This is a genomic window from Peptococcus simiae, assembly GCF_046097595.1.
Classification (GTDB): domain Bacteria; phylum Bacillota; class Peptococcia; order Peptococcales; family Peptococcaceae; genus Peptococcus; species Peptococcus simiae.
In genome coordinates this window covers 1-57,103 of record NZ_JBJUVG010000009.1, presented here as the reverse complement: position 1 = coordinate 57,103, position 57,103 = coordinate 1, and the positions used below count along the sequence as shown (strand labels likewise).

At 54.6% G+C, this 57,103-nt stretch carries 51 protein-coding genes and 1 tRNA gene (1 of these 52 cut by a window edge); 27 read left to right on the top strand and 25 right to left on the bottom strand.

The window, feature by feature from the left end; all coding sequences use genetic code 11:
- The 4 genes from ACKQTC_RS06880 to ACKQTC_RS06865 form a co-directional block, all read right to left on the bottom strand.
- Positions 1-349: the 5' portion of a sensor histidine kinase gene (locus tag ACKQTC_RS06880; protein ID WP_408977700.1), read on the bottom strand. It extends 884 nt beyond the left edge of the window; the window shows 349 of its 1,233 coding nt (coding positions 1-349); it begins with the start codon at positions 347-349; the stop codon falls past the left edge of the window.
- Positions 346-981 carry a response regulator transcription factor gene (locus ACKQTC_RS06875; protein WP_408977720.1) on the bottom strand — a complete coding sequence of 212 codons (636 nt, stop codon included), beginning with the start codon at positions 979-981 and terminating at the stop codon, positions 346-348. The genes ACKQTC_RS06880 and ACKQTC_RS06875 overlap by 4 nt, the downstream gene beginning before the upstream one ends.
- A gap of 13 nt (positions 982-994) precedes the next feature.
- Entirely contained in the window at positions 995-1,648 is a 654-nt protein-coding gene (locus ACKQTC_RS06870) for a GTP pyrophosphokinase (protein WP_408977699.1), read from the bottom strand.
- A gap of 117 nt (positions 1,649-1,765) precedes the next feature.
- A complete protein-coding gene (locus ACKQTC_RS06865; RefSeq protein WP_408977698.1) occupies positions 1,766-2,050 on the bottom strand; it encodes a GNAT family N-acetyltransferase in 285 nt (94 codons plus the stop codon).
- Between the two features lie 137 nt (positions 2,051-2,187).
- Between ACKQTC_RS06865 and ACKQTC_RS06860 the strand changes: the two genes are divergently transcribed.
- Positions 2,188-2,589, top strand: coding sequence for a hypothetical protein (locus ACKQTC_RS06860; protein WP_408977697.1), 402 nt, complete (start codon positions 2,188-2,190; stop codon positions 2,587-2,589).
- Positions 2,586-2,909 carry a hypothetical protein gene (locus tag ACKQTC_RS06855; RefSeq protein ID WP_408977696.1) on the top strand — a complete coding sequence of 108 codons (324 nt, stop codon included), beginning with the start codon at positions 2,586-2,588 and terminating at the stop codon, positions 2,907-2,909. The genes ACKQTC_RS06860 and ACKQTC_RS06855 overlap by 4 nt, the downstream gene beginning before the upstream one ends.
- A gap of 149 nt (positions 2,910-3,058) precedes the next feature.
- On the opposite strand, the gene ACKQTC_RS06850 is transcribed toward ACKQTC_RS06855, so the two are convergent.
- Both ACKQTC_RS06850 and ACKQTC_RS06845 read right to left on the bottom strand, forming a co-directional pair.
- Positions 3,059-3,493, bottom strand: coding sequence for a flavodoxin (locus ACKQTC_RS06850; RefSeq protein ID WP_408977695.1), 435 nt, complete (start codon positions 3,491-3,493; stop codon positions 3,059-3,061).
- 15 nt (positions 3,494-3,508) lie between these two features.
- Positions 3,509-4,060: a DUF3793 family protein gene (locus tag ACKQTC_RS06845; protein WP_408977694.1), complete on the bottom strand. Its 552-nt coding sequence runs from the start codon at positions 4,058-4,060 to the stop codon at positions 3,509-3,511.
- 235 nt (positions 4,061-4,295) lie between these two features.
- Here ACKQTC_RS06845 and ACKQTC_RS06840 point away from each other — a divergent pair, with 235 nt between their 5' ends.
- From ACKQTC_RS06840 to ACKQTC_RS06825, 4 genes are read left to right on the top strand one after another with little or no spacing between them, the layout of a single operon-like run.
- Positions 4,296-5,303: an L-threonylcarbamoyladenylate synthase gene (locus tag ACKQTC_RS06840; protein WP_408977693.1), complete on the top strand. Its 1,008-nt coding sequence runs from the start codon at positions 4,296-4,298 to the stop codon at positions 5,301-5,303.
- A complete protein-coding gene (locus tag ACKQTC_RS06835; protein WP_408977692.1) occupies positions 5,300-5,749 on the top strand; it encodes an arsenate reductase/protein-tyrosine-phosphatase family protein in 450 nt (149 codons plus the stop codon). The genes ACKQTC_RS06840 and ACKQTC_RS06835 overlap by 4 nt, the downstream gene beginning before the upstream one ends.
- Complete coding sequence (gene rpiB, locus ACKQTC_RS06830; protein ID WP_408977691.1) at positions 5,746-6,192, top strand: ribose 5-phosphate isomerase B; 447 nt, start codon at positions 5,746-5,748, stop codon at positions 6,190-6,192. Before ACKQTC_RS06835 ends, rpiB begins: the two co-directional genes overlap by 4 nt.
- Entirely contained in the window at positions 6,192-6,794 is a 603-nt protein-coding gene (locus ACKQTC_RS06825) for a TIGR01440 family protein (RefSeq protein WP_408977690.1), read from the top strand. The genes rpiB and ACKQTC_RS06825 overlap by 1 nt, the downstream gene beginning before the upstream one ends.
- 67 nt (positions 6,795-6,861) lie before the next feature.
- Here the strand turns inward: ACKQTC_RS06825 and ACKQTC_RS06820 are convergent, their stop codons facing one another.
- The 3 genes from ACKQTC_RS06820 to ACKQTC_RS06810 are packed head-to-tail and all read right to left on the bottom strand — an operon-like array spanning position 6,862 to position 8,591.
- A complete protein-coding gene (locus ACKQTC_RS06820) occupies positions 6,862-7,293 on the bottom strand; it encodes a hypothetical protein (protein WP_408977689.1) in 432 nt (143 codons plus the stop codon).
- A 12-nt stretch (positions 7,294-7,305) separates the two neighbouring features.
- Positions 7,306-7,890, bottom strand: a complete 585-nt coding sequence (locus ACKQTC_RS06815) for a cysteine peptidase family C39 domain-containing protein (RefSeq protein ID WP_408977688.1) — start codon at positions 7,888-7,890, stop codon at positions 7,306-7,308.
- On the bottom strand, positions 7,890-8,591 hold the full coding sequence (locus ACKQTC_RS06810) for a Crp/Fnr family transcriptional regulator (protein ID WP_408977687.1): 702 nt from the start codon (positions 8,589-8,591) through the stop codon (positions 7,890-7,892). Before ACKQTC_RS06810 ends, ACKQTC_RS06815 begins: the two co-directional genes overlap by 1 nt.
- A 114-nt stretch (positions 8,592-8,705) precedes the next feature.
- Between ACKQTC_RS06810 and hcp the strand changes: the two genes are divergently transcribed.
- Positions 8,706-10,286: a hydroxylamine reductase gene (gene hcp, locus ACKQTC_RS06805; protein WP_408977686.1), complete on the top strand. Its 1,581-nt coding sequence runs from the start codon at positions 8,706-8,708 to the stop codon at positions 10,284-10,286.
- A 79-nt stretch (positions 10,287-10,365) separates the two neighbouring features.
- Here hcp and ACKQTC_RS06800 read toward each other — a convergent pair whose 3' ends face one another.
- The 3 genes from ACKQTC_RS06800 to ACKQTC_RS06790 all read right to left on the bottom strand — a co-directional run bounded on the left by ACKQTC_RS06800 (position 10,366) and on the right by ACKQTC_RS06790 (position 12,279).
- Positions 10,366-10,719 (bottom strand): hypothetical protein, encoded by a 354-nt coding sequence (locus ACKQTC_RS06800; RefSeq protein ID WP_408977685.1) that lies wholly within the window; start codon positions 10,717-10,719, stop codon positions 10,366-10,368.
- An 82-nt stretch (positions 10,720-10,801) separates the two neighbouring features.
- The gene (locus ACKQTC_RS06795) at positions 10,802-11,404 is read right to left on the bottom strand and encodes a hypothetical protein (RefSeq protein ID WP_408977684.1); all 603 of its coding nucleotides are present in this window, start codon (positions 11,402-11,404) and stop codon (positions 10,802-10,804) included.
- On the bottom strand, positions 11,401-12,279 hold the full coding sequence (locus tag ACKQTC_RS06790) for a patatin-like phospholipase family protein (protein WP_408977683.1): 879 nt from the start codon (positions 12,277-12,279) through the stop codon (positions 11,401-11,403). Before ACKQTC_RS06790 ends, ACKQTC_RS06795 begins: the two co-directional genes overlap by 4 nt.
- Positions 12,280-12,527: 248 nt before the next feature.
- Here ACKQTC_RS06790 and ACKQTC_RS06785 point away from each other — a divergent pair, with 248 nt between their 5' ends.
- Both ACKQTC_RS06785 and ACKQTC_RS06780 read left to right on the top strand, forming a co-directional pair.
- A complete protein-coding gene (locus tag ACKQTC_RS06785; RefSeq protein WP_408977682.1) occupies positions 12,528-13,109 on the top strand; it encodes a GDSL-type esterase/lipase family protein in 582 nt (193 codons plus the stop codon).
- Complete coding sequence (locus tag ACKQTC_RS06780) at positions 13,015-13,614, top strand: 2-thiouracil desulfurase family protein (protein ID WP_408977681.1); 600 nt, start codon at positions 13,015-13,017, stop codon at positions 13,612-13,614. Before ACKQTC_RS06785 ends, ACKQTC_RS06780 begins: the two co-directional genes overlap by 95 nt.
- 117 nt (positions 13,615-13,731) lie before the next feature.
- On the opposite strand, the gene serS is transcribed toward ACKQTC_RS06780, so the two are convergent.
- Both serS and ACKQTC_RS06770 read right to left on the bottom strand, forming a co-directional pair.
- A complete protein-coding gene (gene serS, locus ACKQTC_RS06775) occupies positions 13,732-15,000 on the bottom strand; it encodes a serine--tRNA ligase (RefSeq protein ID WP_408977680.1) in 1,269 nt (422 codons plus the stop codon).
- 30 nt (positions 15,001-15,030) lie between these two features.
- Positions 15,031-16,575: an NAD(P)-dependent oxidoreductase gene (locus ACKQTC_RS06770; RefSeq protein WP_408977679.1), complete on the bottom strand. Its 1,545-nt coding sequence runs from the start codon at positions 16,573-16,575 to the stop codon at positions 15,031-15,033.
- 1,206 nt (positions 16,576-17,781) lie between these two features.
- On the opposite strand from ACKQTC_RS06770, the gene ACKQTC_RS06765 reads away from it, so the two are divergent.
- From ACKQTC_RS06765 to ACKQTC_RS06745, 5 genes are all read left to right on the top strand, one after another.
- The gene (locus tag ACKQTC_RS06765; RefSeq protein WP_408977678.1) at positions 17,782-19,230 is read left to right on the top strand and encodes a SpaH/EbpB family LPXTG-anchored major pilin; all 1,449 of its coding nucleotides are present in this window, start codon (positions 17,782-17,784) and stop codon (positions 19,228-19,230) included.
- A gap of 77 nt (positions 19,231-19,307) precedes the next feature.
- Positions 19,308-20,183: a class C sortase gene (locus ACKQTC_RS06760; protein ID WP_408977677.1), complete on the top strand. Its 876-nt coding sequence runs from the start codon at positions 19,308-19,310 to the stop codon at positions 20,181-20,183.
- Complete coding sequence (locus ACKQTC_RS06755) at positions 20,167-21,189, top strand: Cna B-type domain-containing protein (protein WP_408977676.1); 1,023 nt, start codon at positions 20,167-20,169, stop codon at positions 21,187-21,189. The genes ACKQTC_RS06760 and ACKQTC_RS06755 overlap by 17 nt, the downstream gene beginning before the upstream one ends.
- Positions 21,186-21,800, top strand: a complete 615-nt coding sequence (locus tag ACKQTC_RS06750) for a sortase (protein ID WP_408977675.1) — start codon at positions 21,186-21,188, stop codon at positions 21,798-21,800. Before ACKQTC_RS06755 ends, ACKQTC_RS06750 begins: the two co-directional genes overlap by 4 nt.
- 212 nt (positions 21,801-22,012) lie before the next feature.
- Entirely contained in the window at positions 22,013-26,797 is a 4,785-nt protein-coding gene (locus ACKQTC_RS06745; protein WP_408977674.1) for a DUF7604 domain-containing protein, read from the top strand.
- Between the two features lie 112 nt (positions 26,798-26,909).
- Here ACKQTC_RS06745 and ACKQTC_RS06740 read toward each other — a convergent pair whose 3' ends face one another.
- The 4 genes from ACKQTC_RS06740 to ACKQTC_RS06725 form a co-directional block, all read right to left on the bottom strand.
- Positions 26,910-28,448, bottom strand: a complete 1,539-nt coding sequence (locus ACKQTC_RS06740; RefSeq protein WP_408977673.1) for a helix-turn-helix domain-containing protein — start codon at positions 28,446-28,448, stop codon at positions 26,910-26,912.
- 265 nt (positions 28,449-28,713) lie between these two features.
- Positions 28,714-29,559 carry a prephenate dehydratase gene (locus ACKQTC_RS06735; protein ID WP_408977672.1) on the bottom strand — a complete coding sequence of 282 codons (846 nt, stop codon included), beginning with the start codon at positions 29,557-29,559 and terminating at the stop codon, positions 28,714-28,716.
- Between the two features lie 96 nt (positions 29,560-29,655).
- Entirely contained in the window at positions 29,656-31,002 is a 1,347-nt protein-coding gene (gene brnQ / locus ACKQTC_RS06730; RefSeq protein WP_408977671.1) for a branched-chain amino acid transport system II carrier protein, read from the bottom strand.
- A gap of 33 nt (positions 31,003-31,035) precedes the next feature.
- Positions 31,036-32,283 (bottom strand): pyridoxal phosphate-dependent aminotransferase, encoded by a 1,248-nt coding sequence (locus tag ACKQTC_RS06725; RefSeq protein WP_408977670.1) that lies wholly within the window; start codon positions 32,281-32,283, stop codon positions 31,036-31,038.
- 418 nt (positions 32,284-32,701) lie between these two features.
- Between ACKQTC_RS06725 and dnaX the strand changes: the two genes are divergently transcribed.
- From dnaX to ACKQTC_RS06690, 7 genes are all read left to right on the top strand, one after another.
- A complete protein-coding gene (gene dnaX, locus ACKQTC_RS06720) occupies positions 32,702-34,330 on the top strand; it encodes a DNA polymerase III subunit gamma/tau (protein WP_408977719.1) in 1,629 nt (542 codons plus the stop codon).
- A gap of 27 nt (positions 34,331-34,357) precedes the next feature.
- Positions 34,358-34,669 carry a YbaB/EbfC family nucleoid-associated protein gene (locus ACKQTC_RS06715; RefSeq protein ID WP_408977669.1) on the top strand — a complete coding sequence of 104 codons (312 nt, stop codon included), beginning with the start codon at positions 34,358-34,360 and terminating at the stop codon, positions 34,667-34,669.
- Positions 34,669-35,268: a recombination mediator RecR gene (recR, locus tag ACKQTC_RS06710; RefSeq protein WP_408977668.1), complete on the top strand. Its 600-nt coding sequence runs from the start codon at positions 34,669-34,671 to the stop codon at positions 35,266-35,268. Before ACKQTC_RS06715 ends, recR begins: the two co-directional genes overlap by 1 nt.
- Before the next feature lie 89 nt (positions 35,269-35,357).
- A tRNA-Leu gene (locus tag ACKQTC_RS06705) sits at positions 35,358-35,441 on the top strand.
- Positions 35,442-35,592: 151 nt separating this feature from the next.
- Positions 35,593-37,476, top strand: a complete 1,884-nt coding sequence (locus ACKQTC_RS06700) for an aryl-sulfate sulfotransferase (protein WP_408977667.1) — start codon at positions 35,593-35,595, stop codon at positions 37,474-37,476.
- A 23-nt stretch (positions 37,477-37,499) separates the two neighbouring features.
- On the top strand, positions 37,500-38,936 hold the full coding sequence (locus tag ACKQTC_RS06695) for an SLC13 family permease (protein WP_408977666.1): 1,437 nt from the start codon (positions 37,500-37,502) through the stop codon (positions 38,934-38,936).
- 40 nt (positions 38,937-38,976) lie between these two features.
- Positions 38,977-39,630, top strand: coding sequence for a Crp/Fnr family transcriptional regulator (locus tag ACKQTC_RS06690; RefSeq protein WP_408977665.1), 654 nt, complete (start codon positions 38,977-38,979; stop codon positions 39,628-39,630).
- Positions 39,631-39,704: 74 nt separating this feature from the next.
- On the opposite strand, the gene ACKQTC_RS06685 is transcribed toward ACKQTC_RS06690, so the two are convergent.
- From ACKQTC_RS06685 to ACKQTC_RS06670, 4 genes are all read right to left on the bottom strand, one after another.
- A complete protein-coding gene (locus tag ACKQTC_RS06685) occupies positions 39,705-40,622 on the bottom strand; it encodes a LysR family transcriptional regulator (RefSeq protein ID WP_408977664.1) in 918 nt (305 codons plus the stop codon).
- A 205-nt stretch (positions 40,623-40,827) separates the two neighbouring features.
- Entirely contained in the window at positions 40,828-42,249 is a 1,422-nt protein-coding gene (locus ACKQTC_RS06680) for an aryl-sulfate sulfotransferase (RefSeq protein ID WP_408977663.1), read from the bottom strand.
- A 186-nt stretch (positions 42,250-42,435) separates the two neighbouring features.
- Positions 42,436-43,881, bottom strand: coding sequence for an SLC13 family permease (locus tag ACKQTC_RS06675; protein ID WP_408977662.1), 1,446 nt, complete (start codon positions 43,879-43,881; stop codon positions 42,436-42,438).
- A 9-nt stretch (positions 43,882-43,890) separates the two neighbouring features.
- Complete coding sequence (locus ACKQTC_RS06670) at positions 43,891-45,309, bottom strand: aryl-sulfate sulfotransferase (protein ID WP_408977661.1); 1,419 nt, start codon at positions 45,307-45,309, stop codon at positions 43,891-43,893.
- Positions 45,310-45,532: 223 nt separating this feature from the next.
- Between ACKQTC_RS06670 and scfB the strand changes: the two genes are divergently transcribed.
- Positions 45,533-46,933: a thioether cross-link-forming SCIFF peptide maturase gene (gene scfB, locus ACKQTC_RS06665; protein ID WP_408977660.1), complete on the top strand. Its 1,401-nt coding sequence runs from the start codon at positions 45,533-45,535 to the stop codon at positions 46,931-46,933.
- Positions 46,934-47,036: 103 nt separating this feature from the next.
- Here scfB and ACKQTC_RS06660 read toward each other — a convergent pair whose 3' ends face one another.
- The 3 genes from ACKQTC_RS06660 to ACKQTC_RS06650 all read right to left on the bottom strand — a co-directional run bounded on the left by ACKQTC_RS06660 (position 47,037) and on the right by ACKQTC_RS06650 (position 50,995).
- The gene (locus tag ACKQTC_RS06660; protein WP_408977659.1) at positions 47,037-48,455 is read right to left on the bottom strand and encodes an MFS transporter; all 1,419 of its coding nucleotides are present in this window, start codon (positions 48,453-48,455) and stop codon (positions 47,037-47,039) included.
- Positions 48,456-48,521: 66 nt separating this feature from the next.
- Complete coding sequence (locus ACKQTC_RS06655; protein WP_408977658.1) at positions 48,522-49,916, bottom strand: SLC13 family permease; 1,395 nt, start codon at positions 49,914-49,916, stop codon at positions 48,522-48,524.
- A gap of 137 nt (positions 49,917-50,053) precedes the next feature.
- Complete coding sequence (locus ACKQTC_RS06650) at positions 50,054-50,995, bottom strand: LysR family transcriptional regulator (RefSeq protein ID WP_408977657.1); 942 nt, start codon at positions 50,993-50,995, stop codon at positions 50,054-50,056.
- Between the two features lie 183 nt (positions 50,996-51,178).
- Between ACKQTC_RS06650 and ACKQTC_RS06645 the strand changes: the two genes are divergently transcribed.
- From ACKQTC_RS06645 to gcvPB, 5 genes are all read left to right on the top strand, one after another.
- Positions 51,179-52,633, top strand: coding sequence for an aryl-sulfate sulfotransferase (locus tag ACKQTC_RS06645; RefSeq protein WP_408977656.1), 1,455 nt, complete (start codon positions 51,179-51,181; stop codon positions 52,631-52,633).
- A gap of 184 nt (positions 52,634-52,817) precedes the next feature.
- Positions 52,818-53,906 (top strand): glycine cleavage system aminomethyltransferase GcvT, encoded by a 1,089-nt coding sequence (gene gcvT, locus ACKQTC_RS06640; RefSeq protein ID WP_408977655.1) that lies wholly within the window; start codon positions 52,818-52,820, stop codon positions 53,904-53,906.
- Positions 53,907-53,921: 15 nt separating this feature from the next.
- The gene (gcvH, locus tag ACKQTC_RS06635) at positions 53,922-54,305 is read left to right on the top strand and encodes a glycine cleavage system protein GcvH (RefSeq protein ID WP_408977654.1); all 384 of its coding nucleotides are present in this window, start codon (positions 53,922-53,924) and stop codon (positions 54,303-54,305) included.
- 2 nt (positions 54,306-54,307) lie between these two features.
- Positions 54,308-55,627 carry an aminomethyl-transferring glycine dehydrogenase subunit GcvPA gene (gcvPA, locus tag ACKQTC_RS06630; protein ID WP_408977653.1) on the top strand — a complete coding sequence of 440 codons (1,320 nt, stop codon included), beginning with the start codon at positions 54,308-54,310 and terminating at the stop codon, positions 55,625-55,627.
- Positions 55,624-57,075, top strand: coding sequence for an aminomethyl-transferring glycine dehydrogenase subunit GcvPB (gene gcvPB / locus ACKQTC_RS06625; RefSeq protein ID WP_408977652.1), 1,452 nt, complete (start codon positions 55,624-55,626; stop codon positions 57,073-57,075). The genes gcvPA and gcvPB overlap by 4 nt, the downstream gene beginning before the upstream one ends.
- The last annotated feature ends 28 nt before the right edge of the window (positions 57,076-57,103 follow it).

Sequence of the window (57,103 nt, the reverse complement as noted above, 5' to 3'; positions counted from 1 at the left end):
TCAGGGCGGTATAGGCCAGGACCTTGGCCCGGTCCCCACTGGTGCCGGCAATATGGCTCAGGTTCACGCCCAGGACCCGGTCCCCTTCATCCAGGTAGACGGTGAAGTAGCGGGTCTCATAGGGGGTTTCCTCGCTGAGTTTGAGGTCCTCCCGGACCTTGTCGGTGGCGGCGTCAAGATCCGCTGGGAGCTGGCCTTCATGGCTGGCGATGAGGTCAATGAGCCCGTCTATTTTATTGATATTTTGCCAGTAGGCCAGGCCGTTGATAGCGGTTAAGAGGACCACCATAACCAGCAGGAGGCTGAGCATGGTGGAAAAGATAAACCGCCAGCGTAACTTGCGGATCATCGGTCGGCCTTTAGGTAGACCATGCCGTTATCCCGGACCAGGTGGCCGTCTGCGCCGACGAAGTCCAGTTTTTGCTGGATATAGTCCAGGTAGAGGCTTAGGGTATCGGCATTGACCTGGGGCAGGCAGTCCCGGTGGAGGTCGCCATGGGCGGTGGGCTTACCGGCCCTTTCCATCAGGGCCTTCATCAGCTTGGCCTCGTCCGGGGCCAGGGCCAGCCGCATAGTGGTGCCTTGGAGCATATTCCGCTGGCAATCCAGGGAGACGTTGAGCCAACTGACCTTCTTGGGGGCCTGGCTATTGCCATCGTTATGGCGGAGGAGGGCCCGGACTCGGGCCAGGAGCTCGCCCATGGCAAAGGGTTTGATGAGGTAGTCGTTGGCGCCGGCATCCAGGCCCTTGATGGTGTCATCGGTGGAGCTTTTTGCCGTTAAGAAAATCGCCGGCGTATGGTCGCCGGCGGCCCGGAGGGTTTCCAGGAGGGTGATCCCGTCCATGACCGGCATCATAATGTCAAAGATATAGGCATCGAAGGCCTCTGTCTGGGCATAGGCCAGGGCCTCCCGGCCATCATCGGCCACTTCCACTTCATAGCCTTCATGGGCCAGGATAACGGCCAGGGCCCGGGTCAATTCCCGTTCGTCGTCAGCCAGGAGTATTCTCATCGCTTGCTTCCTCCTTATCGTAGACAATCCGGTCGCGGATGATCATCAGGTTTATATCCGTTGAAGCCAATTCATCGGCGCACCGCTGCAATTCGGAGGCCATCATGGATTCATTCAAGAGGTGCTTTTTATAGCGCAGGTGGTGTTCCAGGGTGGCCCAGCAGTCCATGGCAATGGTTCGGATTTGGATTTCGGCATTGACCCACTGGCCGATATCGGTCCGGACCCGGACCTGCAGGTGGTAGGACCGGTAGCCGGAGGCCTTGGGGTGGCGGATATAGTCTTTTTCTGCGACAAAAAGCAGGTCTGGCCGGGTGGCCAGCCAGTCTTTGATGGCATAGCAGTCGTCGATGAAGGTGCAGACCAGCCGGGTCCCGCAGCCGTCAAAGAGGTCCTGGGCGCCGAGGCGTAAGCCGCCCTTATTTAACCGGCCCAATTTCTCCTCCATAGAGGCCGGGGTCTTGATTCGGGCCTTGATGTATTCAATGGGGTTCCGCCCCTGCTTATTCAGCAGGTCGTACTCCATTTCGCCGAATAAGAGCTCTAGGCTTTCTTTGGCCTCGACCAGCCGGTCGTAATAGCCGCCATAGTAGAGGCGGGAGGCCGTTTTAATGTTAAATTCCTGTGCAGCCATAGGGATATCCTTTCTGTTCTGAGTCAGCTTATATGTATTGTCGCACTTTTAAGAGCGGCTTTCAAGCCGGCCCGGCGGAAAGGGGCAAGAAAAAAACCGCCTAAGGCGGCTTTTTGTTTATTTGTGATGGACATCTCCGTACTGGTCCGGGTCCTTATCAAAGGCCCTTTGGACATAGCTGCACACCGGGACGATTTGCCAGCCTTCTTCGCGGGCGTGGTTGACCAGGGCCTCCAGTAACTTGCCGGCGACTCCCTGGCCCCGCATGCTTTCGTCGACCACCGTGTGGGTGGCGCGGACGACCCCGTCCCCGGCCGGTTCGATGTCCAGGTAGGCTTGGGCCTGGTCGGCCCGGTCACCGATGTAAAAGCGGTTATGGTCAAAATGAATGGTTTCAGACATAGCTAAGCTCCTTTCTCCTTTGGCTTCTACCCTTTACATACCCAGCCCTCGGCCCTTTACCCGGAAAAAGCGGGAAAGATTGACATATAATCGTCGCAATATTAAAATAGACATATCACAGAAGAGGAGTGGAAGGGATGTATACAACTGTTTACGGAAATTTTGATACGCCGGAAGGCCTGGCCCACGGCCTGGATACCCTCCCGGTCGGAGAAAGAGATCGGGCGGTTTTAATGGTTTCCCGCCGGCAAGCCGAACTCTTAGACGGCAAATTGGTTGAACCGGCCCCGGTAGAAGTGGCTGAAGGGGAAGAAGCCCCGGCCCCGGCTGCCCCGGCCCCGGCCTATGATAACTTGAACCTCAAGCTCTGGCAGCGCCAACGGGCCAGCCTGCCAACCCTGGCTGTCGGTGACCTGCCTCCGGAAGAAGCAGACCTCAAGGATATTGCCAATGGCTTTAAGACCTACCTCAACAATGGCAAAATTCTACTGGTCCTGCGTGACCGTGACCTCTTAGAGAAAAAAGGAGACCAATCATGAAACAATATGTCGTAGACCCGTCCAGCAACACCATCATGGAAGAAGAACAGGAACGTCTTGATGGCAAGGTGGCCTTAGGCATGGCCATCGGCCTGGGCGCCTTTGCCCTGCTCCTGCTCATGGCTATCCTGCCCAACCGTCGTCGGAATGTCCAGCAGGCTAAGATGGCCGTTGCCCATCTCCGTCCCGACGGGATGCTCGAGCAGTTAGGCCGGACCGCAGAAACCGCTGTCGACGCCGGCAAGGATGCCGTTAAATCTGTCGAATGCAAGGGCCTCTGTAAAAAAGCCCTTTCCTCTTTCAACCGTTTCTTCAACTAGGTTGAGACCCTATACCATGTACCGGCCTTTCAGATGCAGAACGCCTGCCGGCTGAAAGGCCGGTTTTTTTATGTGCACTTATGGGCAAGAAAAACGCCCTTCCGGCCTGCAAGTGCAAGACGGAAGGGCGGAGAGAAGGCTTTACTTCATTAGGCTTTGGCGAGGGCAGCCCCCAGGGCCTTGGCATCGTCTTCTTCATCAGAGCCGGGTTCCGGAGAGTCCAGGATGGCTAGGCCGTCGGCCACCAGGGTGGCCCCGGTTTGGGCCGCTTCCTGGGCCCAAGTGTCCATCCATTCTCCACTGTTCCAGTTGTAAGAACCGAAGAGGGCGATTTTCTTGCCTTTAAGCTTGTCTTTGACATCGTCCCAGAGGGGCTGGAAGTCTTCGGTTTCCAGTTGTTCATCCCCCATGGCCGGGCAGCCAAAAGCAATTTTATCGCAGGCAGCTAGGTCATCAGCGCTGGTGTCCCAGGGTTGGACCATGGTCACTTCTGCGCCGGCTTCTTTGGCGCCTTCCGCCACCAGGTTGGCAATATTTTCCGTATTCCCGGTGCCACTCCAATAACAAATCGTGATTTTACTCATTTTCCACTTTCCTTTCTAGCGGGCTACAGCCAGGTCCGCTAAGCGGTGGCCGCAGCGATATAAATTGCGATAGCTATGGCTACATTGGTCATACCGGTTAAAACACAGCTGCGCCGCCTCGGTTTGAGAATAGGCGCACCAATGACCACACAGTTGGCATTTATTGCCGCCGTAAGCAATGAAGCACTTCACGTCTTCCAGCGGGTAGGATAAAAACACGCCCACTTCATGGGGAAAGGCCGGACAGGTCTTGATGCGTGCTTCTAAATCGTCCAGCGCCGTGTCAACCGTATCTAAGCAGTAATCATAAGTCTGTAAAAAGGCCCGGATATCCGGATCAGCCAGGTCTCTGGCCAAGTCGCTCTGCCGGTAGAGGTAGACGAGGGGGGCCCGGCCCTCCTTATAAAATAATCTCAGGGCCAGGCCGCAGTAGGACAGGGCCGGTGCCAGGCGGGCTGCTTCTGCCTGGAGGTCCCGGTCAGCAATACCATTGGCATTAAAGAGACCGGCCGTTTTTAAACCGGCCAGGGTCGGCGCACAAAAATAAATAAGTCTTTGCTCAAGCATAATGCCTCCACTTCGTTAGGTATGGCTAACTACATATGTAATTTATCAAATACCGGCCCGGCTGTCAACAGAAAAAAAGCAGAAAGAGTTTCATTTATTGAATAAGTATGGCCGGGCCCGGGTAAAGCCCGGTCAACGGCGGCCGGCAAAATCCCCACAAGGGGGGGCTAAGCCTTGAAGCGACCGGGCGCATGGCTTATACTAAAGGTATACTTCAATCAAAGGAGATGGCCGTATGTGGCAAGGAGCAAAGGATGAGGACCTGCAAGCGGCAGCGGCGGCCTTACGGGCCGGTGGCCTGGTGGCTTTTCCCACGGAAACCGTTTATGGTCTCGGGGCCGATGGCCTCAATGCCGCGGCCTGCGCACAAATTTTCGAGGCCAAGGGCCGGCCCCAGGACAACCCCCTGATCTTACATATTGCCGACCGGGCCATGCTGGAGGATATTGTAGAGCCCCTGCCACCGGCCGGGCAAGCACTGGCCGACCGCTTTTGGCCCGGGCCCCTGACCCTTATTTTAAGGCGGCGGGAGACGGTACCGGATGTGGTCACCGCCGGCCTGGATACGGTGGCCGTACGCTGGCCGGACCACCCGGTGGCCCAGGCCCTCATCCGGGCCACCGGTCGTCCCCTGGCCGCCCCGTCCGCCAATAAGAGCGGCCGGCCCTCGCCCACCCAGGCCTGGCACGTCCAGGCAGACTTTGGCGATGAATTGGCCGGTGTCATCGATGGTGGCCAGACGGCCGTCGGGGTGGAGTCGACCATTGTCGATGTGACCGTTGACCCGCCCAGCCTCCTGCGGCCCGGCGGCATTACCAAGGAGGCCCTGGAAGCGGTCATCGGCCCGGTGGCGGACCCCACCTTGACCAACCGGCCCAAGGCCCCCGGGATGAAGTACCGGCACTATGCCCCAAATGTCCCGGTTCTCCGTCTCCCCAATGCAGGCCTGGACACCGCCCGGGCTTTTTTAGCCCAGCATGCCGGGGAAAAAGTCGGCCTACTTTTAGATGATGAAAGCCTCAATGTCCTGGCCCCCTTTGACCCATCGGTCCTGGTTTGGAACCTGGGGCCCAAGACCCACCCTGAACTGGCCGCCGCCCGGCTCTTTGACGGCTTGCGCCGGTTGGAGGCCGCCGGCTGTGACATCATGCTTATTGCCAGTTATGATGAAACCGGTATGGGCCTGGCCGTGGCCAACCGGATCAATAAACTCAGTCAACCGCTAAAGGAGGAGGACGCGTGAACCTTGTCTTTGTCTGTACCGGCAATACCTGCCGGAGCCCCATGGCAGCTGCAGTGGCCATGGATAAGATGGCCCGGGACCCGGACCGTTACCGGGACCTGGCTCTGGTTTCCTGCGGGCTCTTTGCCCAGCCGGGAGCCCCCATTTCCGCCGGTGCCGCAGACGCCCTGGACCGGCATGGCCTCAAGGCCGGCGACCACCGGGCCATGCAACTGACCCCGGACCACGTGGCCGCAGCTGACCTCATTGTCACCATGACCAGCGCCCAGGCCGCCCAACTTAAGGCAGCCTTTCCCGATGCCGGCGCTAAGATCCGGCCCCTGGCGGCCCGGGATATCCGGGACCCCTTCGGCGGCGATGCAGATGACTATGAAGAAGCCTACCAAGATATAGACCAGGCTGTAGCGGCCTTACTGGAAGAGATAGCTAAGGAGGATGCGTCATGAAAATAGCAGTCGGTAGCGACCACGGTGGTTTAGACCTGAAAACAGCCATCGTCAACCACCTGGAAGCCCAGGGCCATGAAGTGATTGACTATGGGACAGACAGCTCTGATTCCTGTGATTACCCCTTAATTGCCCTGCCCTTAGCCAAGGATGTGGCCGCAGGTAAGTTGCCCCTGGGGATCCTCATCTGTGGCACCGGGATTGGCATTGGCATTGCCGCCAATAAGGTGCCCGGCGTCCGGGCAGCCCTCTGCCACGATACCTTTTCAGCCCATGCCGCCCGGGAGCACAACAATGCCAATATCCTGACCCTGGGCCAACGGGTCATTGGCCAGGGCCTGGCCCTGGAAATTGTAGACCGGTTTCTGTCAGCAACCTTTGAAGGTGGCCGGCATGAGCGGCGGGTGGATGAAATCGCCGCCATCGAAAGGGGCGAACTGTGATGGAAGACCAATGGACAGAAGCGACCCTAGCCGCAGACTTAAAGGCCGTTTTAAAGGACATGGTTGACCGGTCAGCTCCCCGGAGTGGCGATATTTTTGTGGTCGGCTGCTCCACCAGTGAAGTCCAGGGCCGGCGGATCGGCAAGGCCGGCAGCCCGGCAGTGGCCGATGTCCTCTACCCGGTCTTAGAGGACTTTGCCAAAGAATACCACCTCCGCCTGGCCTTCCAGTGCTGTGAACACCTGAACCGGGCCCTGGTGGTTTCCCGGGAAACGGCCATTATTGAGAACTTAACTGAAGTCAGTGTCATTCCCCACTACCGGGCCGGCGGGTCCATGGCCACCTGTGCCTACCGCCGGATGCGGGACCCCCTGGTTGTCGAAGACCTGGCCCACCGGGCCGGCTATGGGATTGATATCGGCCTGACCATGATCGGCATGCATATGCGGCCGGTGGCTGTGCCCATGCGGCTGGCCCACCATACCATTGGCGATGCCCAAGTGGCCTGTGCCTTCAGCCGCCCCAAGCTCATTGGCGGCGAACGGGCCCGGTACACCCTGGAAGAGGCTGATGCCTACCCGGGTAACGACAAAAAAGCATAAAGATAAGCAAAAGAGCTGGACACCTACTTGGATGTCCAGCTCTTATTTTTTTGTGCAGGGGAGGGGCCTAGCCCTTGGTGGTGATAAGGACCAGGCCTGCCAGGCAGAGGACCACCCCGGTCAGGGTCCGGAGGCTAATCGGTTCCTTGTAGAGGGCAAAGCCGATGACCAGGAGGGCCAGGGCCAGGAGGATATTGGCCGTCAGGGACCCCAGGCTCACCGGCCAGCCGGCCCGGTAGAGCATGATATAGCCCCCTTCCAGGGCTACTATGGCCAGGCCCAGGGCCAGGCTGGCCCCGTTCAGCCGGCTCAGGTCTCCGGCCAGGCTCACTTCCCCGGACCGGGTCAGGAAGTGGAGGCCCAGGCTCAGGGCAAAGGCCAGGGCATAGGCCAGGGAGAGGGCCAAAAAGGGCGGCGCCTGGGTCGGGATTTCCTTGGTGGCCAGGTTATAAACGATATTGGCAATAACAATAATGGCCAAGGGCCAGAGGGGTAACATAGCAGCCCTCCCTTAGTTTTGCCGGGGGCAGAGGCCGGTTAAGGTCACCGGGGTCTGCCGGCAAAGGGCTCGGAAGTCCACCCACTGGCCCCGGCGGCGCCAGCCGTCCTGGATATGGACCAGGAAGGCCCCGCCCCGGTAGACCTGGTAGCCGGTAATGATCATACTGTGCCGGGGCCAGGGGCCCCAGAGGGTACTCAGCATGACCCCGGCCCCTTTATCTACCTGTTGGCGGATAAAGGCCCGGGCCCCTCGCCGGCCAAGGGGCCCAAAGGCCAGCCGGGTCTTGGGCCGGACCGGGCTGCCCAGCCGGCGGCCAAAGGCCCGGGCCATGGCCCCAACGGTAAAGAAAAAGGTCCCGATTTTCGGGTGCCAGCCCCAGCGCCTGGCCGTTGGGAGGAGGGCCTCCATCAGGGCCCGGCCCTCTGCCGGCGAGGCCGTTGGCCGTAAGAGCCGGGCCAGGGCCACCGGGGTACAAATATTGGTCGCGGCGGTCCAGTCCTTCAAGCGGTAGGGCTGGACCCTGGCCTGGCCGGTTAAGACCGGCAAGCCCCACTTGGCCGCATAATCAGCCGGGGATACGCGCATATCAGACATTATTCACTCGCCTCCAAACGAACCGGGTCTAAAATCCGGAAGACCCGGCGGTCATAATCAATGAGCCCCTCCTGCTTCATGGCGGCCAAGGCCCGGGACAGGGAGGGCCGGGCCACCGCTAAAAAGGTGGCCATCTCTTCCCGGCTGTAAGAGAGGGTAAAGGGTTGCCCTGCCGACCGGCCCCCGGCCTCATCCAAGAGGAGGAGGGCGATTTTCCCCCGGAGGGTGGCCGCCGATAAAATCCGGACCCGGCGGCTCAGGTGTTGGGTCTGGCCGGCCAAGTCGCTGAGCATGTTGCGGATGACTTTTTGGTGGGCGGTACAGACCTGGGCGCACTGGCGGTAAAAGGCCCCAGCCGGGAAGGTCAGGGTCCGGCTGGGCTCCAGGGCCACGATGGCAAAGGGGTCCGGCTGGCCCTCGGCCTGGCCGGTCGAGAAGGCCGTGGCCTGGCCATAGGTCTGGCCCGGGACCAATTCGCCGGCCCGGACCTCCTGGCCCCCGGCTCCCAGCCGGGTCAAGGCCAGCCGCCCTTCCAGGACTAGGTAGAGTTCCGTCAGAGGGCTGTCCTGGTCGTGGAGGACCTGGCCCTTGGCCCATTGGCGCTCGAGGGGCATAACACAGGTCATAAAGCGGAGGACTTCCTCATCGCTGCAGTTTTTAAAGAGGGGGTAGGCTTGGAGATGGTGGTCACCGATAAACATTTTTCCTCCTAAAAGAGATGTGGGTAACAATTGTTACATAAACCAGTCTAGCAGACCGGTATAATCATGTCAAAAGCTGGTGCTATTTGAGGACACGATCAAGGAGGATTTTTTATGGAGGAAAAAATGTTTTGTTTTCAATGTGAACAGACCGCCGGCGGGACCGGCTGCAGCCAGGCCGGGGTTTGCGGTAAAAGCCCGGCCGTCGCCCTGGCCCAAGATGAAACCGTCGTGGCCCTAATCCGCCTGGCCCGGGCCGCCCTGCGCCAGGGCCCGGTCAGCAAGGAAACCGGCCGGCTCTTAATTGAAGGGCTCTTCTTAACAGTCACCAATGTCAACTTCGATGAAGCCGATATCCGCCGCTATAATGCTCTCTATCAGGAGGCCGGCGACGCCCTGGGCGCCGGCGCAGCAGATGACCTGTCACCCCAGACCCTTTTCCACGGGGACCGGGATATCGTCAGCCTCCGGTCCACCCTTCTCTTTGGCCTCAAGGGGATGGCGGCCTATGCAGACCACGCCCGGGTCTTGGGTTATGAAGACCCGGCCATCTACCAGGGCTGCGCAGCATTTTTAGCCGCCCTGGTCGAAGACCATACCGTTGCGGACTGGCTCGGCCTCCTCATGGACTTTGGTCACCTGAACTTAAAAACCATGGGTCTCTTAGACCAGGCCAATACCGAAAGCTATGGTCGGCCGACCCCGACGACGGTCTCCACCCATATTGCACCGGGCCCCTTTATTGTGGTCACCGGTCACGACCTCTTAGACTTAAAAATGCTCCTGGACCAAACCGAAGGCACCGGGGTGGCGGTCTACACCCACGGGGAAATGCTCCCGGCCCACGGCTATCCGGAACTGGCCAAGTATGACCAGCTGAAAGGCCACTTCGGCACCGCCTGGAATAACCAACAGGCCGAATTTGACAACATTCCCGGGGCCCTTCTCTACACCACCAACTGCCTGATGCCGCCCCGCCCCTCCTACAAGGATGCCCTCTTCACCACCGGCCTGGTGGCCTGGCCGGACCTGCCCCATATTGCCGCCGATGCGGAAGGGCACAAGGACTTTTCAGCGGTCATCGCCAAGGCCAAGGCCCTGGGCGGCTATGACCAGGGCCAGGAAAAAACCGGGGCCAACGGTGGCCACACCATGACCACCGGCTTTGCCCGGGACGCTGTCCTGGCCCATGCCGGCACCGTTGTGGAAGCGGTCAAAGCCGGTGACTTACGCCACATCTTCCTGGTGGGCGGTTGTGATGGGGCCAAGCCGGGCCGGAGCTACTATACCGACTTCGTCAAGGCCACCCCGGCCGATAGCCTGGTCCTCACCCTGGCCTGCGGAAAATTCCGCTTTAACGACCTGGACCTGGGTACCCTGGGCGGCCTGCCCCGGCTCATGGACATGGGCCAATGCAACGATGCCTACAGTGCCATCCAGGTGGCGGTGGCCCTGGCCGAAGCCTTTGACTGCGGGGTCAACGACCTTCCCCTGACCCTGGTCCTGTCCTGGTACGAACAGAAGGCGGTCTGCATCCTATTGACCCTCCTGGCCCTGGGCATTAAAAACATCTATGTCGGGCCCAGCCTGCCGGCCTTCTTCTCAGATACGGTCCTGCAAACCCTGGTTGAGACCTTTGACCTCCACCCCACTGGCCAAGCTGAAGAAGACCTGGCTGCTATTTTAGGCGCATAATCCTGTATATCGAAAATCCCGGTGCCCAAGGGCACCGGGATTTTCACTTGAAGCAAAAAGCGACCCTGCTGGTCGCTTTTTAGTCCTGACGTTCAGCCAGGAGGCCGGTCAGGAATTCATTTTCTTTTTCAGCCATATGGAAGGCATCCCGCATACACCGGGTCATCTCCCAGTCCTCATACCGCTTTTGTTCATCAGCGGTGAGCTGGCTATGGAGTTCTTGGTTCTTATTATTTAACTGGACCACCTTTTCCATCTCGGCAAATTCTTCCGGGGTGACCTTGTAGTGGTGGTGCAGGAGGTCCTTTTTATGGCCCTCCAGGTATTCTTCTAATAAGTCTGCGGTGTTTTCAGGCATATCTTCAAGCCGGGTATCCGGCTTGAAGGCACGGGCGATTAACTCCCTGCTGTCACCGTTTACATTGAAGATCATACGACTCCTCCTTAAATATGTACAGAACGTGTAACCTATAAGTACCCGCTGGCCGGCTTTTTCAAACAAGGGCCCGGATTTTTTACAGCCGGGCCCATTCGGATAAGACCAGGAAGGGCCGTAAGAGGGCCGGAAAGGACCAGCCCCCGGCCACCGGCGGTTCCAGCCGGATGGCCTTGAGCCGCTTGGAGAGGAGCACCCGGTCCATCTTCCCGCGGATGTAAAAGCCCTTGAGCCAGCTGGCCCGGGCCAGGGCCAGGAGGAGGGCGTCATCGGTCGGGTTGGGCGTCCCCTTCAGGGTCATATGCCGGACATAGCTGGCAGCTGAAGGGGGCACATCGCCAAGGTCATCGGCCTCATCGGCAAAGGGGAGGGGGAGGTCGGCATAGGCCTGCTGGCGCAAGGCCTGGACCTCAGCCCGGCTCAGCTGCCGGAAGAGGGGGCCGGGCCGGTGCTGGCCCTGGCAGATGGCCGTATAGCTGGCCGCCGTATGGGCCAGGGCCTCCGGCAGGGGTTTGGCTGCGTAAAAGCGCTGGCCGGAGACCCCCCAGACCACCCCGGCGGCTAGGAGGTCCCAGACTTCTGCCGCCAAGAGGGCCGCCCCGGCCGTTCGTCGGGGGGACATGAGGCCGGGCCGGCCTTCTGCGGTTAGGATGGCATAGAGGCCTTCACTGACGCCGGTCATGGCCGGTCACCCTTTAAAAAGGCCAGGACTTGGGGCAGGTCCCGCCGGCCCTGGGCCAGGCCCAGGTCAAAGGCCTGGCCAATGGCCTCGGGATCCAACTCGCCCCGGTCAACAGGCATGACAGCCGGGTGCATCATATAGGCAGCCCCCCGGTCAACCAGCCGGTGGCAGTAGGCCAGCTCCCGGTTATAGCGGGCAGGCCGGGTCCGCATGGCAGTCCCCAGATGGGGGTAGGCCAGGCCCACCGCCCGGCTTAAGAGGGCCGGGCCCCCTTCTTTTTTCCGGTAAGTCGCCTCCTGGGTGCGGATAATGAGAAAGCGCTTGTAGCTCCGGACCAGGGCCGGGCTCAGGGGGATACTCTCGCTTAAGCCGCCATCCACATAGCAGGTGCCTCCAATCCAGGTGGCTGGCATCATGATGGGGAGGGAGCTGGAGGCCCGGACAATCCGGCCCATATCTTCAGCGGAATGTACATCTTTCCGGGTCCACCAGCGGGCCTCGCCGGTATCCCGGGTAAAGGCCCCGATGGCGAAGTCGGTATCATTGGCCAGGTAGCCCTGCCAGTCAAAGGGGATGGTCCCGTCGGGCCGGCAGGCATCTTCATAAATGTAGCGGGCATTGAAATACCCCTTGCCCCGAAGGAAATGGCCCAGGCCGCCAAAGTCCGGTTCCTCGGCCATGGTGACAAAGGAGGCCCGGAGCCGGGGCCGGTCATCCGATAAGAGGCAGGAAGCAATGGTGCCCCCGGCGGAAACGGCTGCAATAAAGGGAAAGCGCAGGTCGGCCTCCATTAAGGCACTGACCATACCGGCGCTGTAGGCGGCCCGCATGCCGCCCCCTTCCAGGACCAGGGCGACGTCGTCAAATAGCATCATAAGTACCCTCCTTCTATGGTATAATCATACCATCAATAGAGGCCCTTTGCACACCGGCGGCCAAGAAAAAAGACCTGTCGCGGGGGAGCGAACAGGTCAGGAAGAGGGGGGCAAATGCGGGGGTGCGAATCACCAGGGTTATAAAATTTTTTGTTAGAAAGTATAAATAACCTACCCTTAGGATACACTGTCCCCTATTTAAAGTCAAGCCCTATTCCGTCGTCTTTCAGGAGGGAGAAAGGAAGACCATGAGCATACTGATTATCGGCGATTCCAATACCTTTGGCTACCAGCCCGGCGGCGGCCGCTACCTGGCGGCCGACCGCTGGCCGGACCTTCTCCGACGGGCCCTGGCCCCCAGGCAGGTCCGGATAGAGGGACAAAATGGCCGCTTTTTTTCAGGGGCCCTCTGTGGGGCCGGAGGCCTGGCAGATGGCCAGGGGGTCCTCCGCCGACACCTGGCCCTGGACATGCCGGGAACCCTCATCCTCCAGCTGGGCACCAACGACCTCCTGGCCGGCCTGGGCGTCGCTGTCCTGGCGGATGCCCTCTACCAGACCCTGGCCCCCCTGGCCGAGACCTGCCAGGTGATCGGTATCCTGCCCCGGGCCCTTGATCCCCTGGAAGGGGACCTGGCCTTTGGCCCGGCCTGGATGGTCCAGGCCTGCCGGGCCCTGGCCAGGGACCTGCAGAGCCGGCCCCTGCCGGCCGGGATGACCTGGCTGGAGGGAGAAGATGCCTGGATTGACCCCTTTGACGGCATCCACCTGTCTGCCGGCGGCCACCACCAGCTGGCGGCCCGGGTCCTGGAGCTGGTCGCCCATGGTTAAGCCGCAGGATTATTCAAGTGACCAAGACCGGCAAAGGACCCTGGCCCGGATCCTTGCTGCTCTGCCGGCCGGAACCCCCATCCTGGTCAGTGCCTGCCTCCTGGGTGAACCCTGCCGCTATGATGGCCGGGACAATGGCCTGCCGGCGGTCCTGGCCCTGGCGGACCGCTTTATCCTCTGCCCCATCTGTCCGGAAGTGGCCGGGGGCCTGCCTATTCCCCGGCCCCCGGCTGAACGCCAGGGCCGGGCGGTGCGGACAGCCGCCGGGGAAGATGTGACCGCCGCCTACCGGCTGGGGGCTGCCAAGGCCCTGACCCTGGCCCGGGACCGGGGCATTCGCCTGGCCATCTTAAAGGCCAAGAGCCCCTCCTGCGGTAGGGGGCAGGTCTATGACGGGACCTTTTCCCGGCGTCTGGTTCCCGGTGATGGGGTCACCAGCGAATGCCTGGAGGCCAAGGGCATCCGGGTCTTTACGGAAAAGGACCTCCCCTCCCAAGGTCGGTAAGATAGCCCGGGACAGATAAAAATTGGAAGACATAAAGAAGTCCCTCCTCGTTTTTGAGGAGGGACTTCTTTTGTGTTCTAAGTGAGGGCAAGGGAGGGGGTCTCCCGGTGACGCGGCTTATTTTTCAATGACCGTCCGGCCACCCATGTAGGGGATGAGGACTTCCGGCACTTCAATGGTCCCGTCTTCTTTTTGGTAGTTTTCCATAATGGCAGCCACCGTCCGGCCTACAGCCAGGCCGGACCCGTTCAGGGTGTGGACAAAGCGGACCTTGCCGTCTTCATCTCTGAAGCGGAGGTTGGCCCGGCGGGCTTGGAAGTCCAGGAAGTTGGAGCAGGAAGAGATTTCCCGGTAGTTGTCATAAGAGGGGAGCCAGACTTCCAGGTCATAGGTCTTGGCGCTGGAAAAGCCGATGTCGCCGGCAGCCAGGGTGATGACCCGGTAGGGGAGCTTGAGGGCCTGGAGGAGGTCTTCAGCGTCCTGAGTCAGGCTTTCCAGTTCTTCCCAGCTGTGGTCCGGGTGGGCCAGCTTGACCATTTCCACCTTGTGGAACTGGTGTTGGCGGATGATCCCCCGGGTGTCCCGGCCGGCAGACCCGGCTTCAGACCGGAAGCAGGGGCTGAAGGCGCAGTATTTAACGGGCAGGTCGGCGGCGGTTAAAATTTCGTCCCGGTGGAAGTTGGTCACCGGCACTTCAGCGGTGGGGATCAGGTAGTAGTCGGTATTTTCAATGTGGAACATATCTTCAGCGAATTTCGGCAGCTGGCCGGTGCCGAAGTCAGACCGGCTGTTGGTCATATAGGGGGGGATAAGCTCGGTGTAGCCGTGTTTTTCGGTGTGGAAGTCCAGGAAAAAGGCGATGACAGCCCGTTCCAACCGGGCGGCGCCTTTTTTGTAGAAGGTAAACCGGCTGCCGGTGACCTTGGCCCCCCGTTCAAAGTCCAGGATATCCAGGTCCTCGCCCAGTTCCCAGTGGGCCTTGGGGGTGAAGGCGAAGGTCCGCGGGCTGCCGACGGTCCGTTCAACCCGGAAGTCGTCCTCGCCGCCGTCCGGAATATCTGCTGCCGGGATATTGGGGACCCCGGCCCGGAAGGCATCCAGCTCTTCGGCAATCTGCCGGTGCTCATCCTCGATGGCGGCCATCTTTTCCTTGACCGCATTGACCTCGTCCATAAGGGCCTGGGCATCTTCGCCCTGCCGCTTGGCCTCGCCAATGGCCTTGCTCTTGGCATTGCGCTGCTGCTGGAGGGTCTCCATTTCAACAGTCAGGTCCCGGTAGCGGCGGTCCGCTTCCAGGAAGGGGGTCATATCCAGGTCGTCGCCCCGGCGGCGGACCCCTTCAACAACAGCTTCCGGATTTTGACGCATGAGTTTTAAGTCTAACATGAGAATCTCCTTTCTCTTTTGACAGGCTGGTTAATCTATAGGGGTGAGTAATTCATTTGGTAAGAATATATATTCCGGCTGGATCATCCCGTTTAAGGCGGTGATTTCAGCTAAGAGGTCCTCATTGGGGGCCTTGTCCAGCATGATCCACATGAGGGCGATGTCCCGGGCCTCCTCCTTTTGGCCCAGGACCATACCCCGGATATTGACCTGGCGGGCCCCCAGGAGGGTCCCGACCTGGCCGACCATCCCCGGCCGGTTGGCGTGGGGGACGAGGAGGAGGTGGGCTGTCGGTTCGGCGGTGAAGCGGAACTGGTCCAACCGGGTCAGCTGGATGGTTTGGTGGCGGATGCTCCCGCCCACTTCCAAGCTGCCGCGGATGGTGGCGGCCGCTGCCGACAGGCCATCGGGCCGCTGGCTAGCGGCCTGCCAGTGGCGGTCTATCCCGGCTTCATCGGCCCAGTGGCGGGCAGAGACCCGGTTGATCCGGCCTTCGCCCAGGCCATGGGCCAGGCCTTCTAGAAAGGCCGCCCACAGGGCCTCTTCATTGAGGTCCGGGGCTTCACTGCCGCCGTAGAGGTTTACCTGCTTGGGGGGCCGGTCCAGCCGGGCCCCCAGCATTTGCCCCAGGAGGGTGGCCAGGCGGAGCCAGGGGGCATGGACCCGTCTTTCGGCCAGGCGGAGGCGGGGGATATTCATCGCCGATTCCACCGCTTGGCCCCGGAGGGCCAGGATCAGGTCCCGGGCCATTTCCCGTTCGATGCTCCGCCGGGCCTCCAGGGTATTGCCGGCAGCGGCAATGGTGCAGGCCTCGCCGATATACCGGCTGAGGACCGTCTGGATTTCCTCATAGCCCGGCGGCAGGTCAATGATAAAACGGTTCAGGTAGCCCCAGTCCAGGGCCCGGACCACCTCATTCATCCGTAAAACCTGGGGGTCGCCCAGGTGAATGAAGATGGCCTCCTTGCGGAGGAGCTGGATCTCATCCTTACCGAACCGGCCCTCGCCGACAGCGGCCCGGGTTTGCAAATTCACTAAAATATCCACACTGACCAGGAGGTCAATGGTGGGCAGGAGGTCCGCCTCGTAGAGGTCCGCCTGGACCCGGTTGCATTCCTCGCTGCTTAAGACCACCTGGAGGCCGAAGGCCTTGGCCCGGCGGGCGACCTCCTTGCCTGTAGGCCCAAAGCCCAAAATGCCCAGCCGTTTACCGGCCAGCTCCACCGGGTCATACTTGCCGGTCCGGGCCTCGGTGAGGATTTTCATTAAGATAAAGTCCGCCTGACTGGCCGACTCCCCCCGGAGGGGCTCCAGGACCAAAATCCCCGCCCCCGTTGCCCGGGGCACATCTAAGAGCCGCTCATCCCGGTTCAGCAGGCCAATGGCCGCCAGCTGTCCGTGGGCTTCGTAGACCATATCCGGCAATTCACTGCCGGCGCTGAGTAAGAGACCATCCGCCTTGGTGGAGGCCTCTGACCAGGAGAGGTCCCGGTCAATCTGGCCCAGGTCCACCTGCTCCTTTTGAATCAAGGCCAGGGTCGAATCCAATAGGGGAATATTTGTGGCAATATACAAGGCCCTTCTCCTTTCAGGCAATGACTTGGCAGCCCACCGACGGCAATAAAAAAACGCCCCTCCATATAAAGGGACGAAATAATCCGCGGTGCCACCCGAATTGCAGCTAGGCTGCCTCTTATAGGCGGATAACGGCCGCCGGCCGAGGCTTTTCAGCCTGCGCTCCGAGGTGGAAAGACCGACTTCCCTACCGGTTTTCACCAAGCCACCGGCTCTCTAAAAAGGAAGGACAGTCGTAGTCTCATCATTGCTAAAAAATATCTGTTATTGCCCCTATTATAGGCAGAAAACCCACCGCCTGTCAATGCAGAAAGTCGCGGTTTTATCATCCGGATATAAATCCGGCAGTACTCGCCGGGGCCAAAAGGACCCTTTTAAGCATGGGCAAAATTTAAAAAACATCATCAAATAAAAGGATAAAATGGAGGGCAAGTAAAGATGCAAAAACCGTTACCATCAGCTAATATGCATATTGAGGAATGATTAGTAATAGATAATAAGTACTCCCTGGGCGTTCATTCAATTAAGGGAAGTGAAAGCGGCCTTGGGCTTAGGCAGGTCAATAGCCGGTTCAAGGCCTGCTTGGGGGCAGGCGACCGGAAGGTTGTCCGCCTAAAAGGGACATACCCGGTCATTAGCTATTATTAACCGGCTTTTAACAGCAGGCGATCTCCCTATCGCCTGCAAGTCCCTGGCCATGGCCATTTAAGCTGGCGGGCAGCGGCTACCTGGTGAAGGCGGGTCGGCTCTCGGAAGTCGACCTATCCCCTGCTCAGGTCGCCGTTAACCATAGTACCATTTACGACCACCAACCGGTAGCGATAAATATAGGGTCACCTCACATTTTATCCTACCGGCTGGCAGGGTCAAATCCTATAAGGAGGTGATTCATGTTTTGCGCTAAGAAGCAACACGAATCCGGTACCCCGAATGCTCTCATCCAAAGATTCGTCAGCCTGCGTTAAAGCACAGGCAGGCGCTTCCTGGATAGCGGCCCCTTGCCCGGACAGCGTCCCCTCGAAAAGCGGCTTGGACCGGGCAACTCGTTTTTAAGGTGGGAGCGACCGGAGGGTCTACAATTGAGCTGGTCCGGCCTGCTTACCCTTGTTGCCGGCCGTTTATCAGGCATGGTCCATCGTTGGTATCGTCACCCTTGCACATAGGATTAAAAAATAACATAAAATAAAAAGGAGAGTAAGATTAAAAATGAATCAAGTCATTAAAAAAATCGGTGCAGCCCTCTTGGTTGCCATCTTTCTCGCAGTTAATGTTCTGCCCAGCGTAGGGGCCTTTGCCGCAGATGCGGAAAAGGGGACCATTACGATTAATGATGCCGTGTCCGAAAAAAGTTACGATATTTATAAAATCTTTGACCTGACTTATAAGGGTGACAACGTTTCCTATACCATCGCCAAGGACTGGGATGGCTTCTTTAACGATAAGGGGAAGGCTTACATTGTTGACCAAAACAGTGGCAGTCTGAACCCGATTATTGTTAATGGACAAGTCAAATACATCAATATCACCACTGACAATGTTGCTGAATTTGCCAATACTGCCTTTGCCTATGCAGCTAAAAATATTCAGGTGACAAAAACCGTCACCGCAGCCAAAGACCAAACAACCGCTACCGCTGAAGGCCTAGACCTCGGTTACTACCTGGTCAATGCCAAGGGGGCTACGGATCTAAAGAAAGATCAAAAATCCATCGTTTCTCTGACCTCTACCAAGCCGAACGGGAAGGTGAATGTTAAGGCCACCTACCCCACCATCGAGAAAAAAGCTGACAAGGAAACCGCAGATTTTGGTGACCCCATTACCTATACTCTGACCGGCCAAGTACCGGACACCACCGGCTACAGTCAATACACCTATAAAATCACCGACACCTTGGGCAACGGATTAACTTTCTTAGATGCAGACCAGGTTGTCGTTAAAGTGGATGGAACCCCCCTTACAGAATACGTAACGAAAAAAATTGAGGGACAAACCCTAACCGTTGACTTTGACATGTTAGAACTGCAGGACAAGGTTGGTAAAACCGTTGAAGTGACCTACAAGGCCAAGCTCAATGAAAATGCTGTTATCGGTAAAGGCGGGAACGACAACAAGGTGTCCTTAGAATATAGCAATGATCCGAAGGATTCCAAGAAAACAGAAAAAACCCCTGATAAAAAAGTACCGGTCTATACGGCTATCCTGACCATTAATAAGTATGACGGCAAAGATAAGACTGGGGAAACCAAACTGGCCGATGCCAAGTTTGTTCTGAAAAATAAGGAAGGTAAATTCTATAAATATAATGATGCGACCAAGGCCGTTAGCTGGGTGACTGATAAAGAAAAACCCACCGTAGTCAATACGACTCCCCAGGGTAAAGCCCAGTTCAAGGGCCTGGCCAGTGGGGACTACCAACTCATCGAAACCGAAGCCCCCAAGGGATACAACCTTCTGACTAAGCCGGTAGATGTTAAAGTAGACGCCAAGAACTGGGAAAATGAAGCCTTTTGTAAAGCAGATGTCGCCAACAATTCCGGTTCTGAACTTCCCTTCGTCGGTGGCATGGGTACCATCGCCTTTATCATCATCGGGGGCGGCATTGGTCTTTTAGCTGCCGGCCTCTATCGGCGGAACCGTCAAGTGGAAGGCAACTAAGTCCTTAGTTTGACTTATCCCCTTGAACTGAAGAAAGGATATACGCCGCTGAAGACCCTTTCGGCGGTGTTTCGCTTATGCAAAGAGAAAAAACAGCCCTCCTATCCCTTTTGCTCATGCTTCTGGGCCTTCTAATCCTCTGCTATCCGGTCTTAGGGTCCTTTGTCAATGGCTTTACCCAAAGCCGGGCCATTGTCCACTATTCGGAAAAGGTAGAGGCCCTGAGCCCGGAAGAAAGGGAGGCCCTCTTAAGAGGGGCCCAAGCCTATAACCTGGCCCTGCAAAATAACCCGGCGGCCTTTTACCAGCCGGACCTTATCCCCGGCTATGAAGATATCCTAAACCCCGGTGCTGACGGCCTTATGGCCTATGTCACCATTCCGGCCATCCGGGTCAAGCTCCCCATCTACCATGGGGTCTCCGAACCTGTCCTCCAGGTCGGCGCCGGGCACCTGTCCGGAACGGCCTTCCCCATTGGGGGACCGGGCAACCATGCGGTGATTTCCGGCCACAGTGGCCTGCCGACAGCCCGGCTCTTTACCGACCTGCCCAAGCTGACCAAAGGAGATAGCTTCACCGTCCATGTTTTGGACCAAGCCTATAAGTATAAAATTATATCCATCCAAAAGGTCACCCCGGAGCAGACGGAAAGTCTGAGGCCTGTGCCCGGTCGGGACCTCTGCACCCTCTTTACCTGTACTCCCTATGGGATTAATACCCACAGGCTCCTGGTGACCGGTGAAAGGGCCCCTGATAACCGGCCGGCCGATCTGCCCCACAAGGCCGGTCTCCACTGGCCTCCCTGGTTGACGGGCTACCTGAAAATAGCTGCGGCCCTCATCGCCTTTGCCGTCAATATCCGCTTAATTATCAAGCATGCCCTTCTTTATCGCAGGGCGAAAAAAGCCGCCCAAGACCAAAAGAAAGGAGATTGCAGTGAAAAAAGAGAATAGACCCTTAGGCCTTCTGAGCCTCCTGCTGGTCTTGAGCCTCCTGCTAACCACCAGCTGGCCGGCCCAGGGGGCAGAAGCCCTGGCCGGACCGGAAGTCAGCACTTCTTTTGGCAATACGGTCTTTAACCTCTACCAAATCGCCGAAAAGGACCCGGCAGGTGCCTGGCAAGCCTGCCCTCCCTTTCAGGGCTATGCCGTTGACCTCCGGCTCGATTCGGACGAAGGCAAGCGGCAGGCCGCCGAGACACTGGTTGCCTATATCAGCAGGGACCGGCTTTCTCCTCTCCAAGCCGTCCGCGCAGATGCCGGTGGCAAGGCCTCCTTTGCAGCCGTTCCGGCCGGCCTTTACCTGGTGACCGGCGACAGTAGCCAAGACGGCAGCGGCCGCCGGCCGGTGCCCACCCTTCTTGAATGGCCGGCCCAAAAAGGGGCTAATGCCCCCATCCGGCCCAAGTATGAAGTGCCGGACAAGCCCGTCCCGCCCGACCAACCGGGTAAACCCCCAAAACCGGATGACCTGACCATCCATGCCCTTAAGAAATGGGATGACCGGGAGGGTGCCGACCGGCCCAAGTCCGTCCAGGTCCAGCTCGTCCAGGATGGCAAGGTCATCGAGACGGCCACCCTATCTGCCGAGAACAACTGGCAGAAGGACTGGTACCGGCTCCCCCGGGACCATAGCTACCATGTGGTGGAAAAGACCGTCCCCGCCGGCTATAGCCTACGGATCGACCGGGAGGGCTGGACCTTCACCCTGACCAATAGCAGGACTGAAGCTCCGCCCAAGCCCCTGCCGAAAGACCCACCGACCCATCATCCGCCGGCAGACCAACCGCCTCAAAAGCCCCCACAAAAGCCAACCCCCAAGCTGCCACCTGCAACCGGCCCTAAAATCCCCCAAACGGGCCAGCTCTGGTGGCCGGTCATGGCCCTGGCCCTTCTGGGGCTGGGCTTTTCCTTAAAGGCCTACCGGGCGAGTAAAAACCCCCAAGAGGACGACCAATGAAAGCCCCCCGGACCTACCTGGTCTTGGCCCTGGTCTGCCTGGCCGCCGCCCTGGTCCTGACCGGATATAACCTTTACGATGCCCGCCGGGCCGGCCTGGAGGCCGCGCGTCACCTGGCCGCCCTCCAAGCTGTGAGCGGTCAGGCTTTGAACCGCCGGGCAGCCGGCGGTCAAGCCGGTCTGGACCCGGGCCAGGCTCATGAAGGCATGCCCACCGTCCAGGTGGATGGTCGGCCCTATATTGGTGAAATCATCATAGAGGCCTATGGCCTCCACCTACCGGTCATGGCCGACCTCAGCTCCGAGAACCTCCGCATGGCCCCCTGTCTTTACCGGGGCGCCCTGCCGGACAACCATCCGGTCATCGCCGGCCACAACTACACCAGCCACTTTGGCCCCCTCCTTACCCTGTCTACCGGCAGCCGGGTCCTTTTTACCGATACCCTGGGCCGGACCTACACCTATCGGGTGGCCAAGCGGGAAACCCTCGCCGATACGGCCCTTGCTGACCTACTGGACAGCCGGCCCACCGACCTGACCCTGGTCACCTGTACCCTGAGCGGCTACACCCGGTGTGTATTGCGATGTGAGCTAGTGGATGGTGGAAGGTAGTTGAAGTAGCTTGTCTTCAAAAAAGACAGGCTACCGCTGGGTTGGAAAAAAGGCCGATTGGCCCCTTGAGTTTCCTGTCGCTAATAAAAATAATGATAAACAGTTTCCTATACTGGAATTTTAAGAAAACGATTCAAATGGAAGGTAAAGCGTAAAATAAAAAATGAATTGCACTAAGGAAGGTGGTATTCATGAAAAAGGGAAGGAAAGCGATGACAAAAACGCTTTCCCTGCTGATTATCATGTCATTGTTACTGACCTGCTTACCTGGACACCTCGTCTTTGGGCAGGATAAGCCGGTCAACCTGCCGGTCGCAGCCGGGTCTGAGCCGGACAAACCGGTAGCGAAGAAGGATCAAAAGCCGGCGGAAGCGGCTAAGCCCCGGTCGGAAAAGACCGGCCCGGCGCTATCACCGGAAGAAGAGAACCGGTTGGCTGCCCTAAAAGACCGGGTTGAAGCAGAAGCGGCGGCTAACTTTGACGGTGATGCCCAGGCCTTCCTGGCCGATGTGCAGCTGACCCCGGTAGCTGACCGGGATAGAGACCGTCCCCTTGTCAACTGGGAACCGGTCGACCCGGATAAGGGCTACCTGGCCCTCTCCTTTGACCGGGTCCGGCTCCAGGTCGGAGACAGCTTAACCCTCCGGCTGGCAGAGGGCGTGACCCTGGTCCGGGCCTACTACCAACCTGCTGACCTGGCATCTTTGCAGGACCGGCTGGCCGGGGCGGAAGACCCCCGAGCCGGCCTCCAGGCCCTTGAGGAAATCGCCCCGGCCTACGCCCTCGACCGGGAGGGCCTGGCTCCGATAGACCCGGCCGACAGCCCCACCGAGGACCAGGAGAAGTTCCTTACCCTACAAGTGACCAAGGCCGACCTGGCCCATTTTAAGCTCCTGGTCCAAGTCCCCCGGCCCCTGACCGGTCCCCTGGTCCAGGTCTCCTTCAAGGAGACTGATTCAGGCGAGTCCTTTACCCTCCAAGCCGGTAAGGCCAAAAAGTCTACCGGGGTAAAAACCGGCCCGGCGGCCGGACCGGAAGCCCCCGGCCTAGAGGAAACCCCTGAAGGCATAGATCCGGCTGATCCGGAAGCGGAAGACCAGTCCAAGGATATGGATACCCTCACCGGTGCCCTCGGCCCCCTCTATGAAGACGGCATCCTCCCGGACCTGGCCCCGCCTAAACTGCGGTCCAGTCGGAGCCACCATGACCATGACTACTATCATGATGACTATGGCTCTGGCAAGACCATATGGGTAAGTAAAAAATGGTCAGATGGAAACCAAAATCATCAAGGGCAGTCGGTAACAGTATACCTTTACAAGAACTATAAGGTTAAACTTGAGAATAGTTATAAGAAAGAAAAAACGCTAAGAAATGTCCCCTACAAGACCCTTACCGTTTCCGCTGACTATCGTTGGCAGGCCTCTATTGATGATGTGCGGTCCGAAAAGGAACAGGAAGACCATATAAAAGATAGAAAAGATATCTTTGAGGAGGACTTAAGACGCATAGGTGAGAGCGTCCCTAGATACAAAAAAATTAAGGAAGTCAAAGACTTTTATTACACCATTGCTGAAAAACCGGTTCAGGGTTATAGCTCAAGGGTTTCAGGTCGTGGTGGCAACTTTACCATTACGAACACAAGCAATAACCCCAACCCCAAACCAAATCCTGAACCGGCTCCTAATCCCGATTCAGGTTATGATAAAGGCAAAGCCATTCGGATACAAAAGATTTGGCAAAACGATGACGAGGAAAGCCGGCCCGAATCTATTACCGTCAAGCTTTGCAAGACGTATACTGTAAAGCTAAAAGACAGCAATAGGAAATATATAACCCTAAAGGATGTCCCCTATCAGACCATTACTCTATCCAAGGCGGAGGGTTGGGATAAAACAATTTACGAGTATTTGGAGAAACAGCAAGAAAGGTATATCAGAGAAAACCCGGGGCAATTCGAAAAGGATATGCGTCTTATTGGGGAAGAGGTTCCCTCTTACAAGTATATAGATGAGGTTAAGGACTTTTCTTACAGTATTCAGGAAGAGCCCATTAAAGGATATACCGGTCGTGTAAGTCGTTATGGCGGTAAATTTACCATTACTAACAGGGCGACAGACCTCAAACCAAATCCGGAACCGGGACCGGCTCCCAACCCAAATCCCAGCGATATCGATACAGACTTAAGGGTCAATAAGATGATCGACTACTTGGGTGATGACGGCAAAAACTCGGATACGGATCTTGCCGGCGAAGATGCCTACCGCCAGTACCTGGAGATTCAGGGCGAAGAGGCCCAAGTCGATGCCCCCGGCTATGACTTCCTTATCGCTGTTGATACCACGTCTTCTATGACGGCAGATGACTATAGCGGTGAGCAGCGAGATGTGGTCGCCAACCGCCTCCTCAATGGCGATGATAGGTATAGTACTGCCGATGGCCTCCTGACCAAGCTCCTGGCTGCCAACCCAAAGAACAAGGCGGCGGTTATGACCTTTGTAGGACAAGGCCGGGATAAAAAGCACACGGAAGGCTATGCTTTAGATAAGGAAACCGGCTATCAATTGGAGTGGACCTCTCTTGGCAATCAAAGCAAGGCCCCCTATACCTCCGTTCTTTATGACAGCGGCAGTGGCACCAACTACTGCACCCCCCTTTACCGGGCCGCCCAAATCTTTAATGAAGTCCAAAACGACGGCAATAAAAAGGTCCTCATCTTTATCACAGATGGGGAACCCAATGAATACGTTACAAAATATGATCGTGATAATACCGTCTATATTCCCGGCTATAAGAAGGGCGGTAGCTGGGAAGATAGAAGGGCGTACACGGAGGCTGCCTATAATTACTTGAAAAGCCAGGTCAATGAAAATATCGACTTCCACGCCATTGCCATCAAGATTACTGAAGACCGGCGGGGAGACCTCCAAGCCTTGGCAAATATGGCCGGCGGAGATGTTCACCCGGCTGACGATGCAGCTCAACTTGAGCAAGCCTTTAATGATATCGCTACGGTCTATTACCCCAATAACCTTTACCTGGAGGATACCCTTAGCAAATATGTCAACTTGAATACTGACCGGCTGGACTTCAAGATTAAGATGCTTAAAAATGGCCGGGAAACCGTCATCTGGCAAGGGGAGCCCCGACCGGATGACTACAATGAGCACTATAACTATACTCCTATAGGTTATGCCACAAATGGCGGCGGTAACATCATTGACTGGGCCTCTTATTCACAGAATGTGTACGGGAAAGACCGGGTCCAGGTGAAGTTTAAGCCCGGCTACAACCTCGGCGGGGCCCGCTTCCGGGTTTCCTATAATATCAAGGCCAACCAGACCGCCAAAGACTACCTGAGGGATAATAATAACCAATATCCAGATGTCGGCGACCGGGAAACCGATTTTGGCAAAAATGCGACGTCGTCAAATAAGGCCGGTTTTCATTCCAATACCCGGGCGGTCATCCGGTATAGGCAGCATGGTCAAGACCACACCAAGCTCTTTCCCCACCCGGTGGTTCAGGCAAGCCCCTCAGACCCGGAGCAGGTGCCTGAGCCGGGTCCCAACCCCTCGGACTTAAAGCCGGAAGTCAAGGTACACAAGCAAATCGACTTCTTAGGCGACGGGGTTCAAAATAAGGATACCGATATCCAAAAAGGGGCCAAGCAAAATCAACTGAACGATCTGTACCGCCTTTACCTGGATGTAGAAGGCATTAAGGCAAAAAAGAATGATGCAGTAGACCTACTCTTTGTTATCGACCATTCGAGAAGCATGGCGAAAAAAGATATGACAGGGCCCAATGGAGAGACATGGAATCGCTCTCAAGCGGTCATGCACCTATTAAATGATACAACTTTAGTTCACAATTTCTTGGGGAAGAATGAAAACAATCGGGTGGCCTTTGTTGCCTTCGACGGAATTAAAAAGCAAAAAGATGCCTACTCCTATCAACGGGATGTCGCTGTCATACGGGGTTGGTCACACCATTTTGATGGGGGTATTACCCTGCCGATTCCCAATAGAGGCTATGGCTCCACCAACTACCATGCCGGTTTGTACAAGGCTCTGGATATGTTTAAAGGGTCACGAAATAAAAAGGTTATGATCTTTATTAGCGACGGTGTGCCGACAATGTTTATCCAGGAAGATGGCACTCCCGGTGGTGGAGGCGGTCCCTATGATGTAAACAATGTGCGTGCTTGTAGGAATGCTGTTATGGGCTATATTCAAAATACCTTCTATAAGGACCACCCGGATATCTTGACCTATGCTGTGGGCGTATCGAGGGATATTACCCAACCGAACCCGAAGACATCTGCCAGTCCTGTGATTCTTCAAGAAATGGCAAGGTTGAGCGGCGGCGATTATATTGGCGTCGATACTGACACCAATGAATTGGTGAACCGGCTGTCCAGTGTTATTGAAAAGGCCGTATCCGGCGTAGTCATTGAGGATGAACTTAGTGACTATGTGGACATGGTAGACCGAAGCCAAAGAGATTTTAAGGTCATTAAAAGGGATAGGAATGGCCGTGAAGAAGTTCTTTGGGGAGATGGTGAGCCTGATGGCTGCATTCAGAACCTACTCTACGAGAGAAGCAAGAGAAGAGTCATTCTAGTCTTTGCCCCTGATTATAAGCTGGAGGACGGTTGCAAATACGTGCTCTCCTATAATATCAAGGTCAATGATAAGGTCAAGGCCTATTATATGGAACACCGGGCCTATGATGCCGAAGGGGATGCCGGTACAGACTACGGCAACAATGCCACCTCATCTAAGCAACCCGGTTTTCACTCCAACAAGGCTGCTAAGGTGTCCTTTAACGGCGGCGAGCAGGCCTATCCCCACCCGGTCGTCCAGGTTCAGGATGTTCCCGGCCGTGAATTGCCTGATGCCGGCGGCCTTGGGCGGTCAAGGCTTAGTCTGGCAGTAGGTTTGAGTGTTTTATCCCTGTCCGGCCTTGCCCTAAGGCGGCGGAGAAGCTTCTAACCCCCCCTAAAATAGCCAAGCCCTAGCGGCATTTCTCTGTCCGGCCCGGCGGGCGAGACAGAAAAGACCACCGACCTCTTATCGGTCGGTGGTCTTTCTATATTTAGGGGGGTTAGCCACGGATTTTTTTGTCTATGATCATCTTATGGTAGTAGTCATCAAATTCCTCAGGGGTGCTTTCGATGGTCCGCTGGGTCATGTGGTTGGTTATGGTCAGGAGGAGTTTGTGGAGATTGGGGACGGAGGGCAATTGCTCAAAGTTGAAGAGGAGCTTACCTTCAGGGGGATTAGGGAAGACAAAGTCTGTAATGAGGACTTCATGGCCGGTATGATGGAGGGCTTCCAGGTCGATTTCTTCGCCTTTATAGACTTCTGCCTGGAGGACTCGGGGGTTGAGGCAATTGAGAAGGTTGGCTAGGGTTTTGGCGTAGTAGTGGTCATAATGGCTGACAACCAGGGCCCGGTAGGGCGGGATGTTTTTCATCAGCTGGGGAAGGAAATCCGGCCAGAGGGAGTAGACCGTATAGGCCAGGTCCTTGGTCCGGTCTTTGACATGGGGGTGGAACTTGGTCAGGTAGTCCTCTACCAGGGTGGTCAGTTCATTATGGAAGTCGACATTCAGGAGCTTGACGTAGTTTAAGAAGTAGTCTGAATGGTTGACAAAAAAGTCGGAGGCATCAATATTAGAGACCTTAAAGCGGAAATAGGTATAGAGGGCGTTATAAAAGGTTTCCGTGTCGGATACGCATATGTTGTACTTACCCTGGAGGTACTGGACCTTTTCTAAGTAGTAGTTATATTGCGCACTGTAGTTTTCGTCATTTTTATAGGGGACGGCCGGGTCTGCTAAGAAAAACATGAATTCCTCAGACAGGAAGTAGGCCAGGAGTTGATAAAGGAAGTCGAGGCGGCTACTGTCTGGATCGACGGCGTACTTATCCAGGATGGCCTGGGCCTCAGGGTCAGCTAAAACTTTTTCCAGGCGGGGAATAAAGAGGGGATTGTGCTCATTGATGGGGATGGCGTAACCCTGTTGGAGCCGGATGAGGGCCACGGCCAGGGCCATTTTCACATACTTGAAATGGGCCGGGTGGAAGGGCCGCTTGTTGATATACTTGCCTGCCAGCCGGGTCAGAACCTTAGCGTCTTCTTCTGCAAAGAAGTCTTCGAAGGGCCAGGACAGGGGATTGGGCAGGACTTCAATAAAAAAGTTGACATAGAACTTCTGGATATCTCGCTCATCCCCGGTGAATTGGAGGTCGGCATAGGAGTAACGGAGTTTGTAGCCGACAGCAAATTTTTCGTTAAAGAGCTGGACGTTACGGAAGATTGAAGAAACGCTGCAGTTCAGATCCATGGACAGGTCCAACTTGTCCATATTAGGACGGAAGAAGGACTTGTAAAAAATTTGTACAATAAGAGAGTTATACAGGAAGGTTTTTTGCATGGTCAATAGACCAAAGTTGCTATTAAAGGACCCCCGGATCATAGACCCGGTATGTTCGAATTTGCTATAGTCTGCAAATAGCTTTTCCAGGTTTTCTGTATAGGTCTTTACAGTTCGTCTGGAAATGCCTATTTCCCGGGCCAGTTCGGTATACTTGAGCCATTCACCATCATGACGATACAAGAGGGTCATCAGTCGCATCATGTTTTTGTCTTGATTTAGAAAAAGCATAAATCCTCACCTTATTAAGATTTTAAATGTATATTATATATGGTATATAGTAATGAGATAAAAAACAAATCAATCAACAAATGGAAAAACGACAGATAAAAAAGATGAAAATAAAATGTACAATAAAAATATGTAAGGGGGTGGTTCGGGGCGGCCGGTCATGCCTATGAGGCTATGACGCACAAAAACACCGAGCAGATCCCTAGTTGGGATGTGAGCGGTGTTTTTTCTTGTGTCCCTATGGGGTGAAAACCGGGTAGCGGCCAAGGCAGTGAAAGTCCCGGCAGAGGGGCTGGCAGGCGGTGAGAGCCCGGTCCAGGTCTCCGGCCTGTAAGTCGATATCCACAAAAAACCGGTACTTGAAGGGGTGCTGGGGGACGGGCCGGCTTTCCAGCTTAACCAGGTTGAGGCCGGCATTGGCGAAGGCCTGGAGGACGGCCAGGAGGGCGCCGCTTTCGTGGTTGACGGTAAAGGTATAGGCCCCCTTGCCGGCCGGCGTCTGGGGCCGGTAGCTAAAGGGCGGGGCGGCCACCAGGACAAAGCGGGTGCTGTTTTCGGCCACATCCTGGATATCTCGGGCCAGGATGGTCAGGCCATTTAAATCAGCGGCGAAGGCGCTGCAAATGGCCGCATAGCCGGGGAGCCGGTCTTGGGCAATCTGGCTGGCAGCGCCGGCTGTGGACCGGGCAGGGGACCGCTGCCAGCCCTTGGCCCGCCAAAAGGAGCGGGTTTGCCGCAGGGCCTGGTCGTGGGAATAGACGGTGGTGATATCCTCCAGCCGAGTCCCCGGCTTGGCGGCTAGGACATGGTGGATGGGGAGGGTCAGCTCGGCGACAATCTGCAGCTGGCGGTACTTGATGAGGTTATCCAGGACCGGCAGGACGCTGCCGGCCGAGGAATTCTCCAAGGGAAGGACGGCCAGGTCTGCCCGGTCAGGACCGAGGGACCGGAGGGCCTCTTCAAAGTCATCGATAAACTGGTAATGGCCGTCCGGGGCCAGGCGGCAGGCCGCGGCATGGCTATAGGTGCCGGTTTGGCCGTAGACGGTCACCCTGGGCGGCCGGACCGTTTCTTCAGGACACATGGCAGATACTCCTTTCAAGGTCTATCTGGTTATCCTAGCATGCCTGCGAAAAAGAGGCAAGAAAAAAGCGCCCTAGTGGGCGCTTTAAGCCTTTGTTTATACGTCATCTGCATCAAATTCCGGCCGATAGGGTTTTTCCGGGTTCGGGGCCTTGAGGGCCATTTGCACCACAGTACCGATGAGGCCACCGATAATGGCGGGGATGATCCAGCCGAAGCCGATGGTGTCCAGGGGAACCATGTTGACCAGGCCTTTAACCGGCTCGCTGTAGCTGCCCCAAACGTCCAGGATGGAGACGGCTAAAGCACCGATGATGGCCCCGCGATAAGCCCACTTGTAAGGGACAAAGCGGTCAAAGACGGCCAAGAAGATCAGCACCATAACGACAGGGTAGATGAGCAGGAGGCAGTTGACGGCCAGGGCGATAATTTTCTCAACGCCGCCTAAGGACATCAGGAAGCTGACGATACAGATGATGACAACGTTGGTGGAGTATTTGAGCTTGTCGTGGGTAATCCGGGCGAAGAAGTTGGCGACCATGGAGGTCAGCCCGATAGAGGTCGTCAGGCAGGCAGCGGCCACAGCGATGGACAAGGCGATTTTACCCGGAGTACCTAAGATGGCAAAGACGGTACCGATTAAGAGGGGCACCCGGTCTAAGCCCTGGAATTCAGGCAGGCCACTGGCCGTTGCACCGATATAGGTCAGGCCGCCATAGATTAAGGTGAGGCAGATACCGGAAACAATACAGGCCGGCAAAATAACGGACAGCTGTTGCTTACGGGATTTAAAGCCTCTGGCCCGGACATCATAGACGAAGATCCCGGCCATAACCAGGGACCCGATCCCGTCCATGGTTTGGTAACCTTCTAGGAAACCGTTGGCAAATTGGTGTTCCGCTTCTGTGACCACCGGGGTTCCGATGGGGTTGAAGACGGCACCGATAAAGATAACGGCTAACATAATTAGGAGAACAGGGGTCAAAATTTTACCGATGATATCAACAACAGCCAGCTGCTTAATGGTTAAAGCCATGGTGATGGCGAAGAAGATAAAGGACAGGGCCCAAATAGGGATAAAGTCCGCATAGGGCTGGACACTCATTTCATAAGTGGTCGCGGCCACCCGGGGCACGGCGAATAGGGGCCCGATAAAGAGACAAATTAAAGAACCGAGAACAACAGAAAACCATTTGGCCACCGGGCGGGCGACATCGTCAACGCCGCCGCCGACATTGGTGGTGGCGACAATCCCTAGGACCCCCAGACCAACGTCTGTAATGGCGAAGCCCAGGAGGGCGAAGAGCCAGAGGGTCCCGGCGGATAAGCCCAGGGTAGGCGGGAAAATCAAGTTACCTGCACCGAAGTAGGTGGCAAAAATAGCAAAACCAACAGTAATAATGTAGCCAATCGTGGCTTTTGGTTGTGTGGATGGACTGCTCATGGTAACCTCCTATGTTAGCATATCCAGGCTTGCCTAGATGTTCAAAGCCTGTTGAGCGTCTTTGAATATTTTTGCCATGCCTTTAATCTGGGGAGTGGAAATAGCACAGATGGCAATCCGAACGCCATCACCCAGGGGCACCACGAAAATATCTTTTTCAGCAACTTTTTGCGTTAAAGCCTCTGCATCTTCATGCGTTTTGGTTGGTACATAGATAAAGAAACCGCTGTGGTAGGGGCAAATGGTCAGGCCCACTTCTTCCGCCTCGGAGGTGAAGAGGGCAGCCCGTTCAGCTAATTGGGCGGCAAAATCATCCTGCTCAGCCCGGAAGGCCTTGAGTTTTTCCGGGTCAGCGGCCAGTTGCGCAACCATTTCCATCCCTACCCGGGAGCAGTTGGACCAGGTTGCCCGGCAGGAGGCGCCGGCAGCGAGCATGAATTCATCTTTGACGGCCTCGGTTTGGGCCATGCAGAGCTCAACCCCTAAGCGGTAGCCATAAAGGGTGTAGCCCTTACTCAAAGAGGCACAGACAATGCCGAGAAGGTTTTCCGGCAGGTTTTCAAATAACTTGAAAATGGACCGGGCATCCTGGGGGGCATAGTCGATATAGGCCACGTCGATAATAACGATAACGCCTTGGTCCGGATGGGCCTTGGCCAGGTCGGTTAAGCCATCCAGGAGCTGGCGCCATTCGTCATTGGTAACGGTAAAGCCGGTCGGGTTATGGGCCGGGGTGTTCAGGAGCAGGACCAGGTTGTCCTGCTTGCCAATGAGGTCCTTGCAAGCGGTCAGGCAGGCCTGGACATCAAAGCCGCCTTCCGGGGTAAAAGTATTAAAGGTATCTAGTTTGCGTCCAAACTCACTCAATAAAGAGGTATAATTGCCCCAAAAATAATCTGTGGTCAGGCAGGTGTCGCCTTCGTTTAAATAATTAAAAGTGGCGTTATGGACAGCACCGGTACCACCGGGGGTCGCGACCCCGTCAATATAACAGTTGGGCCGGTAATCACGGAATACAGAATCGGCCATGGCTTCAATAAAGGCAGGGAGGCCATTAATCGGGGCGTAATTCGCAGCCACCTCAAAAGGCACTGCTTCCATAGCCGCCTCGACGGTTTTCATTGTTGCCAGGTGGCCTTCAGGTGTTAAAAAGGCGCCAATGGTGGCATTGACGATATTTTCACTGCCCACCTCTTCTGCCCGCTTGGCTGCAGCACCGGCGTAAGCGAAAATGGTATCCGGGCCACCTTTCCCTTGGGCATGTTTTGCTAAAATACTCATACGAATCTCCCTTTCTTGATGCAAAAAACTGAACCGTCTTTCCAGTCCCTGTAAGGGTCCCTCTTTTGTTGAGAAAAGTCCCGGCGACGCCGGGTACCTTCTGCTTGCAGAGGGCCCAGCCGAGCCTCTATACTTATTGTTACAGGACTGACATAAATACAGGCGCTTGTTTTATAACAGTTCTATTTTAAGATTAGTTTACGCATTTAACAGACAATTGTCAATTAAAAAGACGTTGAATTTGTAAAAAAATTCAAAAATATTTCAAATTTTATTGATGTCTGGAATTTCCACCTGAAAATAGGCTAATACGCCTGCTTGGCCAGGGTGCTTCTTGTCGGCATAAAACTTGACGATGCCTAAGGGAATAGGCTATTATCAAGGCATTGGATTGGGCATATTAAAGGAGATGAGCGTGATGGCACACAAAGCCTTGTACCGGGTCTTTCGGCCCCGGACCTTTGCCGATGTCATCGGTCAGGAGGTTGTGGTGACCACCCTGCAAAATGCATTGAAATACGAGCGCCTGGCTCACGCCTACCTTTTTTGCGGCCCCCGGGGAACCGGTAAAACCTCCACCGCCAAAATCCTGGCCAAGGCCGTCAACTGCCTGGCCCCTAATGAAGGGTCCCCTTGCGGCCATTGTGACAACTGCCTGGCCATTGCCGAGGACCGCTTTATTGATGTGGTGGATATTGACGCTGCCAGCAACCGGGGGATTGATGAAATCCGCGACTTAAAGGACCAGGTCCGCTTTGTGCCGGCGGTGGGCCGGCGGAAAGTCTACATCATTGACGAAGTCCACATGCTGACCGGCGAGGCCTTTAACGCCCTCTTAAAAACCCTGGAAGAACCACCGGCCCATGTCCTCTTTATCCTGGCAACGACCGATCCGCAAAAGATTCCCCAGACGGTTTTATCCCGGACCCAACGCTTTGACTTCCGGCGGATTTCCACCCAGGTGGTCGCCGACCACCTGCAGAAGTTGGCCGACCTGGAAGGCATGGGCTATGAACCCCAGGCCCTCCTGAAGATTGCCCGCCAATCGGCCGGCGGCCTCCGGGATGCCATTGGCCTCTTAGACCAGGCCCATGCCTATGCCCCGGATACTATCACCGTCCAGGCAGTAGATGACCTGACCGGCGGCCTATCCGAACGGGTCTTGCGGGACTTGACCGAGGCCCTTAAAGATATTGATTACGCCCGCCTCTTGGAAACCCTCCGCCAGGCCCTCAAGGAGGGGAGCGAAGCCGGCCGCCTTTTGAAAGACTTTGCCGACTGGCTCCGCCGGCTCTTTATGCTAAAGGTCGCCCCCCAGGCCCTGGACCAGGGGAGCATCCTAAACCCTGAAGCCGCCAAACCCCTGGCAGAGGCTCTCTCTATTCCTACCTTTGAGCGGCTCATCCGCTGCCTATCTGAAGCGGAAGCCCAGCTCCGTTTTGCCGGCGATGCCGAGCTCCTCCTGGAGACCACCTTTATTGACTTGGCCCTCCTGGTAGAAGACCCGGCCGCTCTGACGGCCCCCCCGGCCCAAGCCAGGCCCGCGGCCCAGCCCAAGCCTGCCTGCCAGGCCTCGGCGCCACAGGCCCAACCGGCCCCCCGGGACCGGGCGGAGACCCCGCCGGTCACGCCCATTCCCCCGGCAGACCCGGCCCCGCCGGCCCAGGCCCCGGCCCGTCCACCGGGCCAGCCGGCTGATACCGCCGCTAATGCAGGCGAACTGGCCGCCCTCTGGGCCCAAACCATGGAAGCCCTGAAGGGACACAGCGTCCGGCTCCACGCCTTTATGAAGCCGGCCATCGCTGAAAGCCTTACCGATGGCGTCCTGACCCTCCGCTTTCCGGAAGAAAACAGCTTTCATTATAAGCAAATGAACAGCCCCCAGCAGCGGTCCATGCTGGCCGAGCTCTTTTACCAGACCACCGGCCGGACCGCCCAGGTCGACCTGGTCTTAAGCCAGGGCCAGGACCGGACGGAAGAATTAATCGAACAATCCAAACGCCTCTTTAATTTAAGCGATGAAGATATTAAACTGGTAGATAAGTAAGCGCCACGACAAAAAGGAGAAAAGACCATGTCCATGCAAAAAATGATGAAAGAAATGCAGAAGATGCAGAAGCAAATGAAAAAGCTCCAGGAAGAACTGGCTGAAACCCCGGTAACCGGCACCTCCGGCGGCGGGGCCTGCTCAGTGACCGTTAACGGCAATAATGAAGTCCTTTCCGTCGAGCTGGACCCGGAAGTCGTTGACCCGGAAGATATTGAAATGCTCCAAGACCTCATTGCCGCTGCCGTTAATGACGCCATCCGGACCGCAGCCGCCCTGTCTGAAGAAAAAATGGGCGCCCTGACCAAAGGCATGAAAGTCCCCGGTGGTCTCTTTTAATGAGTAAGATGAACGATGCCCTGCAGGAGCTTATTGACGCCCTAGCCCGCCTGCCTGGCATCGGCCGGAAAAGCGCCACCCGCCTGGCCTTTCATATCCTGGATGCCCCGGCCGCCGAAGCCGAAGCCCTGGCCCGGTCTATTCGGGTGGCCAAGCGGACCATTGGCCATTGTCCTCGCTGTGGCAACCTGACCGATAGCGACCTCTGTCGGATTTGTGCAAACCCGGACCGGGCCACCGGCGAGCTCTGCGTGGTCGAAGAAGTGCGGGATATAGCCGCCATTGAACGGACCGGCGCCTTTAAGGGCCGCTACCATGTCCTGGGCGGCCGTCTGTCGCCTATGGATGGCATCGGCCCGGAAGACCTCCGAGTGGATGAATTAAAGGCCCGGGTCCAGGACGAGGCGATTCAAGAAGTCATCCTGGCCACCAACCCCTCAGTCGAAGGGGAAACCACCGCCCTCTTCCTCATTGATGAACTCCGTCCCCTCGGTGTCCGCCTGACCCGGATTGCCCGGGGCCTGCCCATTGGTGGGGACATTAAGTTTGCTGACGACATGACCCTGGCCCGGGCCCTATCCGGCCGGGTAGACGTCTAACCGCCGGCAACTTGCAGGACTTTTTCCGCTAATTCTAGGGAAAACCTTGACAAAAAATCAACAGTGCGGTATTATAAACTCTGCAACTAGCGGATGTGGCGGAATAGGCAGACGCGTGCGTTTCAGGGGCGTATGCCAGCGATGGCGTGTGGGTTCGACTCCCACCATCCGCAAAAGAAAAGCCTTCCTTTTTAGGAAGGCTTTTTTTATTTGCCAAGAGTAATAAAAATGAAAATTATAAATAATGCTGCTGGCATTAGCCTGGACTAATGAAAATAAGTAAAACTTATTATATAAATAAGCTAAAGAAAGGAGCGTTGCAAAATGCCAGTAGTAGATTATACCTTTATACCACACATGATTGATGTTCAGAATGACTTAGTGAAAAAATATACCCAAGAATTTGAAGAAGGGATGTCGACTTTTTCTAGTCCCCTAGTTCATTTGAATCCATTTGAAATCTGCCCCCTAACAGCCTTGGTTCAATTTAAAACAGAGCGTTCATGCCAAGTATCTGTTTGCATTAAAGGAAAAAATGAGGCAGCAGACCTTAATTATACTATTCCAGACGCAGGTACAGAGCACCATATACCTGTTTACGGCTTATATGCAGACTATAGCAACGAAGTGGTGCTGACCCTCAATACCGGAGAGACTACTACCCTCCATATTCAGACAAGTCCCTTGCCGGATAATATTCAGCTCCCGAGCTATTGTGAGACCTCCTATGATTATTTTGGTGATCAATTGATGGTTTTAAGTCCATCATCAGATGGTCACGTTACCGGTTATGACTATCGCGGAGAAGTCCGTTGGTATTGTACGGTTGGCCTATCTTTCTCTATGCACCCCAGCCGTAGGGGTCATTTAATGATGGGAACGGAAAGGCTGATGAAATTGCCTTACCATATATCCGGTCTATATGAGTTTAACTTGTTAGGCAAGATTTATAAGGAATATCGGTTGCCAGGTGGCTTCCATCATGATTTTGCTCTAGGGCGGCCAGGTGAACTGGTTATTCTCACCCAAGATTTACAGAGGGACACCGTTGAAGATATGTGCGCTATTGTACGAGAAGAGGATGGGCACATTGATCATATCATTGACTTCAAAGGAATGCTTCCGCCGGAAGCGGCAGGTGGTAACCGGGCGAATCCTTCAGATTGGATGCATACAAATGCTGTTTGGTACGATGAGAAAACAAATAGTATATCTTTCTCTGCCAGGAACTTAGATGCTATTATTAATGTAGACTATGATACAGGTGCCTTAAATTGGATTTTAGGTGACCCGAATAAATGGCCGGAAGAGATGCAGGAAAAATATTTCTTTAAACCGGCAAAGGATGATAGTGACTTTGAATGGTTTTATGCTCAACATTCTGTTTCTGTCGTGCCAAATGGTGATATCCTTATTTTTGATAATGGCGCCTGGAGGAGTAAGTACAGTGAAGAAGATATTCCTGCTGAAGATAAGTATTCCAGGGCTGTCCAGTATCGCTTAGACTTAAGTTCCCGTACGGTTCGCCAGGTTTTCTCCTATGGGAAAAATAGAGGGTCAGCTTATTTTTCACCACATATCTCCAATACAAGTTATTATGGTAAGGACCACTATCTTGTTCATTCGGGAGATATCGGTACGGTTAAAGATATCCCTTGCGAAAAACCACCCATTTTCTATTTAAATAAACCGGAAGAAAAAGACTTGGAATTTTATTCGGTGACTACAGAAATTTTAAATGATGACATTGTCTATGAATTAAAAATACCTCGTACGGCGAATTTTAGGGCCCACAAAATCAATTTAACTGATTTTGTAGATGTGAAGGACCTCTTTGAACAAGGGACCCGGCTAGGTAGTTTGTCGGAGACACGAGAAATGCGGTTAAAATTACCGAAAAGCACGAGTTCTCTAGGTAAAGATTTTGAAATCAAAGTAGAAGATGAGGTAGACCGGTTTGTTTTTTCTCTAGTTGTCGATATCGGTGTTTACGCCGGTGTCGTTCTTTCTAATGGTGAGGAATCTCATGCCTATAATATTTCTACCGTAGAGAAAGATGAGTTAGCCTTATGCATTGGAAGCTTTCAGGAGTCCAATGAAAAACGCGTGTCGGTGACCATTAGTAAGGATGGATTATCCGGCCCGTATGACCTGCAACTATTTGTAGAGGGCAAGTTATATGACCTTCAGACTAAGATTCATTGCTAAAGGAGAAGAAAAAGGAGGACGTTATGGTTAAGGCTGGAGAGAGATCTTATCATAAACTCATTATATACCTGGCGATTATAGCCCTGTTTTTTCTGATTATCCCCCCGGTGGGTACAATTTCAGCTGAAGGAATGCGGTTGGTTGGGTTATTTATTGCCTTTGTGTATGGTGTTACGGTAACAACAGATGTATGGCCATCTCTATTAACTTGGGTTTTCTTCCCCTTGACGGGTGTGGTAACCTTTAAAGAGTCTTTGGCCCTTAACTTTGGTTCAGATGTATTTTTCTTTGTTCTTTTATCCCTCGTTCTTTTAGCCTATATGGAAACGAGTGGTGCAGCTGCATTTGCAGCTGCTTGGCTCTTGAAAAGAAAATTTATTGTAGGGCATCCTTGGCGCTTGATTTTTATGCTTATGTTTGTTTGCTGGCTTATTTCCAGTTTTGTGAATGCCATCGCTGGGATGATGCTCACTTGGGTCTTTATGTATGAAATCTTTGCTAAGTTTAATTATAAGCCTTATGAGAAGTTTCCGTCCTTGATGATGCTGGGAACTTGTGCTTTTGGCGGCCTTGGTTTGAGTACCCTCCCCTGGGGGAATAACTCTATTGTTATTTTAGATGTGCTTGAGAAAACAGCTGATTTAAAAGTGAATTATATGGAATACATCCTCTACACAGTACCATATGCCTTATTTGTGCTTGCGGGCTTTATGCTTTTATGCCGCTTTGTGTTTAAGTTAGATGTGACCCCTCTAAAAGACTTTAATCCAGCTGATTTAAGTCAAGAAGTTCAAAAGGCAACACCTGAAAAAATAGTTGCCTTATTGGCGATGCTATCTCTAATTCTTTTAATCTTGATCCCTTCCAGTTTACCTCAAGATTCTCCGGTAGCTGTTTTTATGGGTAACTTTGGCCTCAGTGGTAAACTCATCTTTATCTTTACTGTTTTACAACTGATTCGCATTAATGGCAAGCCGGCCTGCTCTTTTGTAGAAAATGCTAAAAAAGGGGTTAGCTGGAAGCTTGTCATGATGGTTGCTATTATTTTAACTTTCTCACCGTTGATTGCCGGTGACAATACCGGTATCAATGAGACGTTGGGAACAGTTATATCTCCGTTGTTTGATAATCAACCAGCCTTGGTGTTCATTATTTTGGCGGCTATAGTGACAGTTATCTGCACGAACTTTATGATTAATAAGATTATAGCTATTTTAATGGTATCAATCACATTGCCAATTGGTGTCCAGCTGGGTATTGACCCCCTGCAACTGGGCTTCTTATATACGGTTATCTGCACGGTAGCATTTATGCTGCCCTCAGCTTCCCAGTCAGCAACCGTTCTCTTTTCCAATACGGAGTGGGTGCGGGCTAAAGATGTTTATAAATATGGCTTGCCGATGATTATTTTAATGACGGTGTTACAAGTCGCCTGGAATTTAATCTTCTTTGCGATTTAGTGGCGGATTTTTGAACCTTTGTGATATATAGGAGGGAAAAATGGAGTTAACCTTTCTTCTAGACCTACCTAGTGCCTGTCGATATGCTTTTAAAAAAGGTGACTTCCTATTTTTGCAAGGGGATGCTGCAGACTGTATTTATTATTTGCTAGAAGGATCATGTGAACGGATTGCGTATTCGATGGACGGGAATGTAATCAAATATAAGGAAAAATCTGCTAATGACGGGGTAAATTCCTTAGTTGGCATTAATAATTTGTGGATGCCTGATCGAACTAGCCATTCCAGTTTTAAAGCCTTGTCAGATATTGACTGCTACCGAATTGATGGTGAGGAGGTCTTGGCAGCTGTTCGAACTCGGCCAGACATATTGGATGCCTTACTTAGATTGCAAGGCGATAATTATTTGCACTTGACCCAACTATTAAATAGCCATCGCGAAAAGAAAATTCCTGCCATATTTTGTTCAACCCTTTTGGAATTTGCAAAGGAAGAGGATGGTGCATATCGGTTACCTGTTACATGGAAAAATGCTGCAATTTGCCGGATGCTAGGTATTCATCAGGTTACAGCTGCAAAAATCATGACCTATTTACGCAAGCATGGCATCATAGAGAGAAAAGATGGGATTATTTTCATTAAAGACATAGATGCGTTACAGACTTATGCGGATAATAAGAAGATGTATTATTGAAGAAATCTAAAAGAGCAACTATAGAAAAACAAGTGGCACCGCTAACCAGCGGTGCCACTTGTTTTTTTTGTTAATTAGTCGGCCTCCTGGTCCCGGACCAGGAGGTGGCGGATGACCCGGAGGAGGTATTTTTCGGCCAGGGTGAGGTTCCGTTTCCGGGGGTAGAGGACGCAGTCGTAGCCTTCGAAGCTGCCGTGTTCGTCGTTGACGGCGACGCAGCGGATGAGGTTTTGCTCGCAGTAGATGTCTTCTTCAGCGAAGATATCCGGCAGGAGGGCGATGGCGTGGCCCTTGTAGATGCCCCGCTTGAGGTCCTCCTTGTCCTTGACGATAATGGCGTCCTTGTTGAGGTTGAGGTCGTTGCTGATCCGGCTCCAGTAGCCGGAGGAGTAGGAGAGGAACTGGGCGTCCTGGAGGTCATCCAGGTGGACGGCGGCCTGGTCGGCCAGGGCGTTATTGCGGTCGACGAAGGCCATGAGCTTGCGGGGGCCCAGTTCTTCGTGGATGAGGTCCAGCTTGGCCAGGTGGGATTGGGTCTGCTCGGAGGAGATGCCCCAGGTGATGAGGCCGATGTTGGCGGTGCCCTCATAGATGCTGGAGATGACATCGTCAATGGGTTGTTCGATGATTTCCACCTGGAGGTTGGGGTACTGGTGGCGCAACTGGGAGAGGATGTGGTAGTCCAAGACACTGTAGGCCGGGGTCCGGATAAAGCGGACGGTACCCTGGAGGTCGTGCTCCCGGCAGCTGAAGTAGCGGATGTCATCAATCAGTTCCATGACCTGGTTGGCCAGGTCAATGACGCAGGTGCCGTCGCCGGTGGGAAAGACGCCATTATGGTCACGAACAAAAAGGGTGGTGCCGAGCTCTTCTTCGAGTTGACGGAGTGATGTGGATAGGGCCGGCTGGGAAATGAGCATTTCTTTAGCGGCTTTCGATATGGATGCACAGCGATTAATGGTGATGATTTGCTCTAACTGTTCTATGCGCATGTGTCTCTCTCCTTGTGGAACCAATGAATAGATGGTCCTGTTTTGAGTGGGTCTGTCTCAACCGGGCGGGCAGGAACCATCTAGATGATGAGGGTTAAGGCCCCTTTTAGTTGCCTACAGTATACCGTTTAGGGGAAAGGGTTGCAAATGCCACTGCTGATAAAAAAATCCCAAGGGGGTAGAGCCCCTTGGGATGCGGGATGGCTTAGTCTTCTTCTGTTTGCAGGCAGAAGCCGTCAACAGCAGCGAAGCCGATGGTCCCTTCTACAGATACGGTCCGTTCCGGGTCTTTGCCGGCGGCGCCGGGCATCCGGAAGGTGGTGTTGTCAATCCGTTCAATGGCGACTTCTTCCGGTTTTTCAACCTGGGGAACGTAGTCATAGGGGTAGCGGTAAGCCCGGTAGATCATGTTGATGGGCATGTACTTGCCCCAGTAGGGGGAGATGTATTCCCAGACCAGTTCGTGGTCTCGGGTCACTTCCATTAAGCGGCCGCCGGAGCCTTCAGTGATGAGGGTGTTGCCGTTGGGCAGGCGTTGAGCCGAGGAAATGAACATGCTGTAGAAGTGGTCGGAATGGTAGGGCATGGCATGGCCCATGTCGGAGGGCTTGCACTCCCAAACCATTTTCATGGTGACGGGGTCAAATTCAATGACCCGGCTGTAGTCACGGAGGGAGTTGTTCAGGCCGGTTTTAGAGCCCGGGTTCGGGGCGCCGTAGCCGCCCATGCCGCCGTTGTCATAAATGAGGATGTTGCCTTCGCCGGGCATGCCCTTAGGAATCATATGAGCATGGTGCTGGCCGACAATCTGGCCGATAAAGCGGGCTTCCGGGCTGGTGTAGTCTGGGCCCAGTTTCCAGACGATTTTACCGGTTTCCTTGGAAATGATGCAGATGATATTGGTCTGCCGGCCGTCAATGATGATGTTGTCCGGATGGAAGCGTTCATCACCATTGTCATAGTGGCGGTTGGGGCCTAGGACGCTCATGGAGTTGGTGTGCATCCAGTCGCCACCGGACTTATTCATGTTCGGGTTGCGGGCAATGCAGTTTTTGGCTTCTTCAGAAAAGCCCAGTTCGCGGAAGTGCTCGTTGCAGTTCCAGCGCCAGAGGATTTCACCGGCATCATTGATTTCGATGATGGTGTCATCGCATAAGGGGAGGGCGGATATAGCCGGGTTGGTAACGGTGTGGTGGCAGAGGAGGAGCTTGTTGCCGCCGCGGGTTTTGGCTTCCATACCGGGGACATAGTAGCCGACGGTATTGCCTTCAAACTGGTAGTCGTGGTGCTGGCGGGCCATCCATTGGGGTTCATAGCCCGGGTCTTCGATGTACTCCAGCTTGTTAAATTCCCAGACGACATTGCCGTCCCAGTCAACCTGGATCAGGTCAATCTGGTCCTGCCAGCCGTATTCGCTGTTCCGTTCGCCACGGCTGCCGACCACTTCGCCACCGGGGAGGAGCTTATTCGGAAAGCCTTGGAGGTCTTTCCAGAAGTTGACCACGCGGCCGTTCATATCGATGAGCATGGCCCCCTGTTCCCGGGCGGGGAAGATGGTGTAGCCGTTAAAGCATTTTTCCGGATTATAAATAGTAGTACCGGTAGGGTGAACTGTAGGTGTTCCCATGTGAATCTCCTTTCGGTTAACACGATTGATTTGTCAAATTCAGTATACTAGAGTCAAATAGCGATGGGTAATATCGTTAATCAATTGGGGGCATAGCTAGGGATTATAGGCTGATAATTCACTCAATAAAAAACTCCCCCAAAAGTCTATATGAATGGAGTCTTTAGGGGAGTCTTAGATGGATGCTTAACCTAAGAATAAGGACCCTACAAAGAAGTAGCCGATTAAAACGATGGAGAAGATGATTACAGTTGGTGTGCCGTATTTATAGATGTCCTTCGCAGTAATCCACTCCTTGTTCGGGAAGAGGATACTTGATGCTGCACAGCCGGCAGGTGTCAAGATAGCGTTAGTACTTGCGACCATGACAGCAAAGGAGAGGAGCATTGGAGAGTAGCCCATGCTTTCAGCCATCGGAATAACTACAGGTAAGAACATAGCTACGACGACCATGTTGATCATGAAGTTGGTCAGTACAACTACAATGGCAATAAGAATACAAACGAAAGCGATGGGCGATAAGTTAGAAAGCATAGGTACCAGGGTTTGGTTTAAATACGGTGCAATGCCGGTGCTTTCGTGCATAAGGGTTCCCCCTATAGCCAGGATGACAGAAACCATCATAATCATCGGCCAAGGTACGCCCTTTGTAGCTAGTTTAGGAAAGCTAAAGATATCTTTGCGCTTATGGGTAATTAAGAGCATACCTGTCATGAAAAGAAGCATAACCCCAGCAATACCGAAGCGTTGGTAAAATTCAAAGGCAGGTGTCCCTTTTGGCAGAAGGCCGGGTCCTAGTAACATAACGACGAAAACTAGGAGGGAGATGAGGGCGATTTTCTTTTCTGGGTTCATTTCAAGGGCGCTATGGTCAATATTATCTTTGCTGATGTTCATTAAAGGTCGTACATCTAGGCGAAATAAGAATTTTGCCATCACAAGGTATAGGGCAATACAAATCATCCCATAAGGTAGGGTAAAGGCAATGTATTCAAGCATGTTAGCCGTTTCGCCGGCAATATTAGCATATACACTTAGGTTGACGATAGCATTGCCACCCCAAGGCATCGCTGTCAGACTCAGCGCCCCAAACATAGCAATCCCGAAAACCATAAGGGTGGGGAATTTGTCATAAGGCTTTTGACCAATGGATTCGGTAATGCTATAAACAATTTGCCACATTAAGAACATGCCGATAAAGGTATTGACTAAGGAGCAAATCCAGTAGGCAGCGAACAAAATCATGAAAATAAGCCGCCAGGGATGGCCCTGTAAAAAGGACCGGGTCATTAACCAAGAGGCCATAAAGCGGCTGACACCGGTTTCTTCTAAATAGGAAATCATGGCAAAGGATAAGACGAGGAAGAGCATGACGTCTGTACCCCAACCCATACCCACGAATTCCTTTAAGGGCATAACGCCTGTCAGGGGAAAGAGAAGTAAACCTAGGAAGCTAGGCCATGCACCGGAGGTCATACTCCAACCGGCAATCATAGCTAGAAAGACTGCCAAGCAACGCATGCCGATAGGGGTCATCGGTGCTGGTGCGGGAATAATCCAACCTAATGCAGCGATGCCTAAAACGACTAAGGCTTTTAGCCATTCACGATTAACAGATTCTTGAGTAGACATGACTTTCTCCTAATCTTCTGTAGCTACGCAGAAACCTTCAACTTCATGATAGCCCATAGTTCCAGCTACCTTGACCCTATGTTCAGGGTCTTTGCCAGCAGCACCGGGCATCCGGAAGGTCGTGTTATCGATTCGTTCGATGGCTACTTCTTCCGGTTTTTCAACTTGAGGAACGTAGTCATAGGGGTAACGATAAGCCCGGTAGATCATATTGATGGGCATATGCTTGCCCCAGTAGGGGGAGATGTATTCCCAGACCAGTTCGTGGTCCCGGGTCACTTCCATTAAGCGGCCGCCGGACCCTTCAGTGATGAGGGTGTTGCCGTTGGGCAGGCGTTGGGCCGAGGAAATGAACATGCTGTAAAAATGGTGGGCGTGGAAGGGCTGGGCATAGCCCATATCACTAGGGGTGCAGGTCCATTCCATTTTCATAGTGACGGGGTCGAATTCAATGACCCGACTGTAGTCACGCAAGGCATTGTTAATCCCTGTTTTGGAACCCGGGTTCGGAGCGCCGTAACCAGCTTGTCCGCCATTGTCATAAATGAGGATATTGCCTTCGCCGGGCATGCCCTTGGGAATCATGTGGGCGTGGTGCTGACCGACAATCTGGCCGATAAAGCGGGCTTCCGGGCTGGTGTAGTCTGGGCCTAATTTCCAGACAATCTTACCGGTTTCTTTAGAAATAATGCAGATAATATTGGTTTGCCGGCCATCGATGATGATGTTATCCGGATGGAAACGGTCGTCTCCATTATCATAGTGGCGGTTGGGCCCTAAGACACTCATGGAGTTGATATGCATCCAGTCACCGCCTGATGCGGTCATATTTGGGTTGCGGGCAATGCAGTTTTTGGCGGATTCTGAAAAGCCCATTTCTCTAAAATGTTCGTTACAATTCCAGCGCCAGAGGATTTCACCGGCATCATTGATTTCGATGATGGTGTCATCGCATAAGGGGAGGGCGGATATAGCCGGGTTGGTTACGGTTTGGTGGCAAAGAATCAGCTTATTGCCGCCTTTCGTTTTGGCCTCCATGCCGGGAACATAGTAGCCCACGGTGTTGCCTTCAAACTGGTAATCGTGGTGCTGGCGAGCCATCCATTGCGGTTCATAACCGGGGTCTTCGATATAGTCCATTTTATCAAACTTCCAGACGATATTGCCTTCCCAGTCAACTTGGACAAGGTCTGTTTGGTCTTGCCAGCCGTATTCGCTATTACGTTCTCCGAGACTGCCGACAACATAGCCACCGGGGAGCAACTTGTTGGGGAACCCTTGCAGCCCCTCCCAGAAATTCACCACACGGCCATTCATATCAATTAACATAGCCCCATGTTCACAGGCTTGGAAGACGGTGTAGCCGTTAAAGGCTTTTTCCGGATTATAAATAGTTGTGCCAGTAGGATGTACAGTTGGATTACCCATTAGAATTATCTCCTTTCTCACTTCGAAAAATAACAGAATAATTAACTTACTTATATTGTAACTATAAGAAAACAAAATGGGTAATACCGGAGTCCAATAGAGGGCATAAGCTAAAGTTATATAGCTTCAAAAGACTTAAATACGTTAAATCCACTTGCCCGTCCAGTCTTTCACCTCCGACCTAGAGTGTGCTATACTGGCCCTTGAATGGAGGAATGTCAATATGACGACAAAGAGTGAGAAGGCCTTAGACTTTAATACGGTGCATTATTTCACTTTTGATGATTTGTCGATTATTCTAGATGTAAACAGTGGGTCGGTCCACCTTGCTGATGAGGACACCCTTGCTTTTTTAGACCTGGTAAAGGCCCATGGTTGGGATGAGGGGCTGGCCCTGGCGGAAAAGGAATTCGGCCAGGCAGATGCTCGGGAGATTGCCGAAGGTATTCAGGACCTGATAGACGAGGGCCTGCTCTTTACCCCGGCGGACTTTTCGGATTACCGGCCCCATACAGAGCCCATCGTCAAGGCCATGTGTCTCCATATGGCCCATGACTGCAACTTGCGCTGTCGCTACTGCTTTGCGGATACCGGGGCCTATGGCGGTCCCCGGGGGCTGATGAGCTTAGAGACGGCTAAGGCGGCTATGGACTTTTTAATGGAGGCCTCCGGCCACCGGACCCATGTAGAGGTGGACTTCTTTGGCGGCGAGCCCCTCTTGAACTTCGAGGTTTGCAAGGCGGCGGCCCGTTATGGCCGGGACTTGGCTAAAAAACGCGGCAAGGTCCTCAAGTTGACCCTCACCACCAACGGGGTCCTCATGACCGATGAGGTCATCGACTGGGTCAAGGCCAATGACATTGACCTGGTCCTGTCCCTGGATGGGCGGAAGGCCGTCCATGACCACATGCGCCCCTTTGTCGGCGGTGGCCCTTCCTATGACCGGGTGGTGCCCCGCTACCAGGCCTTTATTGAAAAGGCCTCTCCGGACCAGTGGTACTATATGCGGGGGACTTACACCCACTTTAATACCGACTTTGCCGATGATGTCATCCATATGGCCGATGACCTGGGCTTTGACCGGCTTTCGATGGAGCCGGTGGTGGCCCCGGCCGAGGCCCCCTATGCCCTCCGGGAAGAGGATAAGCCGGCCCTGATGGCCAGCTATGACAAGCTGACCCGCCACTATCTCAAGGCCCGGGAGGCGGGTAAGGGCTATGACTTTTACCACTTTAATGTGGACTTTGACGGGGGCCCCTGCCTGCCTAAACGCCTGGTTGGCTGCGGCAGCGGCCATGACTACCTGGCCGTCAGCCCGGAGGGGGACCTCTACCCTTGCCACCAGTTCGTCGGCGATGAATCCTACAAGATGGGGACGGTCCGCGAGGGGATTACCCATCCGGAAATCGCTGCCGACTTCCAGTCGGCTACAGTACTCACCAAACCCATCTGTATGGCCTGCTGGGCCCGGTTCAACTGCTCCGGCGGCTGCCATGCCAATAATATCCGCTATGGCGGGGGCCTCCATGACCCCTACAGCTTTGGCTGCGACCTCCAGCGGAAACGGATTGAATCCGCCCTCTATCTGGAGGCCAAACGGCTCCTGGCCGAAGGGGCGGAATAATCCCTACTCCCTTCAAGCATACAAAAGACCGGCGGTCACGCTCACTTGAGCATGACCGCCGGTCTTTTGTATGCTTTTTTGCTTGCTGCCTGTGCACTCCAGGCTAGGAGCGGCCGGGGGCCTTCTTGACGAGGGGGAAGGTGGCTAGGAGGCCGCCCAGGCAGGCAATGCCAATGATGATGTAGATGATTTGGCTGCTTTCCAGACAGGCTTGGGCTGCGGCCAGGTGGCCGATGAAATACGCGTTTAACCGTTCGTAAATCGAGGTAAAAACCGAGACGCTCAGGCCTGTTACCAGGAGGCAGATCCAATTTAAGAGGGTTGCCCCGTCATTGCTCTGTTCCCGGGGCAATTCCCGCATGCCATGGTCGGTAATGGGCATGCCCAACATTCCCAGCCCCAGGTACTGAGCGGCCAGTAAGGCCAGGAGAGCCGGAAGGGGCACCTGGCCCAGGAGGCCAATAAAGAGGCAGCCCGCAGCCATCAGGACCCAGCTGATGGCGATGACGGTTTTAGAGGCCAGGTGGCTGTAGAGCTTTTGGGCCAGCGGGGCCCCAACCATGGCACAGAGGGCGGGGGCAAACATAAAAGAGGCGGTTTCCGCTGAAGAATAGCCCTTGCCCGTTTGCAGCATAATGGCAAAAATAAAGGGGCTGGCGGCCAAAAGAATGGTGGAGAGGACATGGCCAACCAGGGTTAGGGTGTACTCCCGGTTCCGCAGGACCGAAAAGTCAATGATGGGCATGGCCGACCGTTTCTGCTGGCGGCCAAAGAGGACCAGGAAGCAGAGGCCGGACAGGCATAAGCCGATAACCGGGGCCGAAAAACCCAGTGGCGTTGAACTGAGGCTGATGGATAAGAAGACCGCCAGGCAGCCGGCAACCACCAGGCCAAAGCCCAGCCAGTCGATGGCCAGCCGGTCGCCGCCCTTCTCAAAGGGGATGCAGACCGCCGCCAGGACCACCGCCAAGAGGCCCACCGGGATATTGATAAAGAAAATCCACTGCCAGTTGAGGCTGGCAATGAGGACCCCGGCAATAATCGGGGCCAGGGCCGGCGCCAGGGATAGGCTCACATTTTGGATGGTCAGGAAGAGGGTCTGGTAGCGCCGGGGGATAAACTGATAAATCATGACCATGGTCCCGGGCACAAAGACCGCCCCGCATAGGCCCTGGAGGGCCCGGAAAAAGATAATCATTCTTAAGGAGTGGGCCAGGCCGGAAAGGGCCGCTAAAATCGTATAGCCGGCCAGGCAGACCACCATACTCCTTTTGAGGCTGTAGAGCCGCATCAGGTGGCCGGCCAGAGGGCTGGTGGCCCCCATGGCCAGGGCATAGCCAATGCTGATCCATTGGATGAAGCTCATGGATACCTTAAATTCATCCATGAGGAGGGGCAGGGCGATGCTGATAGAGGAAATATTATACAGGGAGATAAAGCAGACATTAAAGGTCAGGACAGCTAGGGCAACAATAGCAGCCGGCTTGCCTAAGACCGGCATAGGTCCGCTGGACTGGGACATAGGGCAAATCCTTTCTGGAGCCGCGGGATATTCTAGGGACAATCGTCAGCCAGTCAGGTCTGGCCATTACCCGAAGAATAAACCGGTCAGCTTCCAAAAGGGAATGATAACAATAATGAGAAGGACGGAGCAGAGGAGCATTTTGGCCCCAAAGTATTTAATGAAGTCGCTCATCTTGATATAGCCCAGGGAGAAATAGAGCATGTAGAGGGCATATTCGTAGGGGAAGAGGATTTGGTCTGTCCCCAGGCTGATGACAGAGTAGATGACATAGGGGTTAATGCCCAGGGTTTGGGCAATTTGCAGGTAGGTGGTGGTGAAGCCGGCCATAATGGCCATGGGGGTCAAGAGGAAGTTTAAGATGATGTTTAAGCCGTAAATGGCAAAGACAACGATACCCGGGCTGGCGTTATCGGTGAGGGGTTCAGCCACTGAGGTGACCAGGCTGCCAAAGTCTAAGGCGCTGGCCACAATTCCGATGCTCATGCAGCTGGCAATAAAGAGGATAAAGGTAAAGTCCAGCCGGCGGACGTCTTTTTCCGTCCCGCAGCCGATGACCGGGGCAATGGTGAGGGCCGGTACGATGACAAAGGCCCAGGTGGAGTCCCAACCCTTAAAGCCGGCTGTAATGATATAGGCAAATAAGATCACCAGCCAGGCGCAGGCCTTCTTTTCTGTGACGGACATCCGGCCCAGCTCGGCCAGCTTGCCCTTGACATAGGCCTTGCCGTCAACGCTGGACTGGGACCGGAAGAGGACTAGGATTAAGAGGAGGGCGCAGAAATAGTAGAAAATAACCGGGATATTCAGGAAGGTCCAGGACAGGTAGCTGATTCGGTGAGCACCGACCACCGGTTCCCCCAGGCCTTCCAGCATTAAAATATTGGACCCATAGCAGAAGGCGGCGGGGATAATGCCGCCAATGGCTGCCGCCAGGAAGATCCCGGTGGCTTCTTTAGAGTACTTTTCCAGGTTCATGGCATGGCAGAGACCGTAGGCTAGGCCCACCAGCATGACATAGGCATTGCCGAATAAAATGATATTTAATAAGATCCCAACGGCGCCCAGGCCTAAAATCAGTCCCTTGTAAGAACCGCCAACCAGGAGGATGACGTGGTAGGAAATCCGCATGAGGAGGCCGCTGCTTTCTAAAGCATTGACCAGGAGCAGGGCCCCGATGATCATCCAGACTGTGGGCATGGTCCAGGGGAACCAGGCCGTTTGGGGATCAGCCAAGCCCAAGAGGATATAGGAAACCGGCAATAAAATAGTAATGACACTTTTCGGTAGGGATTCAAAGGCGATGATTAAGATGGCGAAAACCGTAACAATTAAAAAGATTTTCATCTGGTTGGTGAATAGGTCGCTGGTAGGAATAAAATAAATCCCAAGGGGAAGACCAAGGGTGACCAGCCACATGAACAAGGCTTTCAGGGGAAGGGGTTTCGTCAGGGTGCTCATAAAAAAGACCTCCTTATTAAGTGATTTTTTTCTCTTACTTCGATAGCCTCATTCGATAGATAAAACTAATCCTTGGGAAAGGCAAAAAAAGAGATACCCCTATAAGCGTTTGCTTGTAGTTCAGGGGTATCTCAAGGCTAGTCGATGAAGAGCTTGTAGTGGTCAAAAATCCGCTCTAAATTGTCCAGGAAGGCCTGGTGGAGGTGGGTCGGGGGGTGGCTTTTATAAATGAGGTAGGCCGGCCAATGGAAATAGGCATCGGCCTGGGGTAGGATGTCATTATAGAGGGGCTTGATGGCATACTTGGCCAGGATAGCCTGGTACTGGTCCAGGGGCAGGGGGGTGGCATCAATAAAGACGCCATAGTTGCGGTCCAGGAGGTCATAGATGGTTGACCGGTTGATATTTTGGATGGGGTACTTGGAGAAACGCTTGAGGGCGGTAAAGTAGTGGATGTCAAACTGCCGGCCTAAAATGAGCTGTTCATCGCTGAGGTCAGAGAGGTTTAGGGACGGTCGCTGGGCCAGGGGGTTATCCCGGTGCAGGATGGCAATGGTTTGAATTTCCCGGAGCTTTCTGACGGTGAGACCCTGGTAAGCCTTGTCGGACAGGTCTTGGCTGATAGTCCCGTCCGGGTTATAGACCGTCGCAATGGCGAAGTCAATGAGTCCCTGGTTGACCCCGGAGGCGATATTGGGGGGCACGTCATAGAGGGGTTTTAAGACCGCCTGGGGAAATTGCTCTTTGAAAAAGTGAATGATGGGCGGGTAGAGAAACTCAAAAGAATAGCCCACCACCAGGCTGATTTCGCCGGTATAGGCCTCCGGCTGGCGGGCGTAGTTTTCAATAAAATTAACCTCTTTGAGGATTTTTCGGATGGATTCTAAAATGACCCGGCCTTCCGCTGTGAGCTGGATGCCGGCCCGGGTGCGCTTGAATAAGATAACACCGATTTCACTTTCAAAGTCGTTTAAGGTGGCGCTTAAGGCCGGTTGGGAAATATAAAGCCGGCGGGCCGCCTCGGAAATAGAACTGTAATTTTCTAAAGTCAGGATTTGCTGGAGCTGGTTTAACTGCATGGGCCCTCCTTACTGTGGTTGATATTTCTCTGGTTGTTGGACTATAACCAGTATACCAAAGTATTTCCCTATAGGCCTATAAGAGATTTCCGTTGTTTCGGTGACTGGTCTATAAGTGGCCGGCTGGCTATAATAAAGACAGGTATAAAAACAAATCATTAATCGCTTTAAGGAGTTGACAAAATGGGACAACCGTTTATTCACCCCACCGGGGTCACCATGTATGACCCTGAAAAATGCTGGAATGGCTATAACCTTATTGCTGCTGAAGACGTCGGCGCTGTGCTCTTTGACATGCGCGGTGAAGTCGTTCGGGTATGGAAGGACCTACAAGGCTTCCCCAATAAACTGCTGCCCGGCGGCCATGTTATCGGGTCTTTAGGGTCCCGGGACAATAAGTTTGGCTACCAGGACCAGACTGACCTAGTTCAAGTGGACTGGGACGGCAAGATTGTCTGGAAGTTCGACAAAAAAGAATACATCGAAGACGAAGGCAACGAACCCATGTGGATGGCTCGCCAACACCACGACTACCAACGGGAAGGGAATCCCGTGGGCTACTACGTCCCCGGCATGGAACCCAAAACCGATAGCGGGAACACCCTGATTCTGACCCATGAAACTGTTGAAAACAAACGGATTTCCGACCAGCGGCTCCTGGATGACGTCATCATCGAAGTCGACTGGGAAGGCAACATCGTTTGGGAATGGCGGGCCAGCGACCATTGGCGTGAATTCGACTTTAGTGACGCCGCTAAACTCGCCCTCTACCGCTACCCCAACATGCACTCCGTAGACGGTGGCGTCGGCGACTGGGTCCACCTCAACTGCGCCAGCTACCTGGGGCCCAACAAGTGGTATGACAAGGGCGACGACCGTTTCCATCCGGATAACATCATCTTCGACAGCCGGGAAGCCAACTTCATGTGCATCATCTCCAAAGAAACCGGCAAAGTCGTCTGGAAACTCGGCCCTGACTTCCAATCCAAAGAAGAACGTCGGATCGGCCAAATCATTGGGCCCCACCACACCCACATGATCCCCAAAGGCCTGCCCGGTGAAGGCAACATCTTAATCTTCGACAACGGCGGTTGGTCCGGCTACGGCGTGCCCTCCAACATCGCCCCCAACGGGACCAAAGTCAACGTTATGGACCGGTCTCGCGTCCTGGAAATCAACCCCGTTACCAAGAAACTCGTCTGGGAACTGCGCGGCAGTGACATGATGGGTTACGGCGGCCCCGGCGTCAACGACTACCGCTTCTACAGCCCCCTGACCTCAGACGCCTGCCGTCTGCCCAACGGGAACACCTTCGTCACCGAAGGCGTTGGCGGTCGACTCTTCGAAGTGACCCCGGAAAAAGAAGTGGTCTGGGAATGGATCTCCCCCTTCGGTCCGGACGCCACCTACATCTACTACCGTGGCTACCGCTACCCCTATGAATACGTGCCCCAGTTACCGAAACCGGACGAAACCCCGATTCCGAAACTGGACATCAAGAAATTCCGGGTACCCGGCGCCGCAGACTGCGAAGTGAAGAACGTCGTAGAAGTAGAAGGGACCTGGGGTTATCCTGACCACGTTCAATCCTGCGTATCTGCAGAAGATGACGATGACGCTCCAACATCCATGTTCTAAATCATAGGCCAAGCGCTCCTGCCAGCAGGGGCGCTTTTCATGTGACCTATAACAGCTAAAAGAAAAGCTTATAGGTGCTTGGTGCAACTTTCTGAAAACTGTTACAATTAATATTGAAAGACGGGCTATCTGCCTGTATAATGAGTTGAACCAACCCAGTTGTTTATTGAAAGGAGGCTGTCATATGACAGACAAGTTACTACACACCCCGCTTTATGATAAGCATATCTCCCTAGAGGCTAAGATGGTACCCTTTGCCGGTTATGAAATGCCGGTCCAATACCCGGCCGGGATCACTGAAGAGCATATGGTTGTCCGTGAAGCTGTTGGTCTTTTTGACGTCAGCCATATGGGCGAAATCTTTATTGAAGGCCCTGCGGCCCTGGCTCACCTGAACCGCCTATGCAGTAACCAGTTTGATTCCATGGCAGACGGTCGTTGCCGGTATACGGTGATTATGAACGAGTCCGGGGGCATCTTAGATGACCTGCTCGTTTACCGCCTGGCCGAAGACCGCTACCTGCTCGTGGTCAATGCCGCCAACCGGGCAAAAATTTATGACCATCTGCTGCCCCTTATGGAAGAAGGGGCTACCCTGACCGATGCCTCTGATGAATGGGGCCAGGTCGCCCTGCAAGGGCCCTTAGCGGAAAAGGTGCTCGCAAAAGTAGCTGACAGCCTCCCTGAAAAGTACTATACTTTTGTTGACGGCGTCCAAGTGGCCGGGGTTCCCTGCATTGTTTCCAGAACAGGCTATACCGGTGAAGATGGCTTTGAAATCTACGGTCCGGCCGATCAAATCGCTACCGTTTGGGATGCCCTCTTAGAAGCCGGCAAGGAAGACGGCATCTTACCCTGCGGCTTAGGCGCCCGGGATACCCTGCGCTTAGAAGCAGCCCTGCCCCTCTATGGTAATGAAATGAATGAAAATATTGACCCCCTCACCGCCGGCCTATCCTTTGCCGTGAAACTGGACAAGGATGACTTTGTCGGTAAAGAGGCCCTCCTGGCTGTGCCGGAAGACCACCCGGTCCGGGTTGGCCTGAAAATCACCGGTCGGGGGATTGCCCGCGAAGGGGCTGCCATTGCCCATGATGGGGAAGAGGTCGGCCAAGTGACCTCCGGCACCCGCCTGCCCTACCTGAAGGCCGCTTATGCCATGGGCTATGTCCCGCCGGCCCTGGCCAAGGAAGGTACTCAGCTGGATGTTATTCTGAGAGATAAACCTGTAGCCGCCGAAGTGGTTGCGCTGCCGTTTTATAAAAGAAAATAAGCAAATAAAAGGAGAATGAAAACAATGGCAAACATGAAATACGCAAAGAGTCACGAGTGGGTTTTATATAATGATGATGATACGGTAACCATTGGGATTACAGACTATGCCCAAAACGAACTGGGCGATATTGTCTTTGTCAACCTGCCCGAAGTCGGGGATGTGTTCGACGAAGGGGAGGTCTTCGCTGACGTTGAAAGCGTCAAGGCTGTTTCCGACTTATACCTGCCGGTATCCGGCACCATTGCAGAAGTCAATGAAGAATTACTCGATGCTCCGGAAAAAATCAACGAAGATTGCCATGACGCCTGGCTGGTCAAGGTATCCGAAGTTGAAGGCGGCGAAGAACTCTTAACGGAGGCTGAATACAACGCATTCATCGAAGCCGGTGGTGAATAAAAATGGGCGGCTACATTCCAGTTAACGAGGCTGACCGCCAGGCCATGCTCCAGGCGGTGGGCCTGGAAACCATGGCCGACTTATATGCAGACATTCCGGAAGCCGTACGCCTAAAAGAGGGTCTCAACCTGCCGGATGGGATGGCTGAACAAACGGTCCGCCAGAAGCTTGCCGACCTGGCCCGGCAGAACTACAGCTATGATGTGGTCCTCCGGGGCGCGGGTAGCTATCACCACTACATTCCGGCAGCGGTTAGCCAAATCGCAGCCAAGGAAAACTTCGTGACCTGCTACACCCCCTACCAGGCGGAAATTTCCCAAGGGGTCCTGCAGGGGATCTTTGAATTTCAAACCATGATCGCCGAACTGACCACCATGGACGTATCCAATGCCTCTGTTTATGATGGGGCAACGGCAGCCGGCGAAGCCATGGCCATGAGCCGGGAGCGGAAGAAGACCAAGGTCCTCTGTGCCGCTACCGCCAACCCCATGACCCAGGAAGTTATGAATACCTATGCCAGCGGTGCAGAAGCCCCCTTTGAACGGGTGGCCGAAGCCGACGGCCGGCTGGACCTGGCGGCTTTAAAAGAAGCCCTGGAAGATCCTGAGGTCTGTGCCCTTTATATTGAAAGCCCCAACTACTACGGTCTCATTGAAAATATGCAAGAAATCGCCGACCTGGTCCACCAGGCCGGGGCCAAGCTGATTTTTGGGGCCAATCCCCTGGCCTTGGCCATCTATGAAAGCCCGGTCGCCTTCGGGGCAGATATCGTCGTCGGTGACGGCCAGCCCCTGGGCCTGCCTATGAACTACGGCGGTCCCTCTGTGGGCTTTATGGCCACCACGAAAAAACTCATGCGGCGCCTGCCCGGCCGGATTGTCGGTGAAACCACTGATGAAGACGGCAACCGGGCCTATGTCCTGACCCTTCAAGCCCGGGAACAGCACATCCGGCGGGATAAGGCCAGTTCCAATATTTGCTCCAACCAGGCCCTGTGTGCCCTGACCTCAGCCATTTACATGGGGATGATGGGCCCTGAAGGCCTCCGGGAAGTTGCCATGCAGTCCCGGGCCAAGGCCCACTACCTGGCTGACGGCCTGGCGAAAATCGGCTACGACCGGGTCCATGATGGCGCCTTCTTCCACGAATTCGTCACCACCACCCCGGTACCTGCCCGGCAGGTTGAAGCCGCCCTGCGGGAAAAGCACATCCTGAGCGGCCTGCCCCTGGATGACAACCGGATGCTCTGGTGCGCCACTGAACAGGTCTCCAAGGAAACCCTGGACCAGGTGCTTGACTGCTTGAAGGAGGTGGCCCAATGAAGCTCATCTTTGAACGTTCCATTCCCGGTACAGGCCAAGAGGTCCTAGCCCCCTGCGATGTACCTGAAGTCGCTATGGATGCCCCGGGCCGCCAAGAAACCCTCCACCTGCCTGAACTGGCTGAAGGGGAATTATCCCGGCACTACAGCCAGCTGGAAGACCAGGCCTTTGGGGTCAACCGGGGCTTCTACCCCCTGGGCTCCTGCACCATGAAATATAATCCCAAACTCCACGAGGCCGTTGCCGCCCTGCCGGGCTTTGCAAACCTCCACCCTCTGGTGCCGGATACCGACGCCCAGGGGACCCTGGCCGCCCTGGCCCTGGCTGAACACTACCTTTGTGAAGTCACCGGCATGGACCGGATGACCTTCCAGCCGGCCGCCGGTGCCCAAGGGGAGTACACGGGTCTTTTACTGATCAAAAAATATCATGAAAAACGCGGAGACACCGCCCGCAAAAAAATCATCGTTCCGGAAAGTGCCCACGGCACCAACCCGGCCAGCGCCGTAATGACCGGCTTTGAAGTCGTTTCTGTTGGCACCAATGCCGATGGGGACGTGGACCTGGATGACCTGAAAAAGGTCCTGGGTCCGGATACGGCCGGCCTCATGCTGACCAACCCCTCCACCCTAGGCCTCTTCGAGAGGGATGTCCTGGAGATTACCGATGCCGTCCACCAAGCCGGCGGCCTGGTCTACTATGACGGGGCCAACTTAAACGCCGTCATGGGAACCGTCCGTCCCGGGGACATGGGCTTTGACTGCGTCCACCTGAACCTGCATAAGACCTTCTCCACCCCTCACGGTGGCGGTGGCCCGGGCAGCGGGGCCGTTGGTTGTAAAGACTTCCTAGCCGACTACCTGCCGGCCCCGGTCCTGGCTGAAAAAGACGGGACCTACTACTGGGATAATGACCGGCCGGACAGCGTCGGCCGGGTCAAACAATTCCACGGGCACACTGCCGTTGTCCTGCGGGCCCTGGCCTATGTCCTCTCCCTGGGCGGCAACGGCATTAAGGCTGCCAGTGAACAGGCCGTCTTAAACGCCAACTACCTCCGGGTCCTCTTAAAAGACAGCTACCCGGCTGCCTTTGACCGGATCTGCATGCACGAATACGTCGCCGGCATGGCCCCCTTAAAGGCCGCCACCGGCGTCCGCGCCCTGGACCTGGCCAAAGGGATGCTGGAAGCCGGCATCCACCCGCCAACCATCTACTTCCCCTTAAATGTACCGGAAGCCCTGATGTTTGAGCCTACCGAAACAGAAAGTAAGGCCACCATCGATGCCGCTGCAGAAGTCCTCCGCAAGCTCATTGATGAAGCCCATAAAAATCCGGAAGCCCTCCATGCCATGCCGACCAATACTCCTGTCAAACGGGTAGACGACGTCGCCGCCGCCCGGAAACCGATTGTCCGCTATGACTTTAATGCCCAGGCGGACCCTGAATAAAAACCTATAAAAAACCGGACTGCCCAGC

Coding starts and splice junctions, on each gene's coding strand:
- ACKQTC_RS06690 (WP_408977665.1), top strand. CDS start 38,977: ATGGAGTTAACCTTTCTTCTAGACCTACCTAGTGCCTGTCGATATGCT.
- ACKQTC_RS06865 (WP_408977698.1), bottom strand. CDS start 2,050: ATGTCTGAAACCATTCATTTTGACCATAACCGCTTTTACATCGGTGAC.
- ACKQTC_RS06685 (WP_408977664.1), bottom strand. CDS start 40,622: ATGCGCATAGAACAGTTAGAGCAAATCATCACCATTAATCGCTGTGCA.
- ACKQTC_RS06765 (WP_408977678.1), top strand. CDS start 17,782: ATGAATCAAGTCATTAAAAAAATCGGTGCAGCCCTCTTGGTTGCCATC.
- ACKQTC_RS06810 (WP_408977687.1), bottom strand. CDS start 8,591: ATGTTTATCGGTGACCACCATCTCCAAGCCTACCCCCTCTTTAAAAAC.
- ACKQTC_RS06715 (WP_408977669.1), top strand. CDS start 34,358: ATGTCCATGCAAAAAATGATGAAAGAAATGCAGAAGATGCAGAAGCAA.
- ACKQTC_RS06670 (WP_408977661.1), bottom strand. CDS start 45,309: ATGGGTAATCCAACTGTACATCCTACTGGCACAACTATTTATAATCCG.
- gcvH (WP_408977654.1), top strand. CDS start 53,922: ATGAAAACAATGGCAAACATGAAATACGCAAAGAGTCACGAGTGGGTT.
- ACKQTC_RS06795 (WP_408977684.1), bottom strand. CDS start 11,404: ATGACCGGCGTCAGTGAAGGCCTCTATGCCATCCTAACCGCAGAAGGC.
- ACKQTC_RS06645 (WP_408977656.1), top strand. CDS start 51,179: ATGGGACAACCGTTTATTCACCCCACCGGGGTCACCATGTATGACCCT.
- hcp (WP_408977686.1), top strand. CDS start 8,706: ATGGAGGAAAAAATGTTTTGTTTTCAATGTGAACAGACCGCCGGCGGG.
- ACKQTC_RS06785 (WP_408977682.1), top strand. CDS start 12,528: ATGAGCATACTGATTATCGGCGATTCCAATACCTTTGGCTACCAGCCC.
- ACKQTC_RS06760 (WP_408977677.1), top strand. CDS start 19,308: ATGCAAAGAGAAAAAACAGCCCTCCTATCCCTTTTGCTCATGCTTCTG.
- ACKQTC_RS06660 (WP_408977659.1), bottom strand. CDS start 48,455: ATGTCCCAGTCCAGCGGACCTATGCCGGTCTTAGGCAAGCCGGCTGCT.
- scfB (WP_408977660.1), top strand. CDS start 45,533: ATGACGACAAAGAGTGAGAAGGCCTTAGACTTTAATACGGTGCATTAT.
- gcvPB (WP_408977652.1), top strand. CDS start 55,624: ATGAAGCTCATCTTTGAACGTTCCATTCCCGGTACAGGCCAAGAGGTC.
- ACKQTC_RS06750 (WP_408977675.1), top strand. CDS start 21,186: ATGAAAGCCCCCCGGACCTACCTGGTCTTGGCCCTGGTCTGCCTGGCC.
- ACKQTC_RS06825 (WP_408977690.1), top strand. CDS start 6,192: ATGGAAGACCAATGGACAGAAGCGACCCTAGCCGCAGACTTAAAGGCC.
- ACKQTC_RS06815 (WP_408977688.1), bottom strand. CDS start 7,890: ATGTCTGATATGCGCGTATCCCCGGCTGATTATGCGGCCAAGTGGGGC.
- serS (WP_408977680.1), bottom strand. CDS start 15,000: ATGTTAGACTTAAAACTCATGCGTCAAAATCCGGAAGCTGTTGTTGAA.
- ACKQTC_RS06650 (WP_408977657.1), bottom strand. CDS start 50,995: ATGCAGTTAAACCAGCTCCAGCAAATCCTGACTTTAGAAAATTACAGT.
- rpiB (WP_408977691.1), top strand. CDS start 5,746: ATGAAAATAGCAGTCGGTAGCGACCACGGTGGTTTAGACCTGAAAACA.
- recR (WP_408977668.1), top strand. CDS start 34,669: ATGAGTAAGATGAACGATGCCCTGCAGGAGCTTATTGACGCCCTAGCC.
- ACKQTC_RS06740 (WP_408977673.1), bottom strand. CDS start 28,448: ATGATGCGACTGATGACCCTCTTGTATCGTCATGATGGTGAATGGCTC.
- ACKQTC_RS06735 (WP_408977672.1), bottom strand. CDS start 29,559: ATGTGTCCTGAAGAAACGGTCCGGCCGCCCAGGGTGACCGTCTACGGC.
- ACKQTC_RS06820 (WP_408977689.1), bottom strand. CDS start 7,293: ATGTTACCCCTCTGGCCCTTGGCCATTATTGTTATTGCCAATATCGTT.
- ACKQTC_RS06655 (WP_408977658.1), bottom strand. CDS start 49,916: ATGAGCACCCTGACGAAACCCCTTCCCCTGAAAGCCTTGTTCATGTGG.
- ACKQTC_RS06855 (WP_408977696.1), top strand. CDS start 2,586: ATGAAACAATATGTCGTAGACCCGTCCAGCAACACCATCATGGAAGAA.
- ACKQTC_RS06845 (WP_408977694.1), bottom strand. CDS start 4,060: ATGCTTGAGCAAAGACTTATTTATTTTTGTGCGCCGACCCTGGCCGGT.
- ACKQTC_RS06695 (WP_408977666.1), top strand. CDS start 37,500: ATGGTTAAGGCTGGAGAGAGATCTTATCATAAACTCATTATATACCTG.
- dnaX (WP_408977719.1), top strand. CDS start 32,702: ATGGCACACAAAGCCTTGTACCGGGTCTTTCGGCCCCGGACCTTTGCC.
- ACKQTC_RS06680 (WP_408977663.1), bottom strand. CDS start 42,249: ATGGGAACACCTACAGTTCACCCTACCGGTACTACTATTTATAATCCG.
- ACKQTC_RS06840 (WP_408977693.1), top strand. CDS start 4,296: ATGTGGCAAGGAGCAAAGGATGAGGACCTGCAAGCGGCAGCGGCGGCC.
- gcvPA (WP_408977653.1), top strand. CDS start 54,308: ATGGGCGGCTACATTCCAGTTAACGAGGCTGACCGCCAGGCCATGCTC.
- ACKQTC_RS06780 (WP_408977681.1), top strand. CDS start 13,015: ATGCCTGGATTGACCCCTTTGACGGCATCCACCTGTCTGCCGGCGGCC.
- gcvT (WP_408977655.1), top strand. CDS start 52,818: ATGACAGACAAGTTACTACACACCCCGCTTTATGATAAGCATATCTCC.
- ACKQTC_RS06850 (WP_408977695.1), bottom strand. CDS start 3,493: ATGAGTAAAATCACGATTTGTTATTGGAGTGGCACCGGGAATACGGAA.
- ACKQTC_RS06700 (WP_408977667.1), top strand. CDS start 35,593: ATGCCAGTAGTAGATTATACCTTTATACCACACATGATTGATGTTCAG.
- ACKQTC_RS06860 (WP_408977697.1), top strand. CDS start 2,188: ATGTATACAACTGTTTACGGAAATTTTGATACGCCGGAAGGCCTGGCC.
- brnQ (WP_408977671.1), bottom strand. CDS start 31,002: ATGAGCAGTCCATCCACACAACCAAAAGCCACGATTGGCTACATTATT.
- ACKQTC_RS06870 (WP_408977699.1), bottom strand. CDS start 1,648: ATGGCTGCACAGGAATTTAACATTAAAACGGCCTCCCGCCTCTACTAT.
- ACKQTC_RS06675 (WP_408977662.1), bottom strand. CDS start 43,881: ATGTCTACTCAAGAATCTGTTAATCGTGAATGGCTAAAAGCCTTAGTC.
- ACKQTC_RS06725 (WP_408977670.1), bottom strand. CDS start 32,283: ATGAGTATTTTAGCAAAACATGCCCAAGGGAAAGGTGGCCCGGATACC.
- ACKQTC_RS06790 (WP_408977683.1), bottom strand. CDS start 12,279: ATGATGCTATTTGACGACGTCGCCCTGGTCCTGGAAGGGGGCGGCATG.
- ACKQTC_RS06800 (WP_408977685.1), bottom strand. CDS start 10,719: ATGATCTTCAATGTAAACGGTGACAGCAGGGAGTTAATCGCCCGTGCC.
- ACKQTC_RS06745 (WP_408977674.1), top strand. CDS start 22,013: ATGACAAAAACGCTTTCCCTGCTGATTATCATGTCATTGTTACTGACC.